Source organism: Streptomyces sp. NPDC006551 (genome assembly GCF_040611675.1).
Classification (GTDB): Bacteria; Actinomycetota; Actinomycetes; order Streptomycetales; family Streptomycetaceae; genus Streptomyces.
In genome coordinates, this window is sequence record NZ_JBEXOT010000047.1 from 1 (window position 1) to 48,256 (window position 48,256).

Consider the following 48,256-nt stretch of genomic DNA (forward strand, 5'->3'; position numbering starts at 1 on the left):
GCCAGCACTGGATGTACCAGGGCAAGCACGTCCTGATCGTCTTCGACGACCTGTCGAAGCAGGCCGACGCCTACCGCGCCGTGTCGCTCTCCGCGGTCATCCCGGCCGACGCGTACGCCCGGGCCCAGGACGGACAGCCGGTGGAGACGCTGGCCGTGGCGAACCTCCTGGTCACCACCGACGGGACCGACGCGGATCTGGTGGAGGGCTTCACCCGTACGGTGATCAGGAGCCGGGACGCGATCGGCCGGCAGGTCCATCCGGCGCAGTTGGTGGACCTCCGTACCGCGATCTACACCGAGCCGCTGAGCCTGCACGAGGGCGCGCAGCGCTACTACCGCTCGGTGAAGCCGTAGGGCCCGCCGTACCGAGCCGGAGGGCACAAGGGCCCGAGGCCGGGGCCCGAGGCCTCAGCCGCCGCCCTGCGTCCGGGGCGCCGACCGTGGCACCGTCACCGTCACGCGCAGCCCGTGCGGCTCGTTGGGCGCGAAGTCGATCGAGCCTCCCCCCGCCGCGAGCAGCACCCGGGAGATGGAGAGGCCCAGGCCCGACCCCTTGACGTTCTGGTGGCGGTTGCTGCGCCAGAACCGGTCACCGACGCGGTCGAGCTCCTCCGGAGTGAGCCCCGGCCCGCCGTCCGCGACCACGATCGCGCAGGTGTCGCCCTCGGGCGCCACGGTCACGGTGACCGCCTCGCCCGCCGGGGTGAACTTCAGCGCGTTGTCGATGATCGCGTCGAGGGCGCTGGAGAGCGCCACCGGGTCCGCCCACGCCGTCACCGCCCGCTGCTCCCCGCTCAGCCGGACGCCCTTCTCCTCGGCGAGCGGCCGCCAGGACGCGATCCGCTCGGCGACCAGCGCGCCGATGTCGGTGAGCCGCAGATCGGCGGCCGCGTGCTCGGCGAGCGCGAGGCCGAGCAGGTCGTCGAGGACCTGTGCGAGCCGCTTGCCCTCCGTGCGGACCGAGGCGATCTCCTCGTTGCCCTCGGGGAGCTCGAGAGCGAGGAGTTCGATGCGCAGCAGGAGCGCGGCGAGCGGGTTGCGGAGCTGGTGGGAGGCGTCGGCGACGAAGGCGCGCTGCTGTTCGAGGACGTCCTCCACGTTGTCGGCCATCTCGTTGAACGAGTGGGCCAGCCGCCGAAGTTCGGGCGGTCCGCCCGCGGCGGCGACCCGGGACTTCATCCGGCCGGTGGCGATGTCGTGGGTGACGGCGTCCAGGACGCGGACCGGGCGAAGGACCCAGCCCGTCAGCCGGAACGCGGCGCCGACGGCGAGCAGCATCGCGGCGGACTCACCGGCCACGATGAGCAGCCAGCCGCGCAGGATCGCCGACCTCAGCCGGCCGGTGGGCGAGTCGGTGACCACGACGGCGACGACGTCCCCGTCCCGTACCACCGGTGAGGCGATGGTGAGCCGGGCGTGGTCCTGCCACGGCCAGACCTGCGGCGGGTCGTGGCTGCGGCGGCCGAGCAGCGCCTCCTGGAAGGCCCGGTGCCCCTCGCCCTCGGAGGGGACGACCCAGTCGTCGGGTGCGGCGGCCATGGCACGCTTGTCGCGGTAGAAGATCCCGGTGCGAATGCCGTAGACGTCGTGGTAGCTGGCGAGTTCGCCGTCCAGGGTGGTGCGGCGCTCGTCGATCCCCGGGCCGGTCTCGCTGACGAACTGGGCGAGCGCGGCGAACCGCGCCGCGTCGTCGAGTCGGTCGACGATCACGCGCTGTTGTTCGGAGGCGGCGAGGCTGGCGGCGAGCGGAAAGCCGAGGGCGAGCAGGACCCCGGCCATCAGGACGATGAGGAGCGGGAGGAGGCGTGTGCGCACGGGTGAGGTCCGGCGGCTACGCGGCCGGGGCGACCAGGCGGTAGCCGACGCCGCGCACGGTCTCGATCAGGGCGGGCATCCGCAGCTTGGACCGCAGCGAGGCGACGTGCACCTCCAGGGTGCGGCCGGTCCCTTCCCAACTGGTGCGCCATACCTCGCTGATGATCTGCTCGCGCCGGAAGACGACCCCGGGCCGCTGGGCGAGCAGCGCGAGGAGGTCGAACTCCTTCCGGGTGAGCTGGACGGGTGTTCCGTCGACGCTGACCCGCCGGGTGGGCAGCTCGATGGTGACGGAACCGAGCAGCAGCGCGCTCCCGTCGCCGGGCCCAGTGGCCTCCTCGCCCCCGGTGGTGCGCCGGCTGACGGCGTGGATCCGGGCGAGCAGCTCCCCGGTGTCGTACGGCTTGACCACGTAGTCGTCGGCGCCGAGATTCAGGCCGTGTATGCGGGAGCGGACGTCGGCCCGCGCGGTCACCATGATCACCGGCGTGGTGGTGAGCTTACGGATCCGGCCGCAGACCTGATATCCGTCCTGGTCGGGCAGGCCGAGGTCGAGCAGGATCACTCCGTACGAGGGACGCTCGCCGTGCGCGGCGGGCAGCACCGCCTGGAGCGCCTCCTCGCCGTTGCGGGCGTGCGTGACCGTGAACCCGTGCTTCGCCAGTACGGCGGACAGGGCCGCGGCGACGTGGTCGTCGTCCTCGACGAGCAGCAGTCTCATGACCCTCCTCCGTACCTCGATGTTCAGGTGATGGTCTTCTGTGTACCAGGGTGTACCAGGGCATGAACGCCGATCGTCGGCGTCACAGTCAAGTCTCCCCCTGTTACGCCGGGGTTTCTGTTATGGACCCGGTACGCCGCGCGCGTCCCGTTCACGCAGTGTGTCCGGTTGCGGCCGGATCGTTATCCTCAATTTCCGCTCAGATGTAATGACGGTGGTCGTACCGCGTGCCTAGTGTCCTCCCAACCGAGGAGGACGGAGCAAGAAGCCGATGAGCGGAGTGTCAGTGACCAAGGGCTCGGAAGACGCCGTAGCGGCGGCGGGCGACCTGGTCGTGCTGTCCAACGTGAACAAGCACTTCGGCGCGCTGCATGTGCTCCAGGACATCGACCTGACGATCGCCCGTGGCGAAGTCGTGGTCGTCATCGGGCCCTCCGGGTCCGGTAAGTCCACACTGTGTCGCACGATCAACCGACTGGAGACGATCGACTCCGGCAGCATCACCATCGACGGCCGCCCGCTGCCCCAGGAGGGCAAGGAGCTGGCCCGCCTGCGCGCCGACGTGGGCATGGTCTTCCAGTCCTTCAATCTCTTCGCGCACAAGACCGTGCTCGAGAACGTGATGCTGGGCCAGGTCAAGGTCCGCAGGACGGAGAAGTCGGCCGCCGAGACCAAGGCGCGTGCGCTGCTCGACCGGGTGGGTGTCGGCACACAGGCCGACAAGTACCCGGCGCAGCTCTCCGGCGGTCAGCAGCAACGTGTCGCGATCGCGCGGGCGTTGGCGATGGACCCCAAGGTCATGCTGTTCGACGAGCCGACCTCGGCCCTCGACCCCGAGATGATCAACGAGGTCCTCGAGGTCATGCAGCAGCTGGCGCGCGACGGCATGACGATGGTGGTCGTCACCCACGAGATGGGCTTCGCGCGCTCCGCCGCCAACCGCGTCGTGTTCATGGCCGACGGCAAGATCGTCGAAGAGGCCACGCCCGACCAGTTCTTCAGCAACCCGCGCAGCGACCGGGCCAAGGACTTCCTGTCGAAGATCCTGCACCACTGACCATCTCGTCAGCGGGCTTCCATCATGCTTCACCTGTCGACCAGCAACCCACGAACAAAGGGATGTTCACCATGAAGCTCCGCAAGAGCGCGGCCGTGGCCGTCGCCGTCCTCGCGCTGACCGCCACCGCCTGTGGTGGCAAGGAGGGCTCCGCCGGCGACAAGCCCGCCGTGAAGCCCGGCGACAAGAGCGCTCCCCAGCTTCCCAAGTACATCGTCGCCACGGACGTGAAGGTGGACTCGGCGACCCTCAAGGAAGCACAGAAGCGCGGGAAGCTGATCATCGGCTCCAAGGCCGACCAGCCCTACCTCGGCTTCGAGGACCAGGCCACCAAGGAGCGGTCCGGCTTCGACATCGAGATCGCCAAGATGATCGCGGCGGAGCTCGGCTTCAGCGAGGACAAGATCGAGTGGAAGACCGTCGACTCCAAGCTCCGTGAGACGGCGATCTCCACGGGCCAGGTCGACTACTACGTCGGCACGTACACGATCAACGACAAGCGCAAGGCGCAGGTCGGCTTCGCGGGTCCGTACTACAAGGCCGGCGCCGACCTCCTGGTCCGCAAGGACGAGACCTCGATCACCGGTCCGGACTCCCTCAAGGGCAAGAAGGTCTGCTCCATCACGGGCTCCACCCCGCTGCAGGAGATCAAGAAGCCTCAGTACGGTGCCGAGACCACCGAGCTCGCCAAGTACTCGGACTGCGTGCAGCAGCTGCTCACCAAGCAGGTCGACGCCGTCACCACCGACGACGCGATCCTCAAGGGCTACGCCGCCGCCAACTCCGGCAAGCTCAAGGTCGTGGGCAAGCCGTTCACCGAGGAGCCCTACGGCGTCGGCATGAACAAGGACGACAAGGCCCTTCGGGACAAGATCAACGACACGCTGGAGAAGTACATCAAGGACGGCACGTACAAGAAGATCTACGACGCCACCCTCGGTCTGTCCGACTCCAAGTACGTCGCGCCGCCGGCCCTCAACCGCTACTGAGCCTCGGCTTGACATCGGGCGCCCCGTACAGACGTACGGGGCGCCGCTCCCCCTGCGCCCGTACACCGTGCCTGTGGACCACCGTCCCTGCGGACCGGTCCGTACACCGTGCGCGTACACCGTGCCCATAAGCCCTGTCCGTAAGCCTTGGCACGCCTCGACCGTAGGCCGCTGACCGCCGACGCGGAGACCTCATGAACGTACTGCTCGACCATTTCCCGGAGTTCCGCGACGGCTTCATAGGAACCGTGTCGATCACCGCCGTCAGCTCGGTCATCGCGCTGCTCCTCGGCGTCCTCGTCGCCGGCTTCCGGGTCTCGCCCGTTCCGCCGCTGCGCTTCTTCGGCACCCTCTGGGTCACGCTGCTGCGCAACACCCCCCTGACGCTGCTCTTCCTCGTCTCGTTCTTCGTGATCCCGGAGATCCTCTTCCCGGGGATGAGCCCCTTCGTACTCGCCTCGCTCGCGCTCGGCTTCTACACCTCCGCGTTCATCTGCGAAGCCGTGCGCTCCGGTGTCAGCACCGTGCCGATCGGCCAGGCCGAGGCCGCCCGCTCGCTCGGCATGACCTTCTCGCAGACGCTGCGGATGATCGTGCTGCCGCAGGCGACCCGGACCGTGCTTCCGCCGCTGAGCTCGATCTTCATCGCGCTCACCAAGAACTCGGCGATCGCCGGCGCCTTCAGCGTCACCGAACTCTTCGGCTGGCAGACGCTCATGAGCGAGCAGGGCTACGCCATCGCCCCGGTCTTCCTCTGGGTCGCCGCCGCCTACCTGGTCATCACCTTCACGATCAGCGGGATCTTCCGTCTCCTTGAGCGCCGCATGGAGGTCGCCCGATGAGTGCCAGCGTTCTCTACGACAGCCCCGGACCCAAGGCGCGCGTCCGCAACCGGATCTACGCCGTGCTCGGCACCGTCGCCATCGTGGCGCTGCTCGCCGTGAGCGTGTTCCGGCTGAGCGAAAAGGGCCACCTCGCCCCCGAGATGTGGGACATCTTCAACTACGCGGGCATCCGGCAGAACATCGCCGACGCCGTGCTCGCCACCCTGAAGGCGTTCGGCCTCGCGGCCGTCGGCTCGCTCGTGCTCGGCGTCCTGCTCGCCGTGGCCCGGCTCTCCGACCACCAGCCCGTTCGCTGGTTCGCGACGGCCTTCATCGAGGTCTTCCGCTCCATCCCGCTGCTGATCACGATCTACGCCGTATGGGTCGGCTTCCTCACCGACTACTCGATGTGGGCGCTGGCGCTGGGCCTGTCGATCTACAACGGCTGCGTGCAGGCCGAGGTGCTGCGCGCCGGCGTCAACGCGGTGCCCAAGGGGCAGCGTGAGGCGGCGTACGCCCTCGGCATGTCCAAGACGCAGGTCATGACGACCGTGCTGCTGCCGCAGGCCGTGCGGTCGATGCTGCCGACGATCATCAGCCAGCTGGTCGTCACCCTGAAGGACACCTCGCTCGGCTTCGTGATCCTCTACCCGGAGCTGCTCCAGACGGCCCGGCTGATCGCCTCCAACACGCAGGTGAACGGCCAGTACCCGTACGTCTCCACCATCGTGGTCATCGGCACCATCTACATCGCGATGTGTCTGGCGCTCTCCGCGCTCGCCACCTGGATCGAGAAGCGGGGCCGCCGGGCCAAGACCGGGATCGTCGTCCCCGACCCGACGGCGACGGCGATCGTGCTGAGCAGCGACGCGGCGCAGGGCATCGGAGGCGGCGGCACCGACGCCGGCCCCGACCGGAACGACGGGCCTGGTATCACGAAGAACTGACAGTATGTGACATCATCCGGGGGCAGTGGCGACCGCGCCGCTGCCCTCGTCACTTGACGCACGCACCCGCAGTGGGTTGCATACGTTCTGTGATCACGCACCGGGCTCGCGCCACCTTTCGCTGTGCTTCCCGCATGACCGAACGGCCTTCAGGAGCCACGCCGTGGACCCGGTGATCATCGTCGGCGCGGGGCCCGTGGGCCTCGCGCTCTCCCTTGCCCTGGCGTCCCAGGGCGTACCCAGCGTCGTTCTCGACGAGGGGCCCGGCAAAGAGGAGTCACGCCCCGCCCGTACGGTCGTCCTCCGTGCCGACATGGCGGCGATGGTGGAACGCCTGGGTTGCACCACCCTGCGTGACGAGGGAGTCCGCTGGGTCGGCTGGCGCTCTCTGCGTCGGAAGCAACAGATGAGGCACATCGAGCTGGATCTCGGCCTCGGCGGTACGGAGAGTGACGGCGAGGGGCCCGCGGCTCCGCTGCACCTCCCTCAGCACGCCCTCGCGCGCGGACTGCGCGACGCGATCGCCGGGCAGGAACTCGTGCAGCTGATCTCCGACGCCCGGCTCGACGCGATCGAGCAGGACGCCGACGGCATCACCGCGCACACCCGGGGCCCCGGGGCGACCTGGTGGCGCGGCAGCCATCTGGTCGGCTGCGACGGCGCCCGCTCGACCGTGCGCAAGCTGCTCGGCGTCCGCTTCCCGGGACGTACGGCCGTGGAGCGGCACGCGGTCGCGGCGCTGCGGACCGAACTGCCCTGGCCCGGCGAGGCGGTGTTGCACCGCCAGCCGCCGTGGCGGGGCAGCGGCGACGAGATCTCGGCGCGTCCGCTGCCCGACGGGGTCTGGCGGATCGACTGGCTGCTGCCGCCGCGCGGCGAACTCGTCACGCCCGACGCGCTCGTCACCCGGATCCGCGAGACGCTGGCCGGATGGTGTGGCGGCGAGACACCCCCGTACGAACTGATCGACACCGGCGTCCACACCCTGCACCACCGGCTCGCCCGGCGCTGGCGGGTGGACCGGGTCTTCCTCGCGGGCGACGCGGCCCACCTCCTCGGCGCGGTCGGCACCCAGGGGCTCGACGAGGGGCTGCGGGACGCGGACAACCTGGCCTGGAAACTCGCGCACGCCTGGCACCACGGGGCGTCGGACACGCTGCTCGACAGTTACCAGAGCGAGCGGCGGGCGGCCGTCGCCTCGCGCCTGCGGGCCGCCGACCAGTCGCTTCCGGTGCTGCGCGGCGGTGGCGGTCTGCGCACGTACTTCGCGGGCGGCTCGCGCGGCCACGACACCCTGCTGACCGACGGGCACCTGGGGCGCGGCCCCCTCGGCGCGCCCCCCGCGTACCCGCACTCCCCCCTCGCTCCCCCGCACGCCGGGGCTTCCTCGGCCCCGGTGGCCACGGGCGCCGGCGCGCCGGTGGAGGACGTACGGGTGACGGCCCCGGACGGCACGACGGTACGGCTCCGGGACCGGCTCGGTCAGGGGCGGCTCCTGGTCGTCCTGGTCGCCCCGGGGACGGGGGTGTGGGACCGGCGGCACTGGATGAGCGCCGGGGTGATGCCCCAGCTCGCCGAAGCAGTGCGCGCGCTGCCGGCGCGGGCGGAGCTGCTCGTGACCGAGGCGTACCCGGGCACGGCGGCCCACACCGTCCTGCTCGTACGGCCGGACGGGCATCTGGTCGCCTCGTTCTCCGGCGTCCGGCCCGCCGAGCTGTACGCGGCGGCGGACGCGGCCCGGGGCGGGGCGGTGGTGAAAACGAAGGAGCTGCCGAGGCCGGCGTCCGAGGCGGGGGCCACGTCCGGGGCCGGATCCGCGTCCGGGGCCGGATCCGCGTCCGCGGCCGCGTCGAAGGGGCCGGTCGGGAGGGCTTCCAAGGGAGCGGCCAAGGCCGTGTCAGAGAAGAGCGACCGCACCGCGGACGTCAATTGACCCTCGTGGGCGCACATGGTGTACTCCGGAACGTGACCGACACCGATGTGCGCCTGTGGCGGAGGGTCCACATGGACCTCGTCCGCTACGCCGGCTGCGTGTGTCGCCCGTCCTGCTGACTTCGCCCTTTCTCCAGCGCGCGCCCCGCCGCTGACGTCGGCGTACCCTCGCGCGCTTCTCTCGCGAACTCCAGGACGGCCTTCCGTGTCCCAGCATGCTTCCGCGCCATCCGCGCCTTCCGTTCCTTCGGCACCTTCCGTGGGCGTCGCCCCCACCGCCGCCGACCTTCTGGCCTTCGTCCGCCGGGCGGCGGCGGACACCGAACTGATCGACTCGCTCCCGCTCGACCCTGAAGGCCGTACCTGGGTACGGCTCGACGGCCCCGGCGGCAGCGAGGCATGGCTCATCGGCTGGCCGCCCGGCACCGGCACCGGCTGGCACGACCACGCCGAGTCGCACGGCGCCTTCACCACCGCCCGCGGCACTCTGACGGAGCATTCCCTGGCCGTACGGTTGCCGGCGGGCGGCTGGAAGTCCCTGGAGCTGGCCGAGGGGGCCGATCGGACACGGGAGTTGCCGGCCGGCGAGGGGCGTGCGTTCGGACGGCACCATGTGCACGAGGTGCTCAACGAATCGCGGGTCGCCCACGCGGTCTCGGTGCACGCGTACTACCCGCCGCTCCCGCTGATCCGGCGCTTCAGCCGGTCGGGCGCGGTACTCCGTCTTGAGCAGGTCGAGCGTCCGGAGGACTGGCAGTGAGTGACGAGCGGATCGGAATCGACGAGCTGTTGGAGCGGGTGAGGTCCGGCCTGGACCGGATCGAGGCCCGTGCGGCGTATGAGGCGTACGAGGCGGGTGAAGCGCTCCTGGTCGACACCCGGTACGCGGCACTGCGTGAGCGAGACGGGCTGATTCCCGGCGCCCTGGTGGTGGAACGCAACGAGCTGGAGTGGCGGCTCGATCCGCTGGGCAGCCACCGCGTACCGCAGGCGAAGAACCACGACCTACGGGTGGTGGTGCTCTGCGACGAGGGGTACGCGTCCTCGTTGGCAGCCGCCTCGCTGCGACGGCTCGGGCTGCATCGGGCGACCGACGTGATCGGCGGCTTCCAGGCGTGGAAGGCGGCGGGCCTGCCGGTCATGCTGTCGGCGGCAAGGGCTTACTGATCGTTTCAGAATGAGGTTCGCAGGCAGCGGAGGCATATGAGGCTGCAGGCCAGTTCGAGCAGTCCCTGGTGGAGATCGGCGCGCCCGGGGGATCGGGACGTGCCAGGCCGCGTACTCCTGGCGGACGTAGGCGCGATCCTGCTGAGGGGGCGAAGGCCCCGCACGCATGAAAAAGCCGTACCACCCCGCGGCGATCGAGTGACACCGGCTTCGCAGCCGTAATTAAGCCGTCCCCCGTCGCGTTCTTGCGGGTGCAGATGTCCCGCCTGAGCGGAGCTCCCCGTCCGTCACGGTCGGAGCCGCATCACGGCAGACCTCCACACCACAAGGAGAAACCCGACCATGGCCATCCACACCTTGAGGCGGCGCTTCGCCAGCCTCGGCACCGTCCTGGGGCTGGGCGTCGCCCTGCCGTTCGCCGTAGGGGTCACCCCCGCCTACGCGCAGGCCCAGCTGGACATCACGAAGACCCACGCGGGGGACTTCTCCCGGGGCGGGCAGGGGATCTTCACCATCACGGTGAGCAACCCCGGCGACGAGCCGACCGGCCCTGCCGGGACGCGGATGACGGACACCTTCCCCGCAGGGCTTACAGCCACATCGATCGCGATCACCCAGAACACCACCGGCAGCGGGGTTGGATGTTTTCTGAACGATCCACGCACCAGGCTTGAGTGCGAAACCACGGGCCCCATCGACCCTGGAGGCAGCTACACGGTCGAAGTGACCATGAGCGTGGCCCAGGACGCTCCCTGCACGGTCACCAACACCGCCACCGTGATCGATATCCAAGGCGGCCTCAGCGCCTCGGCAAGTGACACCGTCAACATCCCCGGCCCCAACTGCAACGGCGGGAACGGCGGGAACGGTGGGAACGGGAACGGAACGTCCATCCTCCCCATCAGCCTCAACGGACTGATCCCGATGTTCAACAACATCAACTCGAACAAAAACATCAACAGCCCCGGCGCCAGCAACACCAACAACCAGAACTTCCAGGTCAACGCGCCCTGAGAGACCTCCGGCCCCTGCCTCCGCCGCCGGTCGGGGGCAGGGGCCGGAGCCTGCTCGGCCGCTACAGCTTCACCGTCAGCGTCCCGGCCGCCGGCGCCCTGCGCCCGCCGCGCGATCCGCACGCGCCCGAGCTGGATGAGGACGACCACGGGAGCGGGCAGGGCTAACTGATCGTTTGGGAATGAGTTGAGCTGCGGGTCTTGTGCTCGACGATCTTGGTCGGCAGGGTATCCGGGGTGCGTGCTGATCTTGTTCCTGACGGCGTGTGGGAGCGGGTGGCCCCGCTGCTACCGCCTGCCGCCCCGTCGCCGGCATGGGCGCAGGGGGGCGTGTGCTGACTCAGGAGAACCTCCGGGTTCGTGAAGGCGTCGGACGCCCCCCACGGGCGCAAACTTCCGGACCCGCGCTCTACTGCCATGTCGCGGTGTCGGGGTCGATGCCGTGGGCGCGCGCGCCGGCGTCGATGATGCGGCGGAACCACGTGGCAAGGCCTGCGCGGATGCCGTCGTAGTGGGCGGCGAATGCCGGATCGGACTCATACTTGCGGCCGAGACAGACCTGCATCTGTCTGGTGAGGGGGAAGTACGAAGCAAAGACTTCGCGGTGCCACTCGACGAGTCGATTCGCTTCCGGGCTACCAGGTGTGACGCCGGCGTCCATCGCATCCCCGAGGGCGCGGTCGAGGTCGGCATTGGCTTCGGCGATGACCTGCCATTCCTCCGGACCGCGAGCGGCCGCGCGTTCGGCGTACTGCCGCCATTGCGTCGTGTCTCCGTAGTGCTGACGGGCTTGGGCGGGCCAGTCCGGATTCCACTGGGGGCCGAAGATCGCGGCCTGCTGCTCGATGGTCAGCAGCAGGCCGCGCTCGTGGGCGTCCATCATCCGGTCCAGTCCGGTGCTGAGCCGCTGGAGGCGGTCGATCCGTTCAGCGACCTGGGTGCGCTGCGCGCGCAACGCGCCGGGCACGTCTGCGGTCGAGTCGTCCAAGACGGCCCTCATCCTGTCCAGGCCGAGACCGATCTCACGGTAGACGACGATGCGGTGCAGACGTTCCAGATCACCAGCGGTATAGAGCCGGTATCCGGCAGCCGTACGCAGCGACGGACGGGCCAGACCGATCTCGTCCCAGTGGTGCAGCGCGCGGACTGTCACGCCCAGACGCGCCGAGACCTGACCGACGGTCAGGCCATCGGCGTCAGTGGCATCAGGCATGCTCCTCATTGTCGCCGCGACCGACGTCCGGGTGGGTGATGCCGACGGCTTCAAGGTTCCGCGCCTCCTGACTGGCCGGATCAAAGGGCTTCGCCGCAGTGAAAACGATCCGAGCGTTCTCGGGAGTGGTCACCGCCACATCGCGGGTGTTCCAGGGGGTGTCCCGTGGACCGTCGACGGAGTTCGGGCGCAACGCACGGCAGGCATCGACAAGGGAATCGACCTGGCTGAGCACGCACGCGAAACTGACGCTCATCGCCGGTGTCCGCTCCGGAACGCTCGCCGCCGGGACGAGGAGTACGTCCTGGAACGCCCACCGGCGCAGATGCACAACCCTGCCGGGGATGCTGAACAGCTCGAAGAACCCGAGCCCACGAATCCAGAAGTCCACCGACGCCGCCAGATCGCTCGTGGGGATCGTCACGAACGCGGGCATTCCATAGATGCCACGGAACGGCTCCGGCGGAACAGCGTCCGGGCCGGGAGCGGGCACGGGACTCATCTCGAACGCGTTGTAGTAGTCGCTCATGCACCCCACCCTCCAGCCTCACGCAACGTGAGGGTCAAGCCGGTTCCGTGCATCTCGTCCTGCCCCAACGAGGCGACCAACGTTGTGGCCGGGTACACCCACGGGCGCGACGTGCGTCCGGGCCGCCGGCCCGTCGGCCTGCCCCTCGGTCTAGAAGGGCTCTTCCAGCCCCTCGGTGTCCTCGCCCTCTTCCTCCAACGCCTGTCTGACCACCCGCAGGGCCATGCCCTCCGCGTACCCCTTGCGGGCGAGCATCCCGGCCAGCCTGCGCAGCCGGCGGTCGCGGTCCAGGCCGCGGGTGGCCCGGAGCTTGCGGTCCACGAGCTCGCGCGCCGTGATCTCCTCCTGTTCGGAGTCGAGCTGCCCCACCGCCTCCTGGATCAGCGAGGGGTCGACGCCCTTGGTGCGCAGCTCGCGGGCGAGGGCCCGGCGGGCCAGGCCCCGGCCGTGGTGCCGGGACTCCACCCACGCGTCCGCGAAGGCGGCGTCGTCGATGAGACCGACGTCCTCGAAGCGGGAGAGGACCTCCTCGGCGACCTCGTCCGGGATCTCCCGCTTGCGCAGCGCGTCGGCGAGCTGCTTGCGGGTGCGAGGGGTCCCGGTGAGCAGGCGCAGGCAGATCGCCCGCGCCCGCTCAGCCGGATCCTGGGGCGACAGCTCCTTCTCGGCCCTCGACGAGTCGGGGCTGTCGCCCGGCCATTCGGTGCGCCCGGTCACCGCGTCAGCTCTTGGCCGCCGGGGCCTTGGTCGCCTTGGTGGCCTTGGCCGCCGGCGCGGCGGCCTTGGCCGCGTCGTCCGTGGCCGGCGTCTCCGCGGTGCCCGCGGCCGGCTCGGCCGAGGCCTCCTGCGGCCGGACTCCGACGCCCAGCTTCTCCTTGATCTTCCGCTCGATCTCGTTGGCGAGGTCGGGGTTGTCCTTCAGGAAGTTACGGGCGTTCTCCTTGCCCTGGCCGAGCTGGTCGCCCTCGTACGTGTACCAGGCGCCGGCCTTGCGGACGAAGCCGTGCTCCACGCCCATGTCGATCAGGCCGCCCTCGCGGCTGATGCCCTGGCCGTAGAGGATGTCGAACTCGGCCTGCTTGAAGGGCGGCGCGACCTTGTTCTTGACGACCTTGACGCGGGTGCGGTTGCCGACCGCGTCCGTACCGTCCTTGAGGGTCTCGATCCGGCGGATGTCGAGACGCACGGAGGCGTAGAACTTCAGGGCGCGGCCACCGGTCGTGGTCTCCGGCGAGCCGAACATCACGCCGATCTTCTCGCGGAGCTGGTTGATGAAGATCGCGGTGGTCTTGGACTGGTTGAGGGCGCTGGTGATCTTCCGGAGGGCCTGGCTCATCAGTCGGGCCTGCAGACCCACGTGCGAGTCACCCATCTCGCCCTCGATCTCCGCACGCGGGACGAGCGCGGCGACGGAGTCGATGACGATGAGGTCGAGGGCGCCGGAGCGGACCAGCATGTCGACGATCTCGAGGGCCTGCTCGCCGTTGTCGGGCTGGGACAGGATGAGGTTGTCGATGTCGACGCCGAGCTTCTTGGCGTACTCGGGGTCGAGGGCGTGCTCGGCGTCCACGAAGGCGACCTGGCCGCCGGCCTTCTGGGCGTTGGCGACGGCGTGCAGGGTCAGGGTCGTCTTACCGGAGGACTCCGGGCCGTAGATCTCCACGACACGGCCGCGCGGCAGACCGCCGACGCCGAGGGCGATGTCGAGGGCGGTCGATCCCGTGGAGATCACCTCGATCGGCTCCTGGGTGCGGTCGCCCATGCGCATCACGGCGCCCTTGCCGAATTGGCGTTCAATCTGTGCGAGCGCGGCGTCGAGGGCCTTCTCGCGGTCGGTTCCTGCCATGGGTTCCACCCGGTTTGCTTGAGTCGATCGCTTCATGTGAAAGACGCTAACCCCTGCCACTGACAATGGGCCCCGACGTCCGTCCGCCCTGTGGATAACTCGGCGGCACCCCCGCCGAGAAGCCCGTGATCCCAAGGGCCGGAACCCCCATGAGAATGGATGTTCGATTTTGGTGTCAAGCGCACCACGCCGCCGGTGGAACCCGACGAGCGAGTGAGTGCGCTGGTTGGCCACTGGGCACCGCAGTTGGCCGCCTCGGCACTCAGTCGGCCACTTCGGTACTCAACGGACGAAGGAATCCGTTCAGCCGAGGACTGCGGTGGCTTCCAAGGCAGTGGACCGGAAGCCGCTGCTGCTCCCGCCGATGCGCGAGCCGGGAACGAGTCGCAACTCACCGACGCTCCCGCTCCACCGAGCAGCCGAGCCAAACCGCCTAGGGCTCCCAGAGGGCGCGTCATCGCTCAGGCTTCGCACGCTCGCAGTTCGCTGTCACGGGACATCGGCCCGCGTACGGGCTGCGCACAGGCTCGCCGCTCGTCGTGATCGCGCCGCCTATCCTTCCTGACATGGCCCTCCCCTTCCGCGTCCGTGGCGGCCGCGTGTCCCCGCGGGCCGCCGATGCCGTCGTGACCCTCGCCGTCGCCCTCGGGGTAGCCGGCTGGACCTTGGTCTCGGCGCGGTACGCGAGCGAGCCGACGAGCCGCACCGTGATCGGCTGGGCCCTGATGGCGATCGGCTGTGGGGCGCTCTACTTCCGGCGCCGGCTGCCCGTCATGACCGCCGTCGTCACCCTTGTCGCCTGCGTGGCCTACTACCCGCTGTCCGAGCAGGACGGGCCGCTGATGATCGCCTTCGCGCTCGCGCTGTACACCACGGCCGCCGAGGGACGCTTCGCCGCCTCCGTCGCGCTCGCCGCCACGACGCTGCTCGCCGTCGGCGTCGGCGAGCTCCGCCAGCGGCCCGGGCATCGCCAGATCGACGACACCTCGCTCGTGATGCTGGCCGGCTGGCTGATCAGCCTGGTAGCCGTGGGGCGCGCCCAGCGCACCCGGCTCGCCTATCTGCGCGAGGTGGAGCAGCGGGCGCTCGCCGCCGAACGGGAGCAGGAGGCACGCGCCCGGCAGAGTGCCACCGAGGAGCGGCTGCGGATCGCCCGGGAGCTGCACGACGTACTGGGCCACAGCATCTCGCTGATCAACGTCCAGTCCGGTGCGGCGCTGCACCGGTTGAGCAAGAAGCCCGCTCCGGAGGTCGCGCTCGCGGCGGCCGAGGAGGCGCTGGAGTCGGTGAAGGCCACCAGCAAGGACGCGCTGCGCGAGCTGCGGGCGACCCTCGGGGTGCTGCGCCAGGCCGACGAGGCCGCGCCGACCTCGCCGACCTCCGGTCTCGCCCTGCTCGGCGAGCTGGTGGAGCGTGCCAGGACCACGGGCCTCGACGTCCGTACGACCGTGGCGGGCACGCCCGTACCGCTCGCGCCTCCGGTCGATCTCGCCGCGTACCGCATCGTTCAGGAGTCGCTGACCAACGTGACCCGGCACGCGGGGGCCCGTACGGCGACGGTCGCGCTCGACTGGCGCCCGGACGAGCTCCTCCTGCGGATCGAGGACGACGGCGAGGGTTCGCCTGAGGAGCGGCCGCTGGGCAGCGGCATCCGGGGGATGGGCGAGCGTGCCCGGGCGTTCGGCGGCGAGCTGACCGCGCGCAGCACCACCGACGGCTTCCGCGTCGACGCCCGGCTCCCGCTCGCCGCCCCGACCGTTTCGGAGACCACGCCCAAGGGGGACCCCCGATGATCCGCGTCGTGCTCGCCGACGACCAGACCCTGGTCCGCGCCGGGTTCCGCTCGATCCTGGCCGACGAGGACGACATCGAGGTGGTCGGGGAGGCCGGGGACGGCGAGCAGGCGGTCGCACTCGCCCGCGAGCTGCGCCCACACGTGGTCCTGATGGACATCCGGATGCCTGGTCTGGACGGCCTCGAGGCCACCCGCCGGATCACCGCCGACGCCCGGCTCGAAGGGGTCCGGGTGGTCATCCTGACCACCTTCGACATCGACGACTACGTCTACGGGGCGCTGCGCGCCGGGGCGAGCGGCTTTCTGGTGAAGGACACCGAGCCGATGGAACTGCTGCACGGTGTACGGGTGGTGGCGCGCGGCGACGCCCTGATCGCCCCGGCCGTCACCCGCCGGCTGATCGCGGAGTTCGCGGGCCGCACCAGGCAGCCGGACCCGAGCCCCCGCCTGAACGCCCTGACGGAGCGGGAGCGCGAGGTGATGGGGCTGGTGGGTGCGGGTCTCTCCAACGACGAGATCGCCCAGCGGCTCGTCCTGTCCCCGGCGACGGCCAAGACCCACGTCAGCCGGATCATGACCAAGCTCGACGTCCGGGACCGGGCACAGCTGGTGATCCTGGCGTACGAGTCGGGGATGATCACGCCCGGCTGGCTGGGGTAGACACGCGCCGCTTTTTTGGGGGCCTGTCCGGCGGGAGGCCCTTAAGGGCCACGCGCGCGTGGACGCAACTCCTGGGGTACGCGCGCGTGAGGCGGCGCAACCCGTGGGGTAGGGCCGGTGTCCACTCAGGGGCGACGCCGCGCCCATAGCCGTACGCCGAGGCTGGCAGCGTGAATCCAGACGTCCTCGATCTCGCCCGGCTGCAGTTCGCCCTCACGGCGGGCGGTCACTTCCTCTTCGTCGCCCTCACCCTGGGCCTCGCGACCGTCGTCGCCGTGCTCCAGACCGCCGCGACGATCGGCCGCAAACCGCTGCACGCGCGCATGGTCCGGTTCTGGGGCCAGCTGTACGTGATCAACTACGCGGTCGGGATCGTCACCGGCATCGTGATGGAGTTCCAGTTCGGCATGAGCTGGAGCGGGCTCACGCACTACGCCGGCAACGTCTTCGGCGCCTCGCTCGCGGTCGAGACGATCGTCGCGTTCTTCGTCGAGTCGACGTTCCTGGGCCTGTGGATCTTCGGCTGGAACCGCTTCTCCCGCTGGGTCCATCTGTCGATGATCTGGATCGTCACGCTGACCGCGTATCTCTCGGCGTACTGGATCCTGGTCTCCAACGGCTTCCTCAACCACCCGGTGGGGCACCGGACCGAGGGCGGCAAGCTGGTCCTGGACGATCCGGTGGCCGTGCTGACCAACCCCTCCGCCCTGCTCGCCTTCGGGCACATCCTCGCCGGGGCGCTGCTCACGGCGGGCTTCTTCGTGGCCGGGGTCAGCGCGTACCACCTCTTCCGGCGTACCCCCGAGTGGGAGTTCTTCGGCCGGAGTCTACGGATCGGGGTCTTCCTCTCCTTTCCCGCGCTGATGGTGACGGCCGTCTTCGGCGGTATCCAGTTCGCCGCACTGCGCACGCTCCAGCCCATGAAGTCGGCCGTGTTCAGCCAGAAGGCCGACGAGATCGCCCGGCTCCAGGCGGACATGGTGGCCCGCTTCGGCCCCGGCGACTACGTGCCCTCCGAGGCGTGGACCCGTGGCGGCGGTCTGGTCATGCTCGTCTGTTTCGGCCTGATGATGTACTTCACCTTCGCCGGAGCGATCCTCGCCTGCTTCAAGAAGGTCGTCTTCCGCTTCCGGCTCTGGCATCTCGCCCTGATGGCCGCCGTACCGCTGCCCTATCTCGCGATGATCAGCGGCTGGGTCTTCCGCGAGGCGGGCCGCCAGCCATGGGTGGTGTACGGACTGCTGACCACCGAGGACGCGGTCTCCGACCTCTCCCCCACGTCGATGCGCATCTCGGTGGCCGTCTTCACCACCCTTTTCGCGCTGCTCGTCGTCCTCAACGCCTGGCTTCTCACCCGGTACGCGCGCCGCGGCCCCGTCGACTCCGGACTGGGCCATGACGACCGCGCCGAGGACACGGACCCCGCCGATTCCCTGACCGCCACCAGCTACTGAGGAGACGACCGTGGACGCCCTTGCCATCGCCCTGCTCGCCTTCTTCGCCACCGGCTACTTCGTACTCGCCGGCGCGGACATCGGCACCGGGATGCTCCTGCCGTACCTCGGCCGCACCGATCACGAACGGCGCCTTGTCATCGCCTCCTTCGCGCCCTTCTTCCTGGGCAACGAGGTGTGGCTGGTCGCCACCGCCGGCGTGCTGGTCGGCTGCTTCCCCGATCTCGAAGGGGAGCTGATGACCGGGCAGTTCGTGGTGTTCGTGCCCTTGCTGACCGGCTGGATCGTCCGCGACGTCGGTCTGTGGTCGCGCGGCCGAGGCCCGGCCCGCGGACCGGGCGACGAGCCGGGCGGCGAGCGTCGACGTGATCGCGCCGGTGCCTGGCGGGCGGTGTGCGACGGGGCGGTGGTGTGCGGCAGTTGGGCGGTCGCGCTGGGCTGGGGCTGGCTGCTGGCCGCCCTGCTGACCGGGACGCCGTACGAGACCGCCGCCGGTCCGGTCGCCGTCCTCACCGCCCTCGCCGTGGCCGTCCTGTTCGCCGCGCACGGGCTCGGTTTCGCGACGCTCCGCCTCACCGGCCGCCCGTACGCACGCGCACGCCGGCTGGTCGGACGGACCGGTTCGTGGCAGTCCTTCGCCCTCACCGCCGTCCTTCTGGGCGCGCTCCCGGTGGTGGCCGGCAGCGCCCTTCCCCTGGCGGCGCGGGCCGCGGACTCGGCCACGCTCTCCCTGCTCGTCCCCGCGCTGCTGGTCGTCCTGCCGCTCCTGGTCGCCGCCCAGGTGTGGACCTGGCGCACCTTCCGGCACCGGGTGACCCGTCCCTCGTACTTGTGATCCGCGGCGGGGGCGGCGCGGCCGAGGGCGCGGGCAGGCTGGGCGCGCTGGTCGCACCGCTGCGCCGGATGCTGCCGAAGGTGCGCCCGGAACACCGGTGAGCCGGGTCAGGCACCGTCCTTCCCTGGCGGCGTCCGCCCCTGTTCCTTCTTGTGGTGCAGCGCCTTCTGCAGCCGGGCCACCACCGCCTCGCCGTACCGCCGGTGGCCGTGGACGCGCGGGTCGTCGGTCACGTCGTACCGCTTCACATAGGCACCGAGGAACGCCTGGAGGGTGGCGATGGCCGGGATCGCGATCAGCGCGCCGACCGCGCCCAGGAGCGCCGTACCGGCGACCACGGAGCCGAACGCCACCGCCGGGTGGATGTCCACGGTCTTCGAGGTCAGCTTCGGCTGCAGGACGTAGTTCTCGAACTGCTGATAGACCACGACGAAGACCAGCACCCACAGGGCGTACCAGGGGTTCTCGGTGAACGCGATCAGCATCGGCAGGGCGCCCGCCAGATACGTACCGATGGTGGGGATGAACTGCGAGACCAGACCGACCCACACCGCGAGCGCGGGCGCGTACGGCACGCCCAGGACCTCCAGCAGGACGAAGTGGGCGACGCCGGAGATCAGCGCCATCAGTCCGCGGGAGTAGATGTAGCCGCCGGTCTTGTCGACCGCGATCTCCCAGGCGCGCAGCACCTCGGTCTGACGGGCCGGCGGCAGGACGGAGCACAGGGCGCGGCGCAGGCGGGGGCCGTCGGCCGCGAAGTAGAACGAGAACAGGAAGATCGTCAGCAGCTTGAACAGGCCGCCGAGGACGGTCGCGGAGACGTCCAGGACACCGGTCGCGCTGTTCTGGACGTACTTCCGCAGCCAGTCGGAGCGCAGCACGCTGTCCTGGACCTCGACCCGGGAGAGCTCGGTGCGGAAGGTCTGGTTGATCCAGTTGATGAGCGAGTCGAGGTACTTGGGGAAGTTCTCGACCATGTCGACGATCTGGCCCGCCAGCATCGAGCCGAGCAGGACGACGAAGCCGACGCCGACGACCATGACGGCGAAGAAGACGAGGAAGGTCGCGAGGCCGCGGCGCATACCGCGGGCCGCCATGCGCCCGACGGCCGGCTCGATGGCGAGGGCGAGGAAGAACGCGACCAGGATGTTCACCAGCAGCCCGATGAGCTGGTGGAAGGCCCAGCTGCCGAGCTGGAAGCAGGCGTACAGCGCGAGGCCGAGCACCATGGCACGCGGCAGCCAGCGGGGCATCCGGGCGCCTGCTGGCACGGCCTCCGTCGCGGAGGCGTTTCTCCCGCCCGCCGGCCCGCCCGCCGCGTCGCCCTCGGCCGCCCGGCCGCCCGCCGTCACGCCCGGCCCGGGCGTCGGCAGCCCGGGCGTCGCCGCGCCGCCGGTCGTGTTCTTGCCGGTCTCGTCGGTCCCGCCGGTCTCGTCGGTTTCGTCAGTCGGAGCCACCCCGCCAGTCTCGCGCACCGGGCGGACATTCGGTCCCGCCCCCGCACGTCACCGCTTGTCGTCGGGAACGCCGACGGCCGCGCAGACCGCCCGCCACACGTCCTTCGCCTCCCAGCCGGCCTGCAGTGCCTCGTGCACCGTCCGGCCGCCCAGTTCCGACATCACGTGGTCCCGCGCGAAGGACTCGGCGTAGGACGCACCGAAGTGGTCCGCCATCCGCTCCCAGAAAATCGTCAACCGCATGACCCCAGTATCCCGCTCCCAAGAGTGCAGCCCGGTTCTTAACCCTTGTCAGGAGCCCTTTCCGCCCTACGGTCGGACCATGGCTGGAACTCCTCTCCCGGATCCCTCCGCGGCTCCGCACACGACTCCCCTCGCGCGTGCCGAGCATTTCGTCTGGCTCACGGCCCGCGTACTCGAACAGCGACGGTTCGCCTACCACTTCCTGCGCGGTGGCGCGGAGCCCGTCGAGGTCGCCCTGTCGGCGTACCTCAACGAGGACGGCGGCTACGGCCACGCCCTCGAACCCGATCTGCGCGGCCCGGTCAGCCAGCCGCTGCACACCGGGCACGCGCTGCGGGTCCTGGATTCCATCGGCCGCTGCGGCGGGCTGCGGATCGAGCGGATCTGCCGCTATCTGACCGAGGTGTCGGGGCACGACGGGGCGCTGCCCGCCGTCCTGCCGTCGCAGGGCGCCTATCCCTCGGCCCCGTTCGTCCCGATCGTCGACGACCCGCCCAGCGCGCTGCTGGCCACGGGTCCGGTGGTCGGTCTGCTCCACCGCAACCAGGTGTGGCACGCCTGGCTGTTCCGTGCCACGGAGTTCTGCTGGGCGGCGGTGGAGTCGCTGGAGAAGTCCGATCCGTACGAGATCCAGGCCGCCGTCGCCTTCCTCGACGGGGTGCCCGACCGGTCGCGGGCGCAGGCGGCGGGCGACCGGCTGGGGCGCCTCGTCCGGGAGCAGGGGCTCGCGGTCCTCGACCCCGAGCGCGTGGACGACTTCCCGGTGGCGCCGGGGTACGCCCCGGGCGAGCGCCACTTTCCGTACGACTACGCGCGCGTGCCGGACTCGCTGGCCCGCCGCTGGTTCACGGACGAGGAGATGGCCCGCTCCCTCGACCACCTCGCCGCCGCTCAGCAGGCCGACGGTGGCTGGCCGATCAACTGGCGGCAGTGGGCACCGGGTACGGCGCTGGAGGCCCGGCCCATCGTCACCATCGAGGCCCTGCGGACCCTGCGCGCCCACGGCCGCCCGATCGGCTGAGCGGCCCGGTCGTGGGCCCCGGCCGGGGCCTGAGCCAGAGGTCCGGCGCCGGGGCCGGGGCCTGAGCCAGAGGCCGGGACCGGGACCGGGGCCTGAGCCAGAGGCCGGGACCGGGATCGGGCCCAGAGGTCCGACGCCGACCGGCCCGGCACCCATCGGCGGATGCGCGGGCCGCTCGGTAGCAGCGGGCTGCTCACCCGGCGACGGCCCTGACTCCCGCCGTGACGACCACGGCCGCGCCGACGACCACCAGGAAGGGTGCGCGCAGGAGCAGGGCGAGGGCCGCCGCGGCGACCCCCGCCGCTCGGGCGTCCAGGACGAGGACGCCGTCGGCGCTGAAGGTCTGCTGGGCGGTGAGCGCCGCCAGCAGGGCCACGGGCAGCAGGGCCGCGAGGCGCTGGACGACCGGTCGCTCCAGGGCTCCCGCGGGCACCAGGAGCCCGATCAGCTTGACGAGGTAGCAGCCCACGGCCGTGAGGCCGATCGCGATCCAGACGTTCATCGGACGTCCTCCTTGCCGGTTCCGCCGTCGCCGCCCTGGTTCCCGGCCGCCGTCCGGCGGCCCCGCAGCCACAGCACGGCGGGCGCGGCGAGCGCCGCCGCCAGGACCGGGACGCCGGCCGGCAGGACGGGCAACAACCCGAGCCCGAGCAGGACGGCGATCCCCGCGGTGGCCCGCTCGGTGGCGGTACGGAGCATCGGCGCGAGCAGCGCGAGGAAGACGGCCGGGCCGGCGGCGTCGAGTCCCCAGGCGTCCGTGTCGCCGAGGGCCTCGGCGCCGAGCGCCCCGAGCAGCGTGGTCAGGTTCCACAGCACGTACAGCGTGAGTCCGGTGACGGTGAAGCCGATCCGTGCGGCCCGCCGCGTGGGCTGTGCGAGCGCCACCGCCGTCGTCTCGTCGATCACCCACTGCGCGGCGAACGGCCGGACCGGGCGCGGCAGGGCGAGCAGCTGCGAGAGACGCAGCCCGTAGAAGGCGTTGCGGGTGCCCAGGAAGAAGGCGCCGGCGGCGGCCGTGAACGGGTTCCCGCCCGCCGCGAGGGCACCGACCAGCGCGAACTGCGACGCGCCCGTGAAGACGAGCAGGCTGAGCGCGCAGGTCTGGAGCAGGGTGAGCCCGGCTCCCGCCGAGGTCACGCCGAAGGCGAAGCCGGAGAGCCCGACGGCGATCCCGACGCCGAGGGCGTCGCGTACGACCGCCGAGTCCGCTTTTCTCGAGGGTGCTTCCCGTATGACGGGGGGTGCTGTTCGTTCTGCCACCCGAGGGACGTTAGGCGCCCCGGCCGCCGCCGGTCTTGTACGTTCTTGCGGAGCGGCCCGGGGAGTTCTCCGAACCGGCCTGGGCGGCCGTCGGACCGAGGGCGTCGCGCAGCGCCCCGCGCGAGCGCTGGTACGCCCCCGGTGGGACGCCCACGCTCCGTACGAAGTGCCGGTTCAGATGAGGCTGGTCGGTGAAGCCGACGGCGACGGCCGCCTCCGCCGGTGTCGTACCGGCGTCCAGCAGGCGCCGGGCCCGCCGCACGCGCGCGTCGGTCAGCCAGGTGTGCGGCGGCATCCCGTAGGCGTCACGGAACGCGCGCAGCAGGGCGAAGGGGCTGGTGCCGAGTTCGGCGGCGAGCCGCTCCAGGGTCGGCGGGTCGGCCATGCGTTCCTCGAGCACGGCACGCGCGCGTGCCGCGTCGCGCGCGCCGGCCGAGCGGGGCGCGCGCGGTGTGATCCTGCCGCCGTGGCTGCGCAGCATCCTCGCCGTGACCAGGCGGAGGAGGCTGTCGGCGGCGAGCGCGTTGCCCTCCTCGGCGGCCCGGTGGACCCCGATGACGAGCTGGGCGGCGTACGGGTCGTCCACGACCGGGGCGGTGAAGCCCACCGAACCCCGCAGTGCCAGGGTGTCGGCGGCGATCGACCTGATCAGCTCGGCGTCCGGGTAGATCGTGCGGTACGTCCAGCCCTCGGGCACGCCCGCGTGCCCGGTGTGCGAGGTGTCCGGGTTGACCAGGGCGATCTGCCCGGGGCCCGCGTGCACGAGTTCGTCGCGGTAGTGGAAGGCCTCGACGCCCTCGGTGATCGCGGCGAAGACGAAGGTCTCGTGGGTGTGCCGGGCGAAGGCCTTGCGGACGTAGTGCGCGTGCAGCAGGTCGACGCCGGGCAGCTCGGGGTACCGCCAGTACCGTGCCCGCTCCCCTGTCGCCATGTCCCCATTCTGCGCCACCAGCGTCGGCGACTCCGGTTCGCCGCTCGTTTCCCCAGGTCCGGGCGGTTGTCAGTGGTCGGGTGCACGATGGGTGGCATGGTCAGGTCTGCGCTCGACTCGTTCTCCCCCGCGACCCGCGGCTGGTTCACCCGGGCCTTCAGCGCGCCCACCGCGGCGCAGGAGGGTGCCTGGCAGGCCATCGGGGCGGGTGCGGACGTGCTGGTCGTGGCGCCCACGGGCTCCGGCAAGACCCTGGCCGCCTTTCTCGCCTCCCTCGACCAGCTCGCCTCCACACCCCCGCCCGCTGACCCCAGGAAGCGCTGCCGGGTGCTGTACGTGTCGCCGCTGAAGGCCCTCGCCGTCGACGTCGAGCGCAATCTGCGGTCGCCGCTGACCGGGATCCGGCAGGAGTCGGTGCGGCTGGGGCTGCCGGAGCCGGAGGTGCGGGTGGGGATCCGCTCCGGCGACACCCCGGCCGCCGAGCGCCGGGCGCTGGCCACCAAGCCGCCGGACATCCTGATCACCACGCCCGAGTCGCTGTTCCTGATGCTGACCTCCGCCACGCGCGAGGCGCTGTCCGGGATCGAGACGGTGATCCTGGACGAGGTCCACGCGGTGGCCGGGACGAAGCGCGGCGCCCATCTGGCGGTGTCCCTGGAGCGGCTCGACGAGCTGTTGCCACGCCCGGCGCGCCGGATCGGCCTGTCGGCGACGGTCCGTCCGGTGGACGAGGTGGCCCGCTACCTCTCACCGCAGCGCAAGGTGGAGATCGTCCAGCCGCCCTCGGGCAAGGAGTTCGACCTCTCCGTCGTCGTCCCGGTCGAGGACATGGGCGAGCTGGGAGGCTCCCCGGCCACCGAAGGGCGGGAGGGCGGCGACAAGCCGTCGATCTGGCCGCATGTGGAGGAGCGCATCGCCGACCTCGTGCAGGCCCACCGCTCGACGATCGTCTTCGCCAACTCCCGCCGGCTCGCCGAGCGGCTGTGCAACCGGCTCAACGAGATCGCGTACGAACGCGCCACCGGCGAGGCGCTCCCGGAGGGCTCTCCGCCGGCCGAGATCATGGCCCAGTCCGGCGCCGCCCAGGGCGCGCCTCCGCTGCTCGCCCGGGCGCACCACGGCTCGGTCTCCAAGGAACAGCGCGCCCAGGTCGAGGAGGACCTGAAGGCGGGCCGGCTGCCCGCGGTGGTGGCCACCTCCAGTCTGGAACTGGGCATCGACATGGGCGCGGTGGACCTGGTCGTCCAGGTCGAGTCGCCGCCCTCCGTCGCCTCCGGCCTCCAGCGCGTGGGCCGCGCCGGGCACCAGGTCGGTGCCGTCTCCACGGGCGTGGTGTTCCCCAAGTACCGCGGCGACCTGGTCCAGGCGGCCGTGGTCACCGAGCGGATGCGGACCGGCTCGATCGAGTCGCTGCGGGTCCCGGCGAACCCCTTGGACGTGCTGGCCCAGCAGCTCGTCGCGATGGTCGCCCTGGACACCTGGCAGATGGACGACCTGCTGACCGTGGTCCGCCGGGCCGCCCCCTTCGCCTCGCTGCCCGAGTCGGCGTTCACCGCCGTCCTGGACATGCTGGCCGGACGCTACCCCTCGGACGCGTTCGCCGAGCTGCGCCCGCGTGTGGTCTGGGACCGGGTGGCGGGGACGGTCACCGGCCGCCCCGGCGCGCAGCGGCTCGCCGTCACCTCGGGCGGCACGATCCCCGACCGGGGCCTGTTCGGGGTCTTCCTGGCGGGCGCCGACCCCAAAAAGGGCGGCGGCCGGGTCGGGGAGCTCGACGAGGAGATGGTGTACGAGTCCCGGGTGGGGGACGTCTTCACCCTGGGGACCACCTCCTGGCGGATCGAGGACATCACCAGGGACCGGGTCCTGGTCTCCCCCGCGCCCGGTGTGCCGGGCCGGCTGCCCTTCTGGAAGGGCGACCAGCTGGGCCGGCCGCTCGAACTGGGGCGCGCGGTGGGCGCGTTCCTGCGCGAGGTCGGTTCCCTCTCGCCGGAGGACGCCCGGCTGCGCCTGGTCGCCGCGGGCCTGGACGGCTGGGCCGCCGACAACGTCCTCGGCTATCTCGACGAACAGCGCCAGGCCTGCGGCCATGTGCCCGACGACAGGACGATCCTGGTCGAGCGGTTCCGTGACGAGCTCGGCGACTGGCGGGTCGTCATCCACTCCCCCTTCGGGGCCCAGGTGCACGCGCCGTGGGCGCTCGCCCTCGGCGCGCGGCTCGCCGAGCGGTACGGCATGGACGCCCAGGTCATGCACGCCGACGACGGCATCGTGCTGCGGCTGCCCGACGCGGACCTGATGGGCCTGGATCTCCTCGACCACGACCCGGTGGACCCGGACCGGCACCTGGACACGACGTACGACGCCGACCAGGCCCCGATCGGGGCGGCCGACGCCCTCTTCGACAAGGGCGAGATCGGTCAGATCGTCACCGACCAGGTCGGCGGCTCGGCCCTGTTCGCCTCCCGCTTCCGCGAGTGCGCCGCACGGGCGCTGCTGCTGCCCAAGCGCAATCCGGGCAAGCGCACCCCGCTCTGGCAGCAGCGCCAGCGCGCCGCCCAACTGCTCCAGGTGGCGAGCGAGTTCGGTTCCTTCCCGATCGTCCTGGAGGCCGTCCGCGAGTGCCTCCAGGACGTCTTCGACGTCCCCGGACTCACCGAGCTGATGGGCGACATCGAGTCCCGCCGCGTGCGCCTGGTCGAGGTCACCACCCCCGAGCCGTCCCCGTTCGCCCGCTCCCTGCTCTTCGGATACGTCGCCCAGTTCCTGTACGAGGGCGACTCGCCGCTCGCCGAGCGGCGGGCCGCCGCCCTCTCCCTGGATTCCCGGCTCCTCGCCGAACTGCTGGGCCAGGCCGAGCTGCGCGAACTGCTCGACGCGGACGTGCTGACCGAACTCGAGCGGGAGCTCCAGTGGCTCACCGAGGACCGCCGGATCAAGGACGTGGAGGGCGTCGCCGACCTGCTGCGCGTGCTCGGCCCCCTCACCGAGGCCGAGCTGGCCGAGCGGGGCGCCGATCCGCAGTGGGCCCAGCAGCTCGCCCACGCGCGCCGGGCCATCCGCGTCCGGATCGCCGGCGCCGACCACTGGGCGGCGATCGAGGACGCGGGGCGGCTGCGGGACGCCCTGGGCACCGCCCTGCCGGTCGGCGTGCCCGAGGCGTTCACCGAGCCGGTCAAGGACCCGCTGGGTGACCTCCTCGCCCGGTACGCGCGCACGCACGGGCCGTTCACGTCCTCGGCGGCCGCCGCCCGCTTCGGCCTCGGCGCGGCCGTCACCGACGGCACCCTGCAGCGGATGGCCGCCGCCGGCCGGGTCGTACAGGGCGAGTTCCACCCTTCGGGCATCGGCCAGGAGTGGTGCGACGCGGCCGTGCTGCGCCGTCTGCGCCGTCGCTCGCTCGCGGCCCTGCGCCATGAGCTGGAGCCCGTGCCCCCGGCCGCGCTCGCCACCTTCCTGCCCCAGTGGCAGCACCTCGGCGGCAGCAGCCTGCGCGGGATCGACGGCCTTGCCCGCGCTGTCGAGCAGTTGCAGGGCGCGCCCGTGCCGGCCTCGGCGCTGGAGAAGCTGATCCTGCCCTCCCGGGTCAGGGACTACTCCCCCGCCCTGCTCGACGAGCTGACCACGACCGGCGAGGTCGTCTGGGCCGGTGCCGGCGCCCTGCCCGGCAAGGACGGCTGGGTGTCCCTGTATCTCGCCGACGCGGCTCCCCTGCTGCTCCCGCCGCCGCACCCCCTCGAGACCACCGCGCTCCACGAGTCGGTGCTCACGGCCCTGTCCGGGGGCTACGGCCTGTTCTTCCGTCAGATCGCCGACCATGTACGGGCCACCACCCACCCGGACGCGACCGACCCCCAACTGGCCGACGCCGTCTGGGACCTCGCCTGGTCGGGGCGGCTCACCAACGACACCCTCGCCCCCCTGCGCTCCCTGCTCGGTTCCGGCCGCACGGCGGGCTCCACGGCCCACCGCGCCAAGCGCACGGTCCCCCGCGGGCGCTACGGCACCCTCACCGCGGCCGCCCGACCCGCGTCCCGGACCGGTCCGCCCACGGTCAGCGGCCGCTGGTCCCTGCTCCCGCCCGCCGAGCCGGAACCCACCCACCGCGCCCACGCGCTCGCCCGCACCCTCCTGGACCGGCACGGTGTGGTCACCCGGGGCGCGGTGGCCGCCGAGGGTGTCGAGGGCGGCTTCTCGGCGACGTACCGCATCCTGTCAGCCTTCGAGGACAGCGGGCAGGCGCGCCGCGGCTATGTGGTGGAGGGGCTCGGCGCGGCCCAGTTCGCCATGGACGGCGCGGTGGACCGGCTGCGGGCGGCGGCGACCGCACGCGACCGGGGCGCCGAGGCGGGCGCGGGGCCGCGCGCGGTGGTCCTGGCCGCCGCCGACCCCGCCAACGCGTACGGCGCCGCCCTGCCCTGGCCCGAGCCTCCGACGGGTGCCGGGCACAAGCCCGGCCGCAAGGCCGGCGCGATGGTGGTTCTCGTCGACGGCGAGCTGACGCTCTACATGGAGCGCGGCGGAAAGACCCTCCTGTGCTGGCCCACGGACCCGGACGACCCGGCGCTGAGAGCCGCGGCCGAATCCCTGGCCGCCGCCGCCCTCGCGGGCTCGCTGGGCACGGTCACAGTGGAACGGGTCAACGGAGCCACCGCCCTCACCTCCCCGCTGGCCCGCTCCCTGGAGACCGCCGGCTTCCACGCCACCCCCCGCGGCCTGCGCCTGCGCCCCTAGGGGGTGTCCGTGAGGCCCCGCCCGGCCCGCGAAGCCGGGCCACGCACAGTCCCGCGGCAACCGCACCTGGTGATCGATCCCGCATGATGGAGCCATGCCCGAAGGAGACACCGTCTGGCTGACAGCCCGCCGACTGCACTCCGCGCTGGCCGGACGCGTCCTGATCCGGTCCGACCTGCGCGTGCCACGGTTCGCCACCGCCGACCTCACCGGGCGTACGGTCCTCGACGTCACCCCGCGCGGCAAGCACCTGCTCACCCGGATCGAGGGCGACCTCACCCTCCACTCCCATCTGCGGATGGACGGCTCGTGGCAGGTGTACGCCACCGGCGAGCGGTGGCGCGGTGGACCGGCCCACCAGATCCGGGCGATCCTCGGCAACGACGCCCACACCGCCGTCGGCTACCGCCTCCCCGTCCTCGAACTGATCCGTACCGCGGAGGAGCCGGACGTCGTGGGCCATCTCGGCCCGGACCTCCTCGGCCCGGACTGGGACCCGCTCGAAGCCGTCCGCAGGCTCACCGCCGACCCCGCGCGCCCCCTCGGCGAGGCCCTGCTCGACCAGCGCAATCTCGCGGGCATCGGCAACGTCTACAAAAGTGAGCTGGCCTTTCTCGCCGCGGTCACGCCCTGGCTGCCGGTGGGCGAACTCCCGCCCGACGTCCCCGAGCGGCTCGTCGCCACGGCCCGCCGGCTCCTGGAGGCGAACAAGGAACGCCCCGTCCGCAGGACGACGACCGCGCGCCGCCCGTCCGAGGGGCTCTACGTCTACGGCCGCCGCGGCCGCCCTTGCCTGCGCTGCGGCACCCCCATCCGGAAGGCGGAACTCGGTGACCGGGTCACCTACTGGTGCCCGGGCTGCCAGAAGGGCCCGTCCAGCCCCCCGGACCCTCCCGCCCCTCCAATCGCCCCGATTGATTGACGGACCGTCAGATCCGGTCGTACGGTCCCCTCGTGTCCCTCACGGCGTACGACTTCACCGGCCGCACCGCCTTCGTCACCGGCGCCGCCGGCGGGATCGGCCGCGCGACGGCCGCGCTGCTCGCGGAGGCCGGAGCCACCGTCCACTGCGCCGACCGCGACCGACAGGGCCTCCAGGAGACCGCCGCCCTCGTCGCCGAACACGGCGGCACCCCTCACATCCACGCTCTGGACGTCACCGACCGCGCCGCGCTCGCCACGGCCGTCGCCAGCGTGACGGGCCCGCTCCACGTCATGGCCGCGATCGCCGGAATCATGCACACGAGCACGGTCCTGGAGACCCGCGACGAGGACCTGGACCGCGTCCTCGCGATCAATTTCAAGGGAGTGCTGTACGCCTGCCAGGAGGCGGTCCGGTCGATGATCGCTTCAGGAACGCGGGGTTCCATCGTCACGATGGCCTCGGGAGCGATGGACTCGGCGAGCGCGGGCCTGCTCTGCTACAGCGTCGCCAAGGCCGCCGTGGTGCAACTGACCAAGACCCTGGCCACCGAGGTGGGTCGGCACGGCATTCGAGTCAACGCGATCGCGCCCGGCTGGATCCGTACAGCCATGACCGACCGTCACGAGCCGGCCGCCCAGGAACAGGCGGAGGCCGCCATGGTCCGGCACTCCCCCCTGGCCCGGGTCGGAGAACCGGAAGACATCGCACACGCGGTTCTCCATCTCGCCTCCGACGCCTCGTCGTTCACGACGGGTCAGATCCTCCGCCCGAACGGCGGGGTGGCGATGCCGTGGTGAGTCCGGCGCTCGACGCCCTGTCGGGGTCGGCGCGCGTCGCCTCGCTCCCGGCCCGGTCACGCCTGGCTGGGGACGCCGCCACATGCACCGGCAGCAGACTCAACCCCCAACCCCCGGCCGCGATCGTCGCCTCCACCGGACCGGACTGATCCGGGGTCAGCACCAGACGCAGCACCGCCCACCACCACAGCCCGCCGGCCACCAGCCCGCCCGCCACCCACGCGAGCGTCGGCAGCTGAACCCGTAGACGCACCATGGCCGCCTCCTCCGGTCGACGCTAGACCGGCCGTATCGCCCGGCGGGAGGGCGCACCGGAGCCAAGCCCGGCGCACGGAAGGCGCCGACAGCACCGAGGGCCCCGAGGACGCGGAAGACTCGCAAGGCGCGGAAGAGACAGCGGACGGGCGACGGGCCACAGGCGCGGCGGCCCGTCCGCCGCACCCGTCACCACGGCTAGGCGCTCTCCGCCTGGAACATCCACGCGTGCTTCTCGAGGTCGGCCGTGAGGCCGATCAGAATGTCCTGGGTGACCGGGTCCGGCTCGTCCGTGACCTCGATCCGCTCCCGCATCCGCTCGATCACCGCGCCGAGGGCGTCGACCAGGATCTTCACCGCCTGCGTGTCCTTGATCCAGCCCGTGGGCACTTCGCCGATCGCACTGCCCGAGGCAACGGACGCGGCGCGGCCGTCCGGGTTGACGCCCACCGCGGAGGCGCGTTCGGCCACCACGTCGGAGTGCTGACGCGCGGTCGTCACGACCTCGTCGAGCTGCAGGTGGACCGAGCGGAACCGGGGCCCGACCACGTTCCAGTGAACCTGCTTGGCGACGAGGGCGAGGTCGACCAGGTCGACGAGAGCGCCCTGCAAAGCGTTGCCGACCGTCTTCAGGTCGGCTTCGGACAACGAGCTCTTCACGACGGACATACGTATTCTCCAACCAGTCGTACGGTCGTTCCCCCACCATGGCACGCATGACCCCTATCGGGCATCTCAAACTCAACCGCCCGAACCTGCCCAACCACCCTCACGGAATGGCAAAAGCCCCGGTGGATGCCCACAAGGGACACCCAACCGGGGCTTCCGCCCACTTCGGTTCAGGCAGCGACGACGTCCACCGCTTCCGCGGGCGCCTTGATGGTCACCCGCTCGGTGGGCACACCTGCCACCGACGTCACCGACACCGAATTGAGCATCGGGCGTACCGGCGCCGGCACCGGTTCGCTCGCCGCCGCCGACTCGGCCAGTTCGGCCAGTGACAGCTCGTCGCTCACTTCACGCATGAGCTCGGACATCCGTACGTCCAGCGCGTCGCAGATCGCGGAGAGCAGCTCGGAGGAAGCCTCCTTCTGCCCCCGCTCCACCTCGGAGAGATAGCCGAGCGAAACTCGGGCGGACGAGGAGACTTCGCGCAGAGTACGGCCCTGGCGCTGGCGCTGCCGACGCAGCACGTCACCCAACAGGCGACGGAGCAGAATCATCGGTGGCTCCCTCCTCGGACCGCGTAGCCGCATCCTTCACGCCCCACCGTACCGCCTCGCGCTGCGGCCGTGCGGGGAGCGATGTCGTGTTCACTCAGGGCTGCAAACATCAATTCCCCCCGTTCCGTTCCGTATCCTGTGCCCGGCCATTTCCCGAGAGTTCGTTGCCGAGCAGCTCCAGCACGCTCCGTACACTCTCTCTACGGATGTCCGCACGGTCGCCGTTCAACCGCAACGACGTCACTTTCCCGGCCTCGGCGTCCGATCCGGCCGGCCCCGCCACCGCCACGTACACCGTTCCGACGGGCTGTCCGTCCTGCGGTTCGGGCCCGGCGACGCCGGTCGTGGCGATGCCCCAGTCGGCCCCGAGCCGGGTGCGCACACCCGTCGCCATCTGCAGCGCGACCTCGGGATCCACCGCGCCGCGCTCCGCCAGAAGGGTTCCGTCGACGCCCAGGAGTTCCTCCTTGAGGGCCGTCGCGTACGCCGTGACGGACCCGCGGAAGAACCGCGAGGCTCCGGGAGCCCCGGTGAGCTCCGCGGCCACCAGACCGCCCGTGAGGGACTCCGCGGCGGCCACCGTGTGACTACGCTCCGCGAGCAGCTCCAGCACCAGGGCGGCCTCTTTCATCGCGCCGACCCCGCCGTGGGCCCGGGGAGCGACGCACCACCGGCCTTCGCCGCCCGTTCCGCGGCCAGCCCCCGGCGCCTCAGCACGATCGCCTGTCGGACGTAGTCCAGGCCGGTGACGACCGTCAGCACCACGGCGACCGCCATCACCCAGAAGCGCAGGGTGGCGAGTGGACCGGTCAGCGCGAGCACGTACATCCCGACCGCGGTGCCCTGCGCCAGCGTCTTCATCTTCCCGCCGCGACTGGCCGGAATCACCCCGTGCCGGATCACCCAGAACCGCATCAGCGTGATCCCGAGCTCCCGGGCGAGGATCACCACCGTCACCCACCACGGCAGGTCCCCCAGCAAGGACAGACAGATCAGCCCGGCCGCCATGATCGCCTTGTCGGCGATCGGGTCGGCGATCTTCCCGAAGTCGGTGACCAGGTTGTACGCCCGTGCCAGATGCCCGTCGAAGATGTCCGTGATCATGGCGACGGCGAAGGCGGCCCACGCCCAGGCGCGCCAGGCCGGGTCGTGCCCGCCGTCCTGGAGCAGCAGCACCACGAAGCAGGGGACGAGCACCAGCCGCATCATGGTGAGGATGTTGGCGATGTTCCACAGGCTGGCCTGATTGACGGCCGCAGCGCCCAGCTTGCCGCCGGGCGCAGGCCTACCGGTCCCGCCCGTCGCGGATGCCGGGACTCCGGTCATCTGCCCGCCTCCTCAAAAAGACACTCGGCCACCAGGTCGACGCCTTCCGTTCCCACGACCTTCGCCATGACCATACGGCCGGGAGCCAGGTCGTGGCGCGCGGCGGAGTCGGTGGTGATGATCACCTGCCCGTCCGTCTCAGGCGCCTGGTGCGCGGCGCGGCCGATCACGCCGCCGTCCTCCTCGACGGAGTCGACCGATTCGACGAGTACTTCCAGGGTCTCTCCGATCCGCTCCTCCGCACGCTGGGCGGTGAGCTCCTCGGCGAGCCGCGAGAGGTGGGCGAGCCGCTCGTCCACGACCTCCTGGTCGAGCTTGTGCTCGTACGTGGCGGCCTCGGTGCCGTCCTCGTCGGAGTAGCCGAAGACGCCGATGGCGTCCAGCCGGGCGTGCGTGATGAAGCGCTCCAGCTCGGCGAAGTCCGCCTCCGTCTCGCCGGGGAAGCCGACGATGAAGTTGGAGCGGGCACCGGCGGTGGGGGCCTTGGAGCGGATGGTCTCCAGGAGCTCCAGGAAGCGGTCGGTGTCACCGAAGCGACGCATCGCCCGCAGCACGTCCGGGGCGCTGTGCTGGAAGGACAGGTCGAAGTACGGGGCGACCTTCTCGGTCGAGGTCAGGACGTCGATGAGCCCGGGCCGCATCTCGGCGGGCTGGAGGTAGCTGACCCGGACCCGCTCGATGCCGTCGACGGCGGCCAGCTCCGGCAGCAGGGTCTCCAGGAGGCGGATGTCGCCGAGGTCCTTGCCGTAGGAGGTGTTGTTCTCGGAGACCAGCATGATCTCCTTCACGCCCTGCTCGGCGAGCCAGCGGGTCTCCCCGAGCACGTCCGAGGGCCGGCGCGAGACGAAGGAGCCGCGGAAGGACGGGATGGCGCAGAACGAGCAGCGGCGGTCGCAGCCGGAGGCGAGCTTCACCGAGGCGACGGGGCTGGTGTCCAGGCGCCGGCGCAGGGGCGCGCGCGGCCCGGAGGCCGGGGCCAGGCCCTCGGGAAGGTCGGCCGGCACGTTCTCCGGGGCCTCGGCGGTCGCGGCGCCGGCGGTTCCGTGCCCCGGGAGGGCCACCGCGGCCGCGGCCTGCTGCCGCTCCACCGGGGACAGCGGCAGCAGCTTGCGCCGGTCACGCGGGGTGTGGGCCTCGACGCTGCCGCCGCTGAGGATGGTCTGGAGGCGGTCGGAGATGTCGGCGTAGTCGTCGAAGCCGAGCACGCCGTCGGCCTCGGGGAGGGCCTCGGCGAGCTCCTTGCCGTACCGCTCGGCCATGCAGCCGACCGCGACGACGGCCTGGGTCTTGCCGTGGTCCTTCAGATCATTGGCTTCGAGGAGGGCGTCGACGGAATCCTTCTTGGCGGCTTCGACGAATCCACAGGTGTTGACGACGGCGACGTCCGCGTCCGATGCGTCCTCGACGAGCTCCCATCCGTCCGCTGCCAAGCGGCCTGCGAGCTCCTCCGAGTCCACCTCGTTACGGGCGCAGCCAAGAGTGACAAGGGCGACGGTACGGCGTTCGGGCATGGGCTCAAGACTACTTCGTCCCGGCCGTGCCCCCGCCGCGCAGGGTTCACCTGCGCGACGGGGGCACGGTGGGGGACCGGCGGAACGGGCCCGTGGAAGGACCGCGTGGATCAGCCGGCCTCGGGGTCGCCCTTGGTGTACGAGAGCCGCTCGACCTGGCCGGACTCGAACTTCTCCTCGACCTTTTTGCCGTTCACGTAGAGCTCGATCGGTCCGGCGTTGCCGAGGACCAGGTCGATGCGCTCGTCGTCCTGGAAGGTCTTCGACTCGCCCTTGAGCAGCAGTCCGTCGAAGAGGAGCTTGCCGTCGTGCGCCTTGGCGGAGATCCAGCTCTTGTCGTCGATCGCGGTCAGCTTGATTGTGACCTTGTCCTTCGGGACCGCCGCGATGGCGCTCTCGGAGGGCACCGGCTTGGGGTCGGCCGGCCTGGTCGGCTTGGGCTTGCCGGTGGGCTTCTTCTCCGCCGCGGGGCCCTCGGCCACGATGCCGGACCCGCGGGGGGCCTCGTTGCCCTTGAACATCGTGAAGCCGGCGAAACCGACCACGGCGACGATCGCCGCCACCATGGCGGCGGTCCAGTTGGGGCGGCGCGGTTCGGGACGGATGCGTTCCGCCTCGAAGAGCGGCGCGGCGGGGGTCGGCGCGGGCCGGCCGCCGTGCTCGTCGTCGTACTGCTCGACCAGGGGAACGGGATCGAGCCCGACGGCGCGTGCGAGCGTGCGGATGTGCCCGCGGGCGTAGACGTCGCCGCCGCAGCGTGTGAAGTCGTCCTCTTCGATCGCGTGCACGATCGGGATCCGGACGCGGGTGGACGCACTGACCTCGTCGACGGTGAGACCAGCGGCGATTCGGGCCTGCTGGAGAGCGCGACCGATCGAATCCCGGTCGTCTGCCGGGAAGTTCCGGTCGTCTTCGGGGGAGTTGCCGATGGACACGTGAGCGCCTTTCGAGCGTGTAACCACCAGTCTATGGGTGGTACGAAAGGGTGGGGCAACCGGGCGGACTCGGTTTGTACGCCATGAGGCTGGGACATCGTTCTGTCCTTCCCTCCAACTTGACGTACGACCCCGGGAAACGGTTGCCCTGTGTTCCCTTACGAGTGAGTCTCGGCCAGGTCTCGTTTCCGCCCGGCCGGGTCGGACGGCCCGGCCGGGAGGCCGGACCGGGTCATGTCTCGGAAGACTCCCCGCGGATGACGGCCAGTACCCCGTCCAGCTCGTCCGGCTTGACGAGCACGTCCCGCGCCTTGGAGCCCTCGCTCGGTCCGACGATGTTCCGCGACTCCATCAGGTCCATCAGCCGTCCGGCCTTCGCGAAGCCGACGCGCAGCTTGCGCTGGAGCATCGACGTCGAACCGAACTGGGTGGAGACGACCAGTTCGGCGGCCTGGCACAGCAGGTCGAGGTCGTCGCCGATGTCCTCGTCGATCTCCTTCTTCTGCTTGGTGCCGACGGTGACGTCGTCCCGGAAGACCGGGGCCATCTGATCCTTGCAGTGCTGGACGACGGCCGCGACCTCGGCCTCGGTGACGAAGGCGCCCTGCATCCGGACGGGCTTGTTCGACCCCATCGGCAGATACAGACCGTCACCCTTTCCGATCAGCTTCTCCGCGCCCGGCTGGTCCAGGATGACCCGGCTGTCGGCGAGCGAGGAGGTGGCGAACGCGAGCCGCGAGGGCACGTTCGCCTTGATCAGACCGGTGACGACGTCCACGGACGGACGCTGGGTGGCGAGCACCAGATGGATGCCGGCCGCACGGGCCAACTGGGTGATGCGGACGATGGCGTCCTCGACGTCCCGGGGCGCGACCATCATCAGGTCGGCCAGCTCGTCCACGATCACCAGCAGATACGGATAGGGCTGGAGCTCGCGCTCGCTGCCCTCGGGCAGCTTCACCTTGCCCTGGCGGATGGCCTCGTTGAAGTCGTCGATGTGCCGGAAGCCGAACGCCGCGAGGTCGTCGTAGCGCAGGTCCATCTCGCGCACGACCCACTGCAGCGCCTCGGCGGCCCGCTTGGGGTTGGTGATGATCGGCGTGATCAGGTGCGGGATGCCTTCGTACGCGGTGAGCTCGACCCGCTTGGGGTCGACGAGGACCATCCGGACGTCCTCGGGAGTCGCTCTTATCATCACCGAGGTGATGAGGCAGTTGATGCACGAGGACTTTCCGGAACCGGTGGCTCCGGCGACCAGGATGTGCGGCATCTTCGCCAGGTTCGACATCACATAGCCGCCCTCGACGTCCTTGCCGAGTGCCACCAGCATCGGATGGTCGTCGCCCGCCGCGTCCGCGAGCCGCAGCACGTCGCCGAGGTTGACCATCTCGCGGTCGCTGTTCGGAATCTCGATCCCGACCGCCGACTTGCCGGGGATCGGCGAGATGATCCGGACGTCCGGGCTGGCCACGGCGTAGGCGATGTTCTTGGTGAGCGCCGTGATCTTCTCGACCTTCACGGCGGGACCGAGCTCGACCTCGTACCGCGTGACCGTCGGCCCGCGGGTGAAGCCGGTGACGGCCGCGTCGACCTTGAACTCGCTGAAGACGGTGGTGAGCGACACCACCACGGCGTCGTTGGCGGCGCTGCGCGTCTTGCCCGGCCCGCCGCGCTCCAGCAGGTCCATGGACGGCAGCGCGTAGGTGATGTCGCCGGAGAGCTGCAGCTGCTCCGCGCGGGGCGGCAGTTCGGTGTGTTCGGGCGCCGGCTTGGTCAGGTCCGGTACGGCTCCGGTACGGCGCCCGTCCTCCGTACCGCGGGCGGTGGGCACCGGAACGGACGGAGGTACGGAGGAAGCGGCGGGGGTGTCCGCGCCGCCGGCGGCCACCGCGGCGGCCCGATCGGCGGTGACGTCCCGGGTCAGGTCGGCGACCAGCGGGGACGGCGGCATGCCGTTGAGTACGGCCCCGTCGAGTGCGGCGGCCGCGGCCGCGGCGACGTCGACGGCGTCCATGGGCCGGTCGAAGGCCGGCTGCGCGGAGGGGCGGTGCGGGCGCCTGCGCCGGGTGAGCGCCTCCTCCTCGGCCCGGCCGGCGTCGTACGCCTCCTCGGCTGCCGGAGCCCTGCGCCGGGTGCGCGCCGGGGCGGCCTCGCGCCAGGCTCCGTCGTACGCCGCGTCCTCGTCCGCGATCTCGGGGTCGTACGCCGGCTCGACGATGCCGAGCCGGGCCCCGAGCGTGCGCAGCCGCTGCGGGATGGCGTTGACGGGGGTCGCGGTGACGACGAGCAGCCCGAAGACGGTGAGCAGCACGAGCATCGGTACGGCGAGCACCTCGCCCATCATGAAGATGAGCGGCTTGGAGGCGGCCCAGCCGATCAGCCCTCCGGCGTCCTGCATCGCCTTGGTCCCGTCGCCCCGGCCCGGTGAGCCGCAGGCGATGTGGACCTGCCCGAGCACGCCGATGACGAGCGCGGAGAGACCGATGACGATACGACCGTTGGCCTCCGGCTTCTCCGGATAGAGGATGAGCCGGACGCCGATGGCGCCGAGCAGCAGCGGAACGAGCAGATCGAGCCGGCCGAACGCGCCGGTGACCAGCATCTCGACGAGGTCGCCTACCGGGCCGCGCAGATGGGACCAGGTCCCGGTGGCGACGATCAGCGCGAGGCCGAGAAGCAGCAGTGCCAGGCCGTCCTTGCGATGGGCGGGGTCGAGTCCCTTGGCTCCGCGCCCTATCCCCCGGAACATCGCCCCGACGGCGTGCGCGAGGCCGAGCCAGAGTCCGCGGGCGAGCCGGTACACGCCCCCCGTCGGAGACGGAGCGGGCCGGGGTGCGGCCTTCTTCGCGGTCTTCCTGGGCGCCCGCTTGGCGGGGGCGGCCTTCTTGGCCGCCGCCTTCTTCGCGGGAGGCTTGGCCGACCCGGCGGCAGGCTTCTTGGCGGGCGCCGCTTTCTTCGCGACGCCGGTCGTACGGCCGGCGCGCGGCTTCGCGGTGCCCGCCGTGCCCTGGGAACCCTTGCCGGACGTACGTGAGGCCATGATGCTGAGGTTACCGGTGTGAGCGGCCCGCGACACGTGCGCGTCCTGCCTCACCCGTTCGTGTCGCCCTTGTCGGGGCATGAAACTGACGCCCGTTCACGCCGGGCACCGCTTTGGTGACGGTGAGTCAGTTCTGGGCGGGGAGAGTGGGCGCGCCACCCGTGCCCGGCTCCAGCGCGTCGAGGGCGCGCCGCAACCCGGTGAGCTTGCGCTCCAGATGGGCGGCGGTGGCGACGGCCGCGGCGTCGGCGGACTCGTCGTCGAGCTGCTTGGACAGCGCCTCCGCCTGCTCCTCGACCGCGGCGAGACGGGCCGAGAGCTCGGCGAGCAGCCCCGCGGACTCCTTGGCGTGACCGCCGTGACCCCCGCCTTCCAGCTGGAGCCGGAGCAGCGCGGCCTGCTCACGCAGTTGGCAGTTCTTCATGTACAGCTCGACGAAGACCGAGACCTTGGCGCGCAGCACCCACGGGTCGAACGGCTTGGAGATGTAGTCGACGGCGCCGGCGGCGTAGCCCCGGAAGGTGTGGTGCGGGCCGTGGTTGATGGCGGTGAGGAAGATGATCGGGATGTCACGGGTCCGCTCGCGCCGCTTGATGTGCGCGGCGGTCTCGAATCCATCCATTCCGGGCATCTGGACATCCAGCAGAATGACCGCAAAGTCGTCGGTCAGCAGCGCCTTGAGCGCTTCCTCCCCGGACGATGCCCGCACCAGCGTCTGATCGAGCGCGGAGAGAATGGCCTCCAGCGCCAGCAGATTCTCCGGCCGGTCATCGACCAGGAGGATCTTGGCCTTCTGCACCATGCCCCGTCCTCCTCGCCCCGGCATGGGCTCGCCCCGGCTCATCGAGCCGGGGGAAGCACCGGGCGCCGCCCCAGAAGACGACTCCCTTGCGCCGTCCGTCCTTGTGCCGGTCATGGTAGCCGCACCCCGCCTGTCGCCACACCCTGTCACCACGATGTCACTGTGCACGTAGCGGAAACGTGGTGAGAGACCAGAAGGTTCCCCGGATATCTCCCTCTCACACGCCTGTGGCGACAGTCCGTCAGCGGATCGAGACCTCCCCGTTGCCTACGCGGGGAGACCCCCCTCACTCCCCGCGCATCCACTGCTCCATCACCGACAGCAGGTGATCCGGGTCGACCGGCTTGGTGACGTAGTCGGAGGCGCCCGACTCGATCGCCTTCTCCCGGTCGCCCTTCATCGCCTTCGCCGTGAGCGCGATGATCGGCAGGCCGGCGAACTGCGGCATCCGCCGGATCGCGGTCGTCGTCGCGTACCCGTCCATCTCCGGCATCATGATGTCCATCAGGACGACCGTCACATCGTCGTGCTGCTCCAGGACTTCGATGCCCTCGCGGCCGTTCTCCGCGTACAGCACCGCCAGGCCGTGCTGCTCCAGGACGCTGGTCAGCGCGAAGACGTTACGGATGTCGTCGTCCACGATCAGCACCTTCTCGCCGCTGAAGGAGAAGGTGCGGCGCGGCGCGGTGTCCGCCCGGTCGTCGGCGGCCGCGGACTGATCGGCGCTGCCGGGCCGGCCGGGCTGACCCGGCAGCGACAGCCGGTCGTCGACCCCCGCCTGGACCGCCCTGCGCCGGTGCCGGAACAGCGCCCCGGCCCCCGAGCGCAGATCGGCCGCCATGGACGTGGACGGGGGCGCGAAGTGCCCGTCCTGGCCGCCGGCGCCGTCCTCGTACGCCGCCTGCGGGTCCGTCGCCCCGTCCTCGCCCTGCCCGTACCCGCTCGGCGACAGCTCGGGGTTCAGCGGCAGATACAGCGTGAACGTCGAACCGCGGCCCGGCTCGCTCGCCGCGTAGATCTCACCGCCGAGCAGGCGTGCGATCTCCCGGCTGATCGAGAGCCCCAGACCCGTACCGCCGTACTTGCGGCTGGTCGTCCCGTCCGCCTGCTTGAACGCCTCGAAGATGACCCGCATCTTCCCGGCCGCGATGCCGATGCCCGTGTCGGTCACGGAGAACGCGATCAGCTCGGCCTCCGGGTCGCGCAGCGTCCCGGCCTCCAGGAGCTGCTCGCGGATCGACTGCGGCACATCCGTCCCGGCGGGCCGGATGACCAGCTCCACCGCGCCCGTGTCGGTGAACTTCACCGCGTTGGACAGCAGGTTGCGCAGCACCTGGAGCAGTCGCTGCTCGTCGGTGTGGAGCGTGGCGGGCAGTTCGGGCGAGACCCGGACCGAGAAGTCGAGCCCCTTCTCCGCCGTCAGCGGCCGGAACGTCGCCTCGACGTAGTCGACGAGCTGCACCAGCGCGATACGGGTCGGGGAGACGTCCATCTTGCCGGCCTCGACCTTGGACAGGTCGAGGATGTCGTTGATCAGCTGGAGCAGGTCGGAGCCGGCGCCGTGGATCGTCTCGGCGAACTCGACCTGCTTGGGCGAGAGGTTGGCGTCGGCGTTGTCGGCGAGCAACTTGGCCAGGATGAGAAGCGAGTTGAGCGGGGTGCGCAGCTCGTGCGACATGTTCGCCAGGAACTCCGACTTGTACCGCATCGAGACGGCGAGCTGTTCGGCACGCTCCTCCAGAACCTGCCGGGCCTCCTCGATCTCGGTGTTCTTCACCTCGATGTCCCGGTTCTGCCGGGCGAGCAGCTCCGCCTTCTCCTCCAGCTCCGCGTTGGAACCCTGCAGCTCCTTCTGCCGGTGCTCCAGCTCGGCCGACCGCTCCCGCAGCTGCTCGGTCAGCTCCTGCGACTGCTTGAGCAGCACCTCGGTCTTGGTGTTGACGCTGATGGTGTTGACGGTCGTCGCGATCAGCTCGGCGAGCTGGTTGAGGAAGTCCCGCTGGATCTGGGTGAACGGCTGGAACGAGGCCAGCTCGATGACCCCGAGGACCTTCCCCTCGAAGAGGACGGGAAGCACGATCACATGGGCCGGGGCGGCCTCGCCGAGCCCGGAGGAGATCTTCAGATAGCCCGGCGGGACGTTGACCTGGATCGTCCGCTTCTCCTCGGCCGCGGTCCCGATCAGGGTCTCCCCGGGCCGGAAGGACGTCGGCATGGACCCGGCGGAGTAGCCGTAACTGCCGCGCATCCGCAGCTCGTACGAGCCCTCGCCCTCCCCGCCGATCTCGGCGCCGCCGTTCGCGGACCCGGTCGGCACCGCGACGAAGAACGCGCCGTGCTGAGCCGAGACGACCGGCGTCAGCTCGCTCATGATCAGCGAGGCGACGTCGTCCAGGTCGCGCCGGCCCTGCATCAGACCGGAGATCCGGGCGAGGTTGCCCTTGAGCCAGTCCTGCTCCTCGTTGGCGAGGGTGGTGTCGCGCAGGTTGGCGATCATGGTGTTGATGTTGTCCTGGAGGGCCTGGATCTCGCCCGCCGCGTCCACACCGTCGATCTTCAGGTTCAGATCGCCGCGCGTCACCGCCGTGGCGACGGCCGCGATCGCCCGCACCTGCCGGGTCAGGTTCCCGGCCATCTCGTTCACGGACTCCGTGAGGTCACGCCAGGTGCCGTCGACGTCCCGCACGCGCGCCTGGCCGCCGAGGATGCCCTCCGTACCCACCTCACGGGCCACCCGCGTGACCTCCTCGGCGAACGAGGACAGCTGGTCGACCATCGTGTTGATGGTGTTCTTCAGCTCCTGGATCTCACCGCGCGCGTCGATGTCGATCTTCTTGGTGAGGTCGCCCTTGGCGATGGCGGTGGTGACGGCGGCGATCTGGCGCACCTGACCCGTCAGGTTCGACGCCATCGAGTTCACCGACTCGGTGAGGTCCTTCCACGTGCCGGAGACACCCGGAACCCGTGCCTGGCCGCCCAGTTCGCCTTCCGTACCCACCTCGCGGGCGACTCGCGTCACCTCGTCGGCGAACGAGGACAGCGTCGTCACCATCGTGTTGACGGTGTCGGCGAGTTCGGCGACCTCGCCGCGCGCCTCCACCGTCACCTTCTTGGTCAGGTCGCCGTTGGCGACCGCCGACGAGACCCTGGAGATGTTCCGCACCTGACTGGTCAGGTTGTTGGCCATCAGATTGACGTTGTCGCTCAGGTCCTTCCAGATGCCCGTGACGCCGCGCACCCGCGCCTGGCCGCCGAGAATGCCCTCCGTACCCACCTCACGGGCGACTCGCGTCACCTCGTCCGCGAAGTTGGACAGCTGGTCGACCATCGTGTTGACGGTCGTCACCAGCTCCAGGATCTCGCCCTTGGCGTCGACGGTGATCTTCTTCGACAGATCGCCCTTGGCGACCGCGGTGGTGACCTCGGCGATGTTGCGGACCTGGGAGGTCAGGTTGTTCGCCATGAAGTTCACCGACTGGGTGAGGTCCTTCCAGGTGCCGGAGACACCCTGCACCTCGGCCTGGCCGCCCAGAATGCCCTCGGTACCCACCTCACGGGCGACCCGGGTCACCTGCTCCGCGAAGCTGGAGAGCTGATCCACCATCGTGTTGAGGGTGTTCTTCAGCTCCAGGATCTCCCCGCGCGCGTCCACGTCGATCTTCTGCGAGAGGTCACCGCGGGCCACGGCGGTGGCGACCTGCGCGATGTTACGGACCTGAGCGGTGAGGTTCCCGGCCATGCCGTTCACCGAGTCGGTCAGATCGCGCCACACACCGGCGACACCCGGCACCTGCGCCTGACCGCCGAGCCGCCCGTCCGTGCCCACCTCGCGGGCCACCCGGGTCACCTGCTCGGCGAAGGCGGAAAGCTGGTCCACCATCGTGTTGATGGTGTTCTTCAGCTCCAGGATCTCCCCGCGCGCGTCCACGTCGATCTTCTGCGACAGGTCACCCCGCGCCACGGCCGTCGTGACCTGGGCGATCTGCCGCACCTGGGACGTCAGGTTGCCGGCCATGAAGTTGACGGAGTCGGTGAGCTCCTTCCACGTACCGGAGACACCGTCGACACGGGCCTGACCGCCGAGGCGTCCCTCCGTGCCCACGTCCCTGGCCATCCGCGTCACCTGGTCGGCGAAGGACGACAGCTGCGACACCATCGTGTTGACGGTGTTCTTCAGCTCCAGCATCTCGCCGGCCACGTCCACCGTGACCTTCTGCGACAGATCACCGTTCGCGACCGCCGTCGTCACCTGCGCGATGTCCCGCACCTGACCGGTCAGGTTGCGGAACGCGGTGTTCACCGAGTCCGTGAGGTCCTTCCAGGTACCGGCCGCACCGGGCACCTGCGCCTGACCACCGAGCAGACCCTCCACGCCGACCTCGCGCGCGACCCGGGTCACCTCCGAACCGAAGGCGGAGAGCTGGTCCACCATCGTGTTGACGGTGTTCTTCAGCTCCAGCATCTCGCCGGCCACGTCCACCGTGACCTTCTGCGACAGATCACCGTTCGCGACCGCCGTCGTCACCTGCGCGATGTCCCGCACCTGCGTGGTGATGTTCCGGAAGACCGTGTTGACCGAATCGGTCAGGTCCTTCCACGTACCGGCCGCACCGGGCACCTGCGCCTGACCACCGAGCAGACCCTGCGCACCGACCTCCCCGGAGACCCGGGTCACCTCGTCGGCGAAGGTGCGCAGCGTCTCGGTCATCTGGTTGATGGTGTCCGCGAGCTGCGCGACCTCGCCGCGCGCGCTCACGGTGACCTTCTGCGAGAGGTCGCCGTTGGCGACCGCCGTGGTCACCTCCGCGATCCCTCTCACCTGTGAGGTGAGATTTCCCGCCATCGTGTTGACGGAGTCCGTGAGGTCCTTCCACACACCCGCGACCCCGGCGACCTCCGCCTGGCCGCCCAGCTCGCCCTCGGTGCCCACCTCACGCGCGACCCGGGTCACCTCGGAGGAGAACGAGGACAGCTGGTCCACCATCGTGTTGACGGTGTTCTTCAGCTCCAGCATCTCGCCGGCCACGTGCGCGGTGACCTTCCGCGACAGATCGCCCTTGGCGACCGCCGTCGTCACGAGAGCAATGTCACGTACCTGCGCCGTCAGCCGGTACGCCATGGTGTTGACCGAATCCGTGAGATCCTTCCACGAACCGGACATACCGCGCACCTGGGCCTGACCGCCCAGCTTTCCTTCGGTACCGACCTCCAGCGCGACCCGCGTCACCTCGTCCGTGAACGCCGACAGCTGGTCGACCAGGTTGTTCACGGTCCGCGCGACCTTCAGGAACTCCCCGCGCAGCGGCCGCGCCGCCCCGTCGGGACCGTCCGAACGCAAGTCCATGCGCTGGTCGAGATCGCCCTCGGCGACCGCCGACAGCACCCGTCCCACCTCGGAGACCGGCCGCGTCATGTCGTCGACCAGCGCGTTCGCGGCCTCGATCGCCGCCGCCCAGGCGCCCTCGCTGGCGCCCGCCTCCAAGCGCTCGGACAGCTTGCCCTCGCGCCCGACCATGCGGCGTACCCGGGACAACTCGCCGGTCAGATGCATCTGCCGGTCGGCGACCTCGTTGAACACGGCGCAGATCTCCGCCATGACCCCGTCGCCGGACACCGTCAGCCGCTTGCGGAAATTCCCGTCCCGCATCGAGACCAGGGCTGCGAGCAGCCGCTCCATGGCCGCCGCGTCCACCTGCACCGTCCCACCGCTCCGGGACCGTCCGCCCTTCGCCCGCGTGCCGCTGCCGCTGCCGCGCCGCGCCGCCGTGCCAGACTCCACCGTGTCCCTCCCGAAGGGGTTGACCGTACTGCTCGGGCTGTCACCACAAGCCTGCCCAGTGTTTCACCGCAGCCGAACAAGGCCATAACAGTTCGGCAGCTTCGCATAACGTCCCCGTCCTCGGGGGACGGAAACAGCGGTGACCGGCATCCGCCCGGACAGTGAAGGTAAGTAACCTGGCATCCGGCTGTCCAACCGCCCCGGTCCGCCCGGCGGGGGCGGGGCGGCGCGGAGAAGAGCACCGGGCAGCGGGAGGGGCAGACCGACCATGGCAGAGCCGGGCGTCGAGACGCGTACGAGGAGTTCTGTGATCACCGCGCGGGCGGCTGCCAGCTTCGACCCCGTCGGGCGGTCCGTCGCGACCGCCCGCGCCTTCGTCCGGGACACCCTCCAGGGCTGGGGTTACGCCGATGTCGTCGACGACGCCGTCGTCCTCACCAGCGAACTCGTCACCAACGCCGTCATCCACGCCGGCACCGCCGCCGACGTCCTGTGTCTGCGCAGCGAGCACGGCATCCGCGTCGAGGTCGCCGACCGCTACCCCGAGCGTGAGATTCCGCTCCAGGGCGGACGCACGCTCGCCCACCCGGACCGGGAGAACGGCCGCGGACTGCTCCTGTGCGCGGCCCTCGCCACCCGCTGGGGCGTCGAGTACACCCCGACCCAGAAACATGTCTGGTTCCAGCTCGATCTCCCCGAGCGACCGATCGGCACCCGCTCCGCGGGCCCGGTCCTCCCCGACGCCCTGCTGCCCGTCGCCGAGAGCCGGGTACGCGTCGCGGTCGCCCAGATCGACCGCGACGGCGCCATCACCGCCTGGAACGAGGACGCCGAAGAGCTCTTCGGGTACGCCGCCGAGAAGGTCACCGGAAAGCCGCTCGGCGATCTCGCCGCCTGGCCGCACACCCCCGGCATCGGCACGGGCCTCGCCGAGGCGCTCCAACTCTCGCGCTGGGAGGGCAGCTACGGCATCCGCTGCGCCGACGGCCGCGTCATCCCCGTCTACGCCTCCCACCTCCGGGTCCGCGACGCCGAGGGCGAACCGTCGACGGTCTGTCTCCTGGTACGTGAGTACGAGCGGGCGGTCCTCCAGACCCCGCAGCGCCCCGCGGTCTCCGACTCCGGTGCCGACAACCGCTCCGCGGACCCCTTCGAGGTCTTCATCGGCTCCCCGGCCCCCGACGACCTCGACGGCCTGCTCCAGCGCACGGTGGAACGCGCCCGCGACATGCTCGACGGCGACTCCGCCTTCCTGCTGCTCGCCACGGACGACGAGACCGAACTGGAGGTACGGGCCACGACCGGCCTCCCCTCGGCTCGCCAGCGCTTCGCCCGGGTCCCCGTGGAGACCGGCGCCAGCCGCTACGGCTCCGCCCGGATGCCGGCCGTCCACGAGGACCTGGCCGCCGTCCCGGGGGCGGTCCCGCTCCTCGAAGGCACCGGCATGCGCTCGGTGGTCACCGTCCCCCTCAAGGTCGAGGGCCGCCTCACCGGCTCCCTCGGCGTGGCCGCCGAGAGCGCGAACCGCTACTCCAACGAAGAGGCCCTGCGCCTCCAGTTCGCCGCCGACCGCATCGCCCTCGCCGTCGAATCGGCCCGCCTCGGCGAGCTCGAACGCCTCCGCCGCGGCTCCCTCAGCTTCCTCGTCGAGGCGTCCGACCTGCTGGCCGGCACCCTGGACCGCGACCAGACCCTGGCGCTCATGGCCCAGATGACCGTTCCGACGCTGGCCACCTGGTGCGCCGTCTACACGATCGCCGACCAGGCGTCCGATCCGTACCTCTCCTACGTCCTCCACGAGGACGAGGACCGCATCGACGGCCTGAAGGCCCTGCTCTCCTCCATCGCCCCGCCGGACCCGGTGCCCACGCCCGGCGCACGCGTCTGGACCGCCCCGGCCGAGGCCGCCCACCGGGCCGCGCTCTCCACGTCGATGCGTGAACTGGGTGGTGTGGCGGGGCCGTTGTCGGCCGGCATCGACTCCACCCTCGCCACCGCCGCCGTGGTGGGCGGCGAGACCGTCGTCCTGCCGCTCGTCGCCCGTAACCGCGTCATCGGCATGCTGACGCTCGGCAAGCCCTCCGACGACCACTTCCGTCAGGAGATCCTGGAGCTCGCCGAGGACCTCTCCCGCCGGGCGGCCCTCGCCCTGGACAACGCGCGTCTCTACAGCGAGCGCATGGCCATCAGCCAGTCCCTCCAGCGCAGTCTGCTGCCGCCGGGTCTCCCCGACATCCCGGGGGTCGAGGTCGACGTCATCTACCGCGCGGCCGGCGAGGGCAACGAGGTGGGCGGCGACTTCTACGACCTGTTCCCGATCCGCGACAACGCCTACGGCTTCGCCATCGGCGACGTCTGCGGTACGGGACCGGAGGCCGCGGCCGTGACGGGCCTGGCCCGTCACGCCCTGCGCCTGCTGGCCCGCGAGGGCTTCGGCGGCCCGGCCGTCCTGGAGCGCCTCAACGCCGCCATCCTCGACGAGGGCGCCCGCAGCCGCTTCCTCACCCTCCTCTACGGCGAACTCCGGCCGCAGGAGGACGGCTCCGCCCACCTCAAGGTGGTCTGCGCCGGCCACCCCCTGCCGCTGCGCCTGCGCCAGGACGGCACGGTCGTCCCGGCAGCCGACCCCCAACCGCTCCTCGGCGTCCTCGAGGACCTGGAGCTGTACGAGCAGACCATCACGCTGGATCCCGGCGACGTCCTGCTGTGCGTCACGGACGGCGTCACGGAACGCCGCGAGGGCACGCGCATGCTGGGCGACGACGGCCTGGCGGAGGTCCTGAAGACCTGCACGGGCCTGACGGCCGGCGCGGTATCCGCCCGCATCCTCCGCGCGGTCGAGCGCTTCGCCCAGGAACCGGCCTCCGACGACATGGCCATCCTGGCAATGCGTATCCCGGAGCCCTTCACACAGGACTGAACAACCCTTCGTGGGGGGCCTGTTGGCTCGGTCCCCCACGAGAGGCGGCTCGTACGGCCCGGCCCTTCCGAGGAACTTCCTGGGAACGCAAAAAGGCCCCCGCCACAAGGCGGGGGCCTTTTCTCTGAGCCCTTTAACGGAATCGAACCGTTGACCTTCTCCTTACCATGGAGACGCTCTACCGACTGAGCTAAAAGGGCGGGTTGTTCGGCGGCGTCCTACTCTCCCACAGGGTCCCCCCTGCAGTACCATCGGCGCTGAAAGGCTTAGCTTCCGGGTTCGGAATGTAACCGGGCGT

The 48,256-nt window shown here is 71.0% G+C and carries 40 protein-coding genes, 1 tRNA gene and 1 rRNA gene; 19 read left to right on the forward strand and 23 right to left on the reverse strand.

The genetic code is table 11. The features are described from left to right. A partial coding sequence (locus ABZY12_RS29210; RefSeq protein WP_356895506.1) for a TAXI family TRAP transporter solute-binding subunit occupies positions 1-356 on the forward strand: 356 nt, incomplete at its 5' end. Positions 357-410: 54 nt separating this feature from the next. Here the strand turns inward: ABZY12_RS29210 and ABZY12_RS29215 are convergent. Both ABZY12_RS29215 and ABZY12_RS29220 read right to left on the reverse strand, forming a co-directional pair. Further along, positions 411-1,817 carry a HAMP domain-containing sensor histidine kinase gene (locus tag ABZY12_RS29215; RefSeq protein WP_356895508.1) on the reverse strand — a complete coding sequence of 469 codons (1,407 nt, stop codon included), beginning with the start codon at positions 1,815-1,817 and terminating at the stop codon, positions 411-413. Between the two features lie 16 nt (positions 1,818-1,833). Continuing rightward, positions 1,834-2,538 (reverse strand): response regulator transcription factor, encoded by a 705-nt coding sequence (locus tag ABZY12_RS29220; RefSeq protein WP_356895510.1) that lies wholly within the window; start codon positions 2,536-2,538, stop codon positions 1,834-1,836. Between the two features lie 271 nt (positions 2,539-2,809). Here ABZY12_RS29220 and ABZY12_RS29225 point away from each other — a divergent pair, with 271 nt between their 5' ends. From ABZY12_RS29225 to ABZY12_RS29265, 9 genes are all read left to right on the forward strand, one after another. Then, positions 2,810-3,595 (forward strand): amino acid ABC transporter ATP-binding protein, encoded by a 786-nt coding sequence (locus tag ABZY12_RS29225; RefSeq protein ID WP_356895512.1) that lies wholly within the window; start codon positions 2,810-2,812, stop codon positions 3,593-3,595. 71 nt (positions 3,596-3,666) lie between these two features. Beyond that, a complete protein-coding gene (locus ABZY12_RS29230; RefSeq protein ID WP_356895514.1) occupies positions 3,667-4,584 on the forward strand; it encodes a glutamate ABC transporter substrate-binding protein in 918 nt (305 codons plus the stop codon). A gap of 194 nt (positions 4,585-4,778) precedes the next feature. Then, positions 4,779-5,426: an amino acid ABC transporter permease gene (locus ABZY12_RS29235; protein WP_356895516.1), complete on the forward strand. Its 648-nt coding sequence runs from the start codon at positions 4,779-4,781 to the stop codon at positions 5,424-5,426. Next, positions 5,423-6,355 (forward strand): amino acid ABC transporter permease, encoded by a 933-nt coding sequence (locus ABZY12_RS29240; RefSeq protein ID WP_356895518.1) that lies wholly within the window; start codon positions 5,423-5,425, stop codon positions 6,353-6,355. Before ABZY12_RS29235 ends, ABZY12_RS29240 begins: the two co-directional genes overlap by 4 nt. 163 nt (positions 6,356-6,518) lie before the next feature. Beyond that, the gene (locus tag ABZY12_RS29245) at positions 6,519-8,288 is read left to right on the forward strand and encodes an FAD-dependent monooxygenase (protein WP_356895521.1); all 1,770 of its coding nucleotides are present in this window, start codon (positions 6,519-6,521) and stop codon (positions 8,286-8,288) included. Positions 8,289-8,335: 47 nt separating this feature from the next. Continuing rightward, a complete protein-coding gene (locus ABZY12_RS29250) occupies positions 8,336-8,407 on the forward strand; it encodes a putative leader peptide (RefSeq protein WP_309544753.1) in 72 nt (23 codons plus the stop codon). 139 nt (positions 8,408-8,546) lie between these two features. Next, on the forward strand, positions 8,547-9,047 hold the full coding sequence (locus tag ABZY12_RS29255) for a cysteine dioxygenase (protein WP_356895522.1): 501 nt from the start codon (positions 8,547-8,549) through the stop codon (positions 9,045-9,047). Beyond that, positions 9,044-9,454 carry a rhodanese-like domain-containing protein gene (locus ABZY12_RS29260; RefSeq protein WP_356895524.1) on the forward strand — a complete coding sequence of 137 codons (411 nt, stop codon included), beginning with the start codon at positions 9,044-9,046 and terminating at the stop codon, positions 9,452-9,454. Before ABZY12_RS29255 ends, ABZY12_RS29260 begins: the two co-directional genes overlap by 4 nt. 342 nt (positions 9,455-9,796) lie before the next feature. After that, positions 9,797-10,468, forward strand: coding sequence for a hypothetical protein (locus ABZY12_RS29265; protein ID WP_356895526.1), 672 nt, complete (start codon positions 9,797-9,799; stop codon positions 10,466-10,468). A 408-nt stretch (positions 10,469-10,876) separates the two neighbouring features. Here the strand turns inward: ABZY12_RS29265 and ABZY12_RS29270 are convergent, their stop codons facing one another. The 4 genes from ABZY12_RS29270 to recA form a co-directional block, all read right to left on the reverse strand. Further along, positions 10,877-11,680: a MerR family transcriptional regulator gene (locus ABZY12_RS29270; RefSeq protein ID WP_356895528.1), complete on the reverse strand. Its 804-nt coding sequence runs from the start codon at positions 11,678-11,680 to the stop codon at positions 10,877-10,879. Beyond that, on the reverse strand, positions 11,673-12,209 hold the full coding sequence (locus tag ABZY12_RS29275) for a VOC family protein (protein ID WP_356895529.1): 537 nt from the start codon (positions 12,207-12,209) through the stop codon (positions 11,673-11,675). Before ABZY12_RS29275 ends, ABZY12_RS29270 begins: the two co-directional genes overlap by 8 nt. Before the next feature lie 150 nt (positions 12,210-12,359). Continuing rightward, a complete protein-coding gene (recX, locus tag ABZY12_RS29280; protein ID WP_356895531.1) occupies positions 12,360-12,926 on the reverse strand; it encodes a recombination regulator RecX in 567 nt (188 codons plus the stop codon). Positions 12,927-12,930: 4 nt separating this feature from the next. Continuing rightward, positions 12,931-14,055 carry a recombinase RecA gene (gene recA / locus ABZY12_RS29285; RefSeq protein ID WP_356895533.1) on the reverse strand — a complete coding sequence of 375 codons (1,125 nt, stop codon included), beginning with the start codon at positions 14,053-14,055 and terminating at the stop codon, positions 12,931-12,933. A 566-nt stretch (positions 14,056-14,621) separates the two neighbouring features. Here recA and ABZY12_RS29290 point away from each other — a divergent pair. The 4 genes from ABZY12_RS29290 to ABZY12_RS29305 all read left to right on the forward strand — a co-directional run bounded on the left by ABZY12_RS29290 (position 14,622) and on the right by ABZY12_RS29305 (position 18,799). Then, positions 14,622-15,848 carry a sensor histidine kinase gene (locus ABZY12_RS29290; protein ID WP_356895535.1) on the forward strand — a complete coding sequence of 409 codons (1,227 nt, stop codon included), beginning with the start codon at positions 14,622-14,624 and terminating at the stop codon, positions 15,846-15,848. Next, positions 15,845-16,510, forward strand: a complete 666-nt coding sequence (locus tag ABZY12_RS29295; RefSeq protein WP_356895537.1) for a response regulator transcription factor — start codon at positions 15,845-15,847, stop codon at positions 16,508-16,510. Before ABZY12_RS29290 ends, ABZY12_RS29295 begins: the two co-directional genes overlap by 4 nt. A gap of 170 nt (positions 16,511-16,680) precedes the next feature. Continuing rightward, entirely contained in the window at positions 16,681-17,964 is a 1,284-nt protein-coding gene (locus tag ABZY12_RS29300) for a cytochrome ubiquinol oxidase subunit I (protein ID WP_356895539.1), read from the forward strand. Positions 17,965-17,974: 10 nt separating this feature from the next. Next, a complete protein-coding gene (locus ABZY12_RS29305) occupies positions 17,975-18,799 on the forward strand; it encodes a cytochrome d ubiquinol oxidase subunit II (RefSeq protein ID WP_356895541.1) in 825 nt (274 codons plus the stop codon). Between the two features lie 107 nt (positions 18,800-18,906). Here ABZY12_RS29305 and ABZY12_RS29310 read toward each other — a convergent pair whose 3' ends face one another. Together ABZY12_RS29310 and ABZY12_RS29315 are read right to left on the reverse strand one after the other, a co-directional pair. Continuing rightward, entirely contained in the window at positions 18,907-20,070 is a 1,164-nt protein-coding gene (locus tag ABZY12_RS29310; protein WP_356895579.1) for an AI-2E family transporter, read from the reverse strand. A 234-nt stretch (positions 20,071-20,304) separates the two neighbouring features. Then, positions 20,305-20,499 carry a DUF3046 domain-containing protein gene (locus ABZY12_RS29315; RefSeq protein ID WP_356895543.1) on the reverse strand — a complete coding sequence of 65 codons (195 nt, stop codon included), beginning with the start codon at positions 20,497-20,499 and terminating at the stop codon, positions 20,305-20,307. Between the two features lie 79 nt (positions 20,500-20,578). Between ABZY12_RS29315 and ABZY12_RS29320 the strand changes: the two genes are divergently transcribed. Next, positions 20,579-21,520, forward strand: a complete 942-nt coding sequence (locus tag ABZY12_RS29320) for a hypothetical protein (RefSeq protein ID WP_356895545.1) — start codon at positions 20,579-20,581, stop codon at positions 21,518-21,520. A 193-nt stretch (positions 21,521-21,713) separates the two neighbouring features. Here ABZY12_RS29320 and ABZY12_RS29325 read toward each other — a convergent pair whose 3' ends face one another. The 3 genes from ABZY12_RS29325 to ABZY12_RS29335 are packed head-to-tail and all read right to left on the reverse strand — an operon-like array spanning position 21,714 to position 23,711. After that, positions 21,714-22,022, reverse strand: a complete 309-nt coding sequence (locus ABZY12_RS29325; RefSeq protein WP_356895547.1) for an AzlD domain-containing protein — start codon at positions 22,020-22,022, stop codon at positions 21,714-21,716. Beyond that, entirely contained in the window at positions 22,019-22,780 is a 762-nt protein-coding gene (locus ABZY12_RS29330) for an AzlC family ABC transporter permease (RefSeq protein WP_356895549.1), read from the reverse strand. The genes ABZY12_RS29325 and ABZY12_RS29330 overlap by 4 nt, the downstream gene beginning before the upstream one ends. 10 nt (positions 22,781-22,790) lie before the next feature. Then, positions 22,791-23,711 carry an AraC family transcriptional regulator gene (locus tag ABZY12_RS29335; protein ID WP_356895551.1) on the reverse strand — a complete coding sequence of 307 codons (921 nt, stop codon included), beginning with the start codon at positions 23,709-23,711 and terminating at the stop codon, positions 22,791-22,793. 96 nt (positions 23,712-23,807) lie between these two features. Here ABZY12_RS29335 and ABZY12_RS29340 point away from each other — a divergent pair, with 96 nt between their 5' ends. The 3 genes from ABZY12_RS29340 to ABZY12_RS29350 all read left to right on the forward strand — a co-directional run bounded on the left by ABZY12_RS29340 (position 23,808) and on the right by ABZY12_RS29350 (position 30,167). Further along, positions 23,808-28,445 (forward strand): ATP-dependent helicase, encoded by a 4,638-nt coding sequence (locus ABZY12_RS29340; RefSeq protein ID WP_356895553.1) that lies wholly within the window; start codon positions 23,808-23,810, stop codon positions 28,443-28,445. Positions 28,446-28,539: 94 nt separating this feature from the next. Beyond that, positions 28,540-29,367 carry a DNA-formamidopyrimidine glycosylase family protein gene (locus tag ABZY12_RS29345; protein WP_356895555.1) on the forward strand — a complete coding sequence of 276 codons (828 nt, stop codon included), beginning with the start codon at positions 28,540-28,542 and terminating at the stop codon, positions 29,365-29,367. A 32-nt stretch (positions 29,368-29,399) separates the two neighbouring features. Beyond that, entirely contained in the window at positions 29,400-30,167 is a 768-nt protein-coding gene (locus ABZY12_RS29350) for an SDR family NAD(P)-dependent oxidoreductase (protein WP_356895557.1), read from the forward strand. On the opposite strand, the gene ABZY12_RS29355 is transcribed toward ABZY12_RS29350, so the two are convergent. The 10 genes from ABZY12_RS29355 to ABZY12_RS29400 form a co-directional block, all read right to left on the reverse strand. After that, the gene (locus ABZY12_RS29355) at positions 30,115-30,423 is read right to left on the reverse strand and encodes a hypothetical protein (RefSeq protein WP_356895559.1); all 309 of its coding nucleotides are present in this window, start codon (positions 30,421-30,423) and stop codon (positions 30,115-30,117) included. The two genes, ABZY12_RS29350 and ABZY12_RS29355, sit on opposite strands and share 53 nt — an antisense overlap. Positions 30,424-30,620: 197 nt before the next feature. Next, positions 30,621-31,091 (reverse strand): DNA starvation/stationary phase protection protein, encoded by a 471-nt coding sequence (locus ABZY12_RS29360; protein ID WP_356895561.1) that lies wholly within the window; start codon positions 31,089-31,091, stop codon positions 30,621-30,623. A gap of 170 nt (positions 31,092-31,261) precedes the next feature. Then, a complete protein-coding gene (locus ABZY12_RS29365; RefSeq protein ID WP_019889909.1) occupies positions 31,262-31,645 on the reverse strand; it encodes a helix-turn-helix transcriptional regulator in 384 nt (127 codons plus the stop codon). 109 nt (positions 31,646-31,754) lie between these two features. Continuing rightward, positions 31,755-32,276 carry a CinA family protein gene (locus ABZY12_RS29370; RefSeq protein ID WP_356895563.1) on the reverse strand — a complete coding sequence of 174 codons (522 nt, stop codon included), beginning with the start codon at positions 32,274-32,276 and terminating at the stop codon, positions 31,755-31,757. Further along, positions 32,273-32,971, reverse strand: coding sequence for a CDP-diacylglycerol--glycerol-3-phosphate 3-phosphatidyltransferase (gene pgsA, locus ABZY12_RS29375; protein ID WP_356895565.1), 699 nt, complete (start codon positions 32,969-32,971; stop codon positions 32,273-32,275). The genes ABZY12_RS29370 and pgsA overlap by 4 nt, the downstream gene beginning before the upstream one ends. Next, positions 32,968-34,482 carry a 30S ribosomal protein S12 methylthiotransferase RimO gene (rimO, locus tag ABZY12_RS29380; protein ID WP_356895567.1) on the reverse strand — a complete coding sequence of 505 codons (1,515 nt, stop codon included), beginning with the start codon at positions 34,480-34,482 and terminating at the stop codon, positions 32,968-32,970. Before rimO ends, pgsA begins: the two co-directional genes overlap by 4 nt. Before the next feature lie 110 nt (positions 34,483-34,592). Next, complete coding sequence (locus tag ABZY12_RS29385) at positions 34,593-35,417, reverse strand: helix-turn-helix domain-containing protein (protein ID WP_356895569.1); 825 nt, start codon at positions 35,415-35,417, stop codon at positions 34,593-34,595. Positions 35,418-35,649: 232 nt separating this feature from the next. Then, positions 35,650-38,457: a DNA translocase FtsK gene (locus tag ABZY12_RS29390; RefSeq protein ID WP_356895571.1), complete on the reverse strand. Its 2,808-nt coding sequence runs from the start codon at positions 38,455-38,457 to the stop codon at positions 35,650-35,652. 127 nt (positions 38,458-38,584) lie between these two features. Continuing rightward, positions 38,585-39,259, reverse strand: coding sequence for a response regulator (locus tag ABZY12_RS29395; protein ID WP_356895573.1), 675 nt, complete (start codon positions 39,257-39,259; stop codon positions 38,585-38,587). Between the two features lie 286 nt (positions 39,260-39,545). Next, positions 39,546-45,038 (reverse strand): HAMP domain-containing protein, encoded by a 5,493-nt coding sequence (locus ABZY12_RS29400; RefSeq protein ID WP_356895575.1) that lies wholly within the window; start codon positions 45,036-45,038, stop codon positions 39,546-39,548. A 268-nt stretch (positions 45,039-45,306) separates the two neighbouring features. Between ABZY12_RS29400 and ABZY12_RS29405 the strand changes: the two genes are divergently transcribed. Further along, positions 45,307-47,958, forward strand: coding sequence for a SpoIIE family protein phosphatase (locus ABZY12_RS29405; protein ID WP_356895577.1), 2,652 nt, complete (start codon positions 45,307-45,309; stop codon positions 47,956-47,958). Between the two features lie 127 nt (positions 47,959-48,085). On the opposite strand, the gene ABZY12_RS29410 is transcribed toward ABZY12_RS29405, so the two are convergent. Together ABZY12_RS29410 and rrf are read right to left on the reverse strand one after the other, a co-directional pair. After that, positions 48,086-48,158: transfer RNA gene (locus ABZY12_RS29410), tRNA-Thr, on the reverse strand. Positions 48,159-48,163: 5 nt separating this feature from the next. Further along, positions 48,164-48,256 (reverse strand): 5S ribosomal RNA (rrf, locus tag ABZY12_RS29415); the annotation flags it as partial.

Excerpts from the sequence above, each read along its gene's own strand:
- ABZY12_RS29290 (WP_356895535.1), top strand. The coding sequence starts at position 14,622 with ATGGCCCTCCCCTTCCGCGTCCGTGGCGGCCGCGTGTCCCCGCGGGCC.
- pgsA (WP_356895565.1), bottom strand. The coding sequence starts at position 32,971 with ATGACCGGAGTCCCGGCATCCGCGACGGGCGGGACCGGTAGGCCTGCG.
- ABZY12_RS29220 (WP_356895510.1), bottom strand. The coding sequence starts at position 2,538 with ATGAGACTGCTGCTCGTCGAGGACGACGACCACGTCGCCGCGGCCCTG.
- ABZY12_RS29325 (WP_356895547.1), bottom strand. The coding sequence starts at position 22,022 with ATGAACGTCTGGATCGCGATCGGCCTCACGGCCGTGGGCTGCTACCTC.
- ABZY12_RS29270 (WP_356895528.1), bottom strand. The coding sequence starts at position 11,680 with ATGCCTGATGCCACTGACGCCGATGGCCTGACCGTCGGTCAGGTCTCG.
- ABZY12_RS29265 (WP_356895526.1), top strand. The coding sequence starts at position 9,797 with ATGGCCATCCACACCTTGAGGCGGCGCTTCGCCAGCCTCGGCACCGTC.
- rimO (WP_356895567.1), bottom strand. The coding sequence starts at position 34,482 with ATGCCCGAACGCCGTACCGTCGCCCTTGTCACTCTTGGCTGCGCCCGT.
- ABZY12_RS29320 (WP_356895545.1), top strand. The coding sequence starts at position 20,579 with ATGGCTGGAACTCCTCTCCCGGATCCCTCCGCGGCTCCGCACACGACT.
- ABZY12_RS29345 (WP_356895555.1), top strand. The coding sequence starts at position 28,540 with ATGCCCGAAGGAGACACCGTCTGGCTGACAGCCCGCCGACTGCACTCC.
- ABZY12_RS29355 (WP_356895559.1), bottom strand. The coding sequence starts at position 30,423 with ATGGTGCGTCTACGGGTTCAGCTGCCGACGCTCGCGTGGGTGGCGGGC.
- ABZY12_RS29370 (WP_356895563.1), bottom strand. The coding sequence starts at position 32,276 with ATGAAAGAGGCCGCCCTGGTGCTGGAGCTGCTCGCGGAGCGTAGTCAC.
- ABZY12_RS29295 (WP_356895537.1), top strand. The coding sequence starts at position 15,845 with ATGATCCGCGTCGTGCTCGCCGACGACCAGACCCTGGTCCGCGCCGGG.
- ABZY12_RS29340 (WP_356895553.1), top strand. The coding sequence starts at position 23,808 with ATGGTCAGGTCTGCGCTCGACTCGTTCTCCCCCGCGACCCGCGGCTGG.
- ABZY12_RS29395 (WP_356895573.1), bottom strand. The coding sequence starts at position 39,259 with ATGGTGCAGAAGGCCAAGATCCTCCTGGTCGATGACCGGCCGGAGAAT.
- ABZY12_RS29240 (WP_356895518.1), top strand. The coding sequence starts at position 5,423 with ATGAGTGCCAGCGTTCTCTACGACAGCCCCGGACCCAAGGCGCGCGTC.
- ABZY12_RS29405 (WP_356895577.1), top strand. The coding sequence starts at position 45,307 with ATGGCAGAGCCGGGCGTCGAGACGCGTACGAGGAGTTCTGTGATCACC.
- ABZY12_RS29275 (WP_356895529.1), bottom strand. The coding sequence starts at position 12,209 with ATGAGCGACTACTACAACGCGTTCGAGATGAGTCCCGTGCCCGCTCCC.
- ABZY12_RS29315 (WP_356895543.1), bottom strand. The coding sequence starts at position 20,499 with ATGCGGTTGACGATTTTCTGGGAGCGGATGGCGGACCACTTCGGTGCG.
- ABZY12_RS29360 (WP_356895561.1), bottom strand. The coding sequence starts at position 31,091 with ATGTCCGTCGTGAAGAGCTCGTTGTCCGAAGCCGACCTGAAGACGGTC.
- ABZY12_RS29230 (WP_356895514.1), top strand. The coding sequence starts at position 3,667 with ATGAAGCTCCGCAAGAGCGCGGCCGTGGCCGTCGCCGTCCTCGCGCTG.
- ABZY12_RS29390 (WP_356895571.1), bottom strand. The coding sequence starts at position 38,457 with ATGGCCTCACGTACGTCCGGCAAGGGTTCCCAGGGCACGGCGGGCACC.
- ABZY12_RS29235 (WP_356895516.1), top strand. The coding sequence starts at position 4,779 with ATGAACGTACTGCTCGACCATTTCCCGGAGTTCCGCGACGGCTTCATA.
- recA (WP_356895533.1), bottom strand. The coding sequence starts at position 14,055 with ATGGCAGGAACCGACCGCGAGAAGGCCCTCGACGCCGCGCTCGCACAG.
- ABZY12_RS29335 (WP_356895551.1), bottom strand. The coding sequence starts at position 23,711 with ATGGCGACAGGGGAGCGGGCACGGTACTGGCGGTACCCCGAGCTGCCC.
- ABZY12_RS29365 (WP_019889909.1), bottom strand. The coding sequence starts at position 31,645 with ATGATTCTGCTCCGTCGCCTGTTGGGTGACGTGCTGCGTCGGCAGCGC.
- ABZY12_RS29225 (WP_356895512.1), top strand. The coding sequence starts at position 2,810 with ATGAGCGGAGTGTCAGTGACCAAGGGCTCGGAAGACGCCGTAGCGGCG.